Origin of the sequence: Bacillus sp. CFBP9009 (assembly GCF_036541465.1) — a bacterium.
Taxonomy (GTDB): Bacteria; Bacillota; Bacilli; order Bacillales; family DSM-1321; genus Peribacillus.
The window spans coordinates 57,672-115,342 of the sequence record NZ_JAZHFU010000006.1; the positions used below are offsets into that span (position 1 = coordinate 57,672).

64 protein-coding genes, 2 pseudogenes and 2 riboswitches (2 of these 68 cut by a window edge) are annotated in these 57,671 nt (G+C 41.4%); of the genes and pseudogenes, 48 read left to right on the top strand and 18 right to left on the bottom strand.

The window, feature by feature from the left end; genetic code table 11:
• Both V3595_RS16375 and V3595_RS16380 read left to right on the top strand, forming a co-directional pair.
• Positions 1-668, top strand: partial view of a metal ABC transporter permease gene (locus tag V3595_RS16375; RefSeq protein WP_485908368.1) — the 3' portion only. It extends 214 nt beyond the left edge of the window; the window shows 668 of its 882 coding nt (coding positions 215-882); its start codon lies off the left edge, out of view; the stop codon is at positions 666-668.
• Between the two features lie 147 nt (positions 669-815).
• On the top strand, positions 816-1,988 hold the full coding sequence (locus tag V3595_RS16380; RefSeq protein WP_485908370.1) for an FtsW/RodA/SpoVE family cell cycle protein: 1,173 nt from the start codon (positions 816-818) through the stop codon (positions 1,986-1,988).
• Positions 1,989-2,070: 82 nt separating this feature from the next.
• Here the strand turns inward: V3595_RS16380 and V3595_RS16385 are convergent, their stop codons facing one another.
• Both V3595_RS16385 and V3595_RS16390 read right to left on the bottom strand, forming a co-directional pair.
• Positions 2,071-2,406, bottom strand: a complete 336-nt coding sequence (locus V3595_RS16385) for a spore coat protein (protein WP_485908372.1) — start codon at positions 2,404-2,406, stop codon at positions 2,071-2,073.
• 13 nt (positions 2,407-2,419) lie between these two features.
• On the bottom strand, positions 2,420-2,698 hold the full coding sequence (locus V3595_RS16390; protein WP_485908373.1) for a hypothetical protein: 279 nt from the start codon (positions 2,696-2,698) through the stop codon (positions 2,420-2,422).
• Between the two features lie 149 nt (positions 2,699-2,847).
• Between V3595_RS16390 and V3595_RS16395 the strand changes: the two genes are divergently transcribed.
• Positions 2,848-3,765 (top strand): proline dehydrogenase family protein, encoded by a 918-nt coding sequence (locus V3595_RS16395; RefSeq protein ID WP_485908375.1) that lies wholly within the window; start codon positions 2,848-2,850, stop codon positions 3,763-3,765.
• Between the two features lie 48 nt (positions 3,766-3,813).
• Here V3595_RS16395 and V3595_RS16400 read toward each other — a convergent pair whose 3' ends face one another.
• The gene (locus V3595_RS16400) at positions 3,814-3,948 is read right to left on the bottom strand and encodes a YuzL family protein (RefSeq protein WP_072273724.1); all 135 of its coding nucleotides are present in this window, start codon (positions 3,946-3,948) and stop codon (positions 3,814-3,816) included.
• Between the two features lie 202 nt (positions 3,949-4,150).
• Between V3595_RS16400 and V3595_RS16405 the strand changes: the two genes are divergently transcribed.
• The 11 genes from V3595_RS16405 to V3595_RS16455 all read left to right on the top strand — a co-directional run bounded on the left by V3595_RS16405 (position 4,151) and on the right by V3595_RS16455 (position 15,990).
• Complete coding sequence (locus V3595_RS16405; protein ID WP_485908377.1) at positions 4,151-6,541, top strand: 3-hydroxyacyl-CoA dehydrogenase/enoyl-CoA hydratase family protein; 2,391 nt, start codon at positions 4,151-4,153, stop codon at positions 6,539-6,541.
• Between the two features lie 72 nt (positions 6,542-6,613).
• On the top strand, positions 6,614-7,792 hold the full coding sequence (locus V3595_RS16410) for an acetyl-CoA C-acetyltransferase (RefSeq protein ID WP_137023769.1): 1,179 nt from the start codon (positions 6,614-6,616) through the stop codon (positions 7,790-7,792).
• Between the two features lie 69 nt (positions 7,793-7,861).
• Complete coding sequence (locus V3595_RS16415; RefSeq protein ID WP_305158570.1) at positions 7,862-9,649, top strand: acyl-CoA dehydrogenase family protein; 1,788 nt, start codon at positions 7,862-7,864, stop codon at positions 9,647-9,649.
• 142 nt (positions 9,650-9,791) lie between these two features.
• Positions 9,792-10,148: an arsenate reductase family protein gene (locus tag V3595_RS16420; protein WP_063234020.1), complete on the top strand. Its 357-nt coding sequence runs from the start codon at positions 9,792-9,794 to the stop codon at positions 10,146-10,148.
• A 96-nt stretch (positions 10,149-10,244) separates the two neighbouring features.
• Complete coding sequence (gene gcvH / locus V3595_RS16425; RefSeq protein WP_485908379.1) at positions 10,245-10,628, top strand: glycine cleavage system protein GcvH; 384 nt, start codon at positions 10,245-10,247, stop codon at positions 10,626-10,628.
• 92 nt (positions 10,629-10,720) lie between these two features.
• Positions 10,721-11,086, top strand: a complete 366-nt coding sequence (locus V3595_RS16430; RefSeq protein WP_048688210.1) for a toprim domain-containing protein — start codon at positions 10,721-10,723, stop codon at positions 11,084-11,086.
• 3 nt (positions 11,087-11,089) lie between these two features.
• Positions 11,090-11,398 (top strand): thioredoxin family protein, encoded by a 309-nt coding sequence (locus V3595_RS16435; RefSeq protein ID WP_485908531.1) that lies wholly within the window; start codon positions 11,090-11,092, stop codon positions 11,396-11,398.
• A gap of 143 nt (positions 11,399-11,541) precedes the next feature.
• Positions 11,542-11,648, top strand: a riboswitch (SAM riboswitch).
• Positions 11,649-11,750: 102 nt separating this feature from the next.
• Positions 11,751-13,061 carry an O-acetylhomoserine aminocarboxypropyltransferase/cysteine synthase family protein gene (locus tag V3595_RS16440; RefSeq protein ID WP_485908380.1) on the top strand — a complete coding sequence of 437 codons (1,311 nt, stop codon included), beginning with the start codon at positions 11,751-11,753 and terminating at the stop codon, positions 13,059-13,061.
• Positions 13,062-13,176: 115 nt separating this feature from the next.
• Positions 13,177-13,289, top strand: a riboswitch (SAM riboswitch).
• A gap of 153 nt (positions 13,290-13,442) precedes the next feature.
• The gene (locus tag V3595_RS16445) at positions 13,443-14,477 is read left to right on the top strand and encodes a methionine ABC transporter ATP-binding protein (RefSeq protein WP_485908382.1); all 1,035 of its coding nucleotides are present in this window, start codon (positions 13,443-13,445) and stop codon (positions 14,475-14,477) included.
• Positions 14,470-15,138 (top strand): methionine ABC transporter permease, encoded by a 669-nt coding sequence (locus V3595_RS16450; protein ID WP_485908383.1) that lies wholly within the window; start codon positions 14,470-14,472, stop codon positions 15,136-15,138. The genes V3595_RS16445 and V3595_RS16450 overlap by 8 nt, the downstream gene beginning before the upstream one ends.
• A gap of 15 nt (positions 15,139-15,153) precedes the next feature.
• Positions 15,154-15,990, top strand: a complete 837-nt coding sequence (locus V3595_RS16455) for a MetQ/NlpA family ABC transporter substrate-binding protein (protein ID WP_137016432.1) — start codon at positions 15,154-15,156, stop codon at positions 15,988-15,990.
• A 113-nt stretch (positions 15,991-16,103) separates the two neighbouring features.
• Here V3595_RS16455 and V3595_RS16460 read toward each other — a convergent pair.
• Positions 16,104-16,385, bottom strand: a pseudogene (locus tag V3595_RS16460) (IS5/IS1182 family transposase); the annotation flags it as partial.
• Positions 16,386-16,769: 384 nt separating this feature from the next.
• Here V3595_RS16460 and V3595_RS16465 point away from each other — a divergent pair.
• The 14 genes from V3595_RS16465 to V3595_RS16530 all read left to right on the top strand — a co-directional run bounded on the left by V3595_RS16465 (position 16,770) and on the right by V3595_RS16530 (position 30,704).
• Positions 16,770-16,973 (top strand): YuzK family famiily protein, encoded by a 204-nt coding sequence (locus tag V3595_RS16465; RefSeq protein ID WP_072272286.1) that lies wholly within the window; start codon positions 16,770-16,772, stop codon positions 16,971-16,973.
• Between the two features lie 451 nt (positions 16,974-17,424).
• Positions 17,425-18,210, top strand: a complete 786-nt coding sequence (gene sufC / locus V3595_RS16470; RefSeq protein ID WP_148358289.1) for a Fe-S cluster assembly ATPase SufC — start codon at positions 17,425-17,427, stop codon at positions 18,208-18,210.
• Positions 18,211-18,225: 15 nt separating this feature from the next.
• Positions 18,226-19,527 carry a Fe-S cluster assembly protein SufD gene (gene sufD / locus V3595_RS16475; protein WP_402904128.1) on the top strand — a complete coding sequence of 434 codons (1,302 nt, stop codon included), beginning with the start codon at positions 18,226-18,228 and terminating at the stop codon, positions 19,525-19,527.
• A complete protein-coding gene (locus V3595_RS16480; protein WP_485908385.1) occupies positions 19,527-20,756 on the top strand; it encodes a cysteine desulfurase in 1,230 nt (409 codons plus the stop codon). The genes sufD and V3595_RS16480 overlap by 1 nt, the downstream gene beginning before the upstream one ends.
• Positions 20,746-21,174 carry a Fe-S cluster assembly sulfur transfer protein SufU gene (sufU, locus tag V3595_RS16485; protein ID WP_034310148.1) on the top strand — a complete coding sequence of 143 codons (429 nt, stop codon included), beginning with the start codon at positions 20,746-20,748 and terminating at the stop codon, positions 21,172-21,174. Before V3595_RS16480 ends, sufU begins: the two co-directional genes overlap by 11 nt.
• Positions 21,175-21,229: 55 nt before the next feature.
• Entirely contained in the window at positions 21,230-22,627 is a 1,398-nt protein-coding gene (gene sufB, locus V3595_RS16490; RefSeq protein ID WP_053536753.1) for a Fe-S cluster assembly protein SufB, read from the top strand.
• A 497-nt stretch (positions 22,628-23,124) separates the two neighbouring features.
• Positions 23,125-24,021 carry a S8 family peptidase gene (locus V3595_RS16495; RefSeq protein ID WP_485908386.1) on the top strand — a complete coding sequence of 299 codons (897 nt, stop codon included), beginning with the start codon at positions 23,125-23,127 and terminating at the stop codon, positions 24,019-24,021.
• Positions 24,022-24,035: 14 nt separating this feature from the next.
• Complete coding sequence (locus V3595_RS16500; protein ID WP_485908388.1) at positions 24,036-24,890, top strand: hypothetical protein; 855 nt, start codon at positions 24,036-24,038, stop codon at positions 24,888-24,890.
• A gap of 65 nt (positions 24,891-24,955) precedes the next feature.
• Entirely contained in the window at positions 24,956-25,468 is a 513-nt protein-coding gene (locus tag V3595_RS16505) for a hypothetical protein (RefSeq protein ID WP_485908389.1), read from the top strand.
• A gap of 434 nt (positions 25,469-25,902) precedes the next feature.
• On the top strand, positions 25,903-26,751 hold the full coding sequence (locus V3595_RS16510; RefSeq protein ID WP_485908391.1) for a DUF72 domain-containing protein: 849 nt from the start codon (positions 25,903-25,905) through the stop codon (positions 26,749-26,751).
• Positions 26,752-26,835: 84 nt separating this feature from the next.
• Positions 26,836-27,663, top strand: coding sequence for a sulfite exporter TauE/SafE family protein (locus tag V3595_RS16515; RefSeq protein ID WP_485908393.1), 828 nt, complete (start codon positions 26,836-26,838; stop codon positions 27,661-27,663).
• 16 nt (positions 27,664-27,679) lie between these two features.
• Positions 27,680-29,065, top strand: a complete 1,386-nt coding sequence (locus V3595_RS16520) for a bifunctional metallophosphatase/5'-nucleotidase (RefSeq protein WP_485908395.1) — start codon at positions 27,680-27,682, stop codon at positions 29,063-29,065.
• 60 nt (positions 29,066-29,125) lie between these two features.
• Positions 29,126-29,428, top strand: coding sequence for a YunC family protein (locus V3595_RS16525; RefSeq protein ID WP_251426568.1), 303 nt, complete (start codon positions 29,126-29,128; stop codon positions 29,426-29,428).
• A gap of 178 nt (positions 29,429-29,606) precedes the next feature.
• On the top strand, positions 29,607-30,704 hold the full coding sequence (locus tag V3595_RS16530) for an HD-GYP domain-containing protein (RefSeq protein WP_485908397.1): 1,098 nt from the start codon (positions 29,607-29,609) through the stop codon (positions 30,702-30,704).
• Between the two features lie 22 nt (positions 30,705-30,726).
• Here the strand turns inward: V3595_RS16530 and yunB are convergent, their stop codons facing one another.
• Together yunB and V3595_RS16540 are read right to left on the bottom strand one after the other, a co-directional pair.
• On the bottom strand, positions 30,727-31,476 hold the full coding sequence (gene yunB, locus V3595_RS16535) for a sporulation protein YunB (protein WP_101223646.1): 750 nt from the start codon (positions 31,474-31,476) through the stop codon (positions 30,727-30,729).
• Between the two features lie 86 nt (positions 31,477-31,562).
• Complete coding sequence (locus tag V3595_RS16540; protein WP_485908399.1) at positions 31,563-32,552, bottom strand: M23 family metallopeptidase; 990 nt, start codon at positions 32,550-32,552, stop codon at positions 31,563-31,565.
• 187 nt (positions 32,553-32,739) lie between these two features.
• Here V3595_RS16540 and lipA point away from each other — a divergent pair, with 187 nt between their 5' ends.
• Entirely contained in the window at positions 32,740-33,654 is a 915-nt protein-coding gene (gene lipA / locus V3595_RS16545) for a lipoyl synthase (protein WP_063234033.1), read from the top strand.
• Between the two features lie 40 nt (positions 33,655-33,694).
• Here the strand turns inward: lipA and V3595_RS16550 are convergent, their stop codons facing one another.
• Complete coding sequence (locus V3595_RS16550; protein WP_350300474.1) at positions 33,695-34,357, bottom strand: YhcN/YlaJ family sporulation lipoprotein; 663 nt, start codon at positions 34,355-34,357, stop codon at positions 33,695-33,697.
• A gap of 113 nt (positions 34,358-34,470) precedes the next feature.
• On the opposite strand from V3595_RS16550, the gene V3595_RS16555 reads away from it, so the two are divergent.
• Entirely contained in the window at positions 34,471-34,746 is a 276-nt protein-coding gene (locus V3595_RS16555) for a YutD family protein (RefSeq protein ID WP_101223644.1), read from the top strand.
• Positions 34,747-34,776: 30 nt separating this feature from the next.
• On the opposite strand, the gene V3595_RS16560 is transcribed toward V3595_RS16555, so the two are convergent.
• Positions 34,777-35,064, bottom strand: a complete 288-nt coding sequence (locus V3595_RS16560; RefSeq protein ID WP_485908401.1) for a cytosolic protein — start codon at positions 35,062-35,064, stop codon at positions 34,777-34,779.
• Between the two features lie 71 nt (positions 35,065-35,135).
• Positions 35,136-35,402, bottom strand: coding sequence for a DUF3055 domain-containing protein (locus tag V3595_RS16565; protein ID WP_098371475.1), 267 nt, complete (start codon positions 35,400-35,402; stop codon positions 35,136-35,138).
• Between the two features lie 270 nt (positions 35,403-35,672).
• Here V3595_RS16565 and V3595_RS16570 point away from each other — a divergent pair, with 270 nt between their 5' ends.
• Genes V3595_RS16570 through V3595_RS16580 form a run of 3 tightly spaced genes read left to right on the top strand, consistent with a single transcriptional unit; the run spans position 35,673 to position 37,059 of the window.
• A complete protein-coding gene (locus V3595_RS16570) occupies positions 35,673-35,831 on the top strand; it encodes a hypothetical protein (protein WP_485908403.1) in 159 nt (52 codons plus the stop codon).
• A complete protein-coding gene (locus V3595_RS16575) occupies positions 35,831-36,268 on the top strand; it encodes a DUF86 domain-containing protein (protein WP_101223642.1) in 438 nt (145 codons plus the stop codon). Before V3595_RS16570 ends, V3595_RS16575 begins: the two co-directional genes overlap by 1 nt.
• 23 nt (positions 36,269-36,291) lie before the next feature.
• Positions 36,292-37,059 carry a TIGR01457 family HAD-type hydrolase gene (locus V3595_RS16580; protein WP_241592726.1) on the top strand — a complete coding sequence of 256 codons (768 nt, stop codon included), beginning with the start codon at positions 36,292-36,294 and terminating at the stop codon, positions 37,057-37,059.
• A 44-nt stretch (positions 37,060-37,103) separates the two neighbouring features.
• Here V3595_RS16580 and V3595_RS16585 read toward each other — a convergent pair whose 3' ends face one another.
• Positions 37,104-37,601, bottom strand: coding sequence for a phosphatidylglycerophosphatase A family protein (locus V3595_RS16585; protein WP_063234039.1), 498 nt, complete (start codon positions 37,599-37,601; stop codon positions 37,104-37,106).
• Positions 37,602-37,807: 206 nt separating this feature from the next.
• On the opposite strand from V3595_RS16585, the gene yutH reads away from it, so the two are divergent.
• The 5 genes from yutH (at position 37,808) to thrB (ending at position 43,316) form a co-directional block, all read left to right on the top strand.
• Positions 37,808-38,809, top strand: coding sequence for a spore coat putative kinase YutH (gene yutH, locus V3595_RS16590; protein WP_485908405.1), 1,002 nt, complete (start codon positions 37,808-37,810; stop codon positions 38,807-38,809).
• A gap of 105 nt (positions 38,810-38,914) precedes the next feature.
• Positions 38,915-39,829, top strand: coding sequence for a L,D-transpeptidase family protein (locus V3595_RS16595; RefSeq protein ID WP_485908407.1), 915 nt, complete (start codon positions 38,915-38,917; stop codon positions 39,827-39,829).
• A 189-nt stretch (positions 39,830-40,018) separates the two neighbouring features.
• Positions 40,019-41,317, top strand: coding sequence for a homoserine dehydrogenase (locus V3595_RS16600; protein ID WP_485908409.1), 1,299 nt, complete (start codon positions 40,019-40,021; stop codon positions 41,315-41,317).
• Complete coding sequence (gene thrC, locus V3595_RS16605) at positions 41,314-42,375, top strand: threonine synthase (RefSeq protein ID WP_485908411.1); 1,062 nt, start codon at positions 41,314-41,316, stop codon at positions 42,373-42,375. The genes V3595_RS16600 and thrC overlap by 4 nt, the downstream gene beginning before the upstream one ends.
• Positions 42,372-43,316, top strand: a complete 945-nt coding sequence (gene thrB, locus V3595_RS16610; protein ID WP_485908413.1) for a homoserine kinase — start codon at positions 42,372-42,374, stop codon at positions 43,314-43,316. The genes thrC and thrB overlap by 4 nt, the downstream gene beginning before the upstream one ends.
• A gap of 189 nt (positions 43,317-43,505) precedes the next feature.
• On the opposite strand, the pseudogene V3595_RS16615 reads toward thrB, so the two are convergent.
• Positions 43,506-43,727 (bottom strand): annotated as a pseudogene (locus tag V3595_RS16615) (NifU family protein); the annotation flags it as partial.
• 181 nt (positions 43,728-43,908) lie between these two features.
• On the opposite strand from V3595_RS16615, the gene V3595_RS16620 reads away from it, so the two are divergent.
• Complete coding sequence (locus tag V3595_RS16620) at positions 43,909-44,238, top strand: YuzD family protein (RefSeq protein ID WP_485908415.1); 330 nt, start codon at positions 43,909-43,911, stop codon at positions 44,236-44,238.
• Between the two features lie 94 nt (positions 44,239-44,332).
• On the opposite strand, the gene V3595_RS16625 is transcribed toward V3595_RS16620, so the two are convergent.
• On the bottom strand, positions 44,333-45,400 hold the full coding sequence (locus tag V3595_RS16625) for an NAD(P)/FAD-dependent oxidoreductase (protein ID WP_101223635.1): 1,068 nt from the start codon (positions 45,398-45,400) through the stop codon (positions 44,333-44,335).
• Between the two features lie 288 nt (positions 45,401-45,688).
• Between V3595_RS16625 and V3595_RS16630 the strand changes: the two genes are divergently transcribed.
• Entirely contained in the window at positions 45,689-45,925 is a 237-nt protein-coding gene (locus V3595_RS16630) for a YuzB family protein (protein ID WP_485908417.1), read from the top strand.
• A 51-nt stretch (positions 45,926-45,976) separates the two neighbouring features.
• On the opposite strand, the gene V3595_RS16635 is transcribed toward V3595_RS16630, so the two are convergent.
• A complete protein-coding gene (locus tag V3595_RS16635; RefSeq protein ID WP_485908419.1) occupies positions 45,977-46,720 on the bottom strand; it encodes a DUF2225 domain-containing protein in 744 nt (247 codons plus the stop codon).
• Between the two features lie 172 nt (positions 46,721-46,892).
• Between V3595_RS16635 and V3595_RS16640 the strand changes: the two genes are divergently transcribed.
• Positions 46,893-47,255, top strand: a complete 363-nt coding sequence (locus V3595_RS16640) for a HesB/IscA family protein (RefSeq protein WP_101223634.1) — start codon at positions 46,893-46,895, stop codon at positions 47,253-47,255.
• A gap of 315 nt (positions 47,256-47,570) precedes the next feature.
• Here V3595_RS16640 and V3595_RS16645 read toward each other — a convergent pair whose 3' ends face one another.
• Positions 47,571-48,212, bottom strand: a complete 642-nt coding sequence (locus V3595_RS16645; protein WP_485908421.1) for an SDR family oxidoreductase — start codon at positions 48,210-48,212, stop codon at positions 47,571-47,573.
• Between the two features lie 150 nt (positions 48,213-48,362).
• Positions 48,363-49,355, bottom strand: a complete 993-nt coding sequence (locus V3595_RS16650; protein WP_485908423.1) for an NAD(P)/FAD-dependent oxidoreductase — start codon at positions 49,353-49,355, stop codon at positions 48,363-48,365.
• A gap of 462 nt (positions 49,356-49,817) precedes the next feature.
• On the opposite strand from V3595_RS16650, the gene V3595_RS16655 reads away from it, so the two are divergent.
• The 4 genes from V3595_RS16655 to V3595_RS16670 all read left to right on the top strand — a co-directional run bounded on the left by V3595_RS16655 (position 49,818) and on the right by V3595_RS16670 (position 52,971).
• A complete protein-coding gene (locus tag V3595_RS16655) occupies positions 49,818-51,032 on the top strand; it encodes an NAD(P)/FAD-dependent oxidoreductase (protein WP_485908425.1) in 1,215 nt (404 codons plus the stop codon).
• Between the two features lie 209 nt (positions 51,033-51,241).
• On the top strand, positions 51,242-51,721 hold the full coding sequence (locus V3595_RS16660; protein WP_485908532.1) for an NUDIX domain-containing protein: 480 nt from the start codon (positions 51,242-51,244) through the stop codon (positions 51,719-51,721).
• 108 nt (positions 51,722-51,829) lie between these two features.
• The gene (locus V3595_RS16665) at positions 51,830-52,147 is read left to right on the top strand and encodes a YuiB family protein (protein ID WP_063234052.1); all 318 of its coding nucleotides are present in this window, start codon (positions 51,830-51,832) and stop codon (positions 52,145-52,147) included.
• A 131-nt stretch (positions 52,148-52,278) separates the two neighbouring features.
• On the top strand, positions 52,279-52,971 hold the full coding sequence (locus V3595_RS16670) for a 3D domain-containing protein (RefSeq protein ID WP_485908427.1): 693 nt from the start codon (positions 52,279-52,281) through the stop codon (positions 52,969-52,971).
• Between the two features lie 77 nt (positions 52,972-53,048).
• On the opposite strand, the gene V3595_RS16675 is transcribed toward V3595_RS16670, so the two are convergent.
• The gene (locus V3595_RS16675) at positions 53,049-53,837 is read right to left on the bottom strand and encodes a cobalamin-binding protein (RefSeq protein ID WP_485908429.1); all 789 of its coding nucleotides are present in this window, start codon (positions 53,835-53,837) and stop codon (positions 53,049-53,051) included.
• 9 nt (positions 53,838-53,846) lie between these two features.
• Positions 53,847-54,329 (bottom strand): divergent PAP2 family protein, encoded by a 483-nt coding sequence (locus tag V3595_RS16680; RefSeq protein ID WP_402904047.1) that lies wholly within the window; start codon positions 54,327-54,329, stop codon positions 53,847-53,849.
• A 270-nt stretch (positions 54,330-54,599) separates the two neighbouring features.
• On the opposite strand from V3595_RS16680, the gene V3595_RS16685 reads away from it, so the two are divergent.
• Entirely contained in the window at positions 54,600-56,105 is a 1,506-nt protein-coding gene (locus V3595_RS16685; RefSeq protein ID WP_485908431.1) for a leucyl aminopeptidase, read from the top strand.
• 59 nt (positions 56,106-56,164) lie between these two features.
• Here the strand turns inward: V3595_RS16685 and V3595_RS16690 are convergent, their stop codons facing one another.
• Complete coding sequence (locus V3595_RS16690) at positions 56,165-56,560, bottom strand: YuzC family spore coat inner layer protein (protein WP_485908433.1); 396 nt, start codon at positions 56,558-56,560, stop codon at positions 56,165-56,167.
• Positions 56,561-56,814: 254 nt separating this feature from the next.
• On the opposite strand from V3595_RS16690, the gene V3595_RS16695 reads away from it, so the two are divergent.
• Together V3595_RS16695 and ribD are read left to right on the top strand one after the other, a co-directional pair.
• Positions 56,815-57,564, top strand: coding sequence for a GTP cyclohydrolase II (locus tag V3595_RS16695; RefSeq protein WP_485908434.1), 750 nt, complete (start codon positions 56,815-56,817; stop codon positions 57,562-57,564).
• A 13-nt stretch (positions 57,565-57,577) separates the two neighbouring features.
• Positions 57,578-57,671, top strand: partial view of a bifunctional diaminohydroxyphosphoribosylaminopyrimidine deaminase/5-amino-6-(5-phosphoribosylamino)uracil reductase RibD gene (gene ribD / locus V3595_RS16700; protein ID WP_485908436.1) — the start only. It continues 1,001 nt past the right edge of the window; 94 of the gene's 1,095 nt are visible here — the first part of the coding sequence; it begins with the start codon at positions 57,578-57,580; its stop codon lies off the right edge, out of view.

The window sequence follows — 57,671 nt, forward strand, 5'->3', positions numbered from 1 at the left end:
TCTTGATCCAGCTTTTCCAATCGTCGGGCGTTCAATCTGACGCAGCGATCGGGATTGTATTCACTTCCCTTTTTGCAACGGGGATCGTACTTGTGAGCTTGTATACGCAACAAATAGATTTTGACCTGGAACATGTCCTTTATGGCGAAATAGCTTATACTCCGTGGAACACGATGACAATCGCGGGAATCGAAGCTGGACCAAAAGCTGTTTGGATAGTCGGCAGTTGTTTTATCCTGAACCTCATAATGATCTTCCTTTTCTTCAAACAGTTTAAACTCGTTTCATTTGATCCATCACTTGCGGCTGCAATGGGAATTCCTGTACTGTTCTTTCATTACTTATTGATGAGCCTTATTTCACTGACAACTGTAGCTTCTTTTGATAGTGTAGGTTCCATTTTAGTAGTTGGAATGCTCATCATACCTGCGGCAACGGCTTATCTGCTGTCAGACCGTTTAAGCCGCATGATATTGGTCAGTATCGGGGTCGGGGTGCTAAGTTCCGTCATCGGCTACTATTCAGCCACCATTTTGGATGCCTCGATATCAGGTTGCATGGTGGGTTCGGCCGCCATATTATTCGGATTGGCCTTTCTCTTTTCCCCAAGCCATGGATTGGTCAGTAGATTGCTGAAACGGAGAAAATCAAAGGAATCACATGCATAGCTCTCCCTGCCTACAGGCTTCAAGGAAATAACTCCATGAAGCCTGTAAACTATTCTTCTATATAGTTGTGATTTTATTTGTTTAAAGTATAATGAATAAGTGTATTTATAGAAGTATCGCAGGAGCCTTTTTAAGGGAGAGTTAAGTATGGAAGAACAAAATAAATTTTCATCACGAATAGATTTTTCTTTGGTTACAATATTGCTGTTATTATGCGTTGGAAGTTGCCTAGCAATCTATAGTGCCCAAACGACTGGACAGTACGCTGAAAACTTCTTAATTAAACAAATTTTTTGGTATATAGTAGGAATCGGAATCGTATTAGGGTTCATCACCCTTGATTCGGATCAGTTGAAAAAAATTTCTTGGTACGCCTATGGCTTCGGATTATTTTTGCTTTTTTTGCTGATCATTATGCCGGATAGCATCGTTCCTGTCCGAAATGGTGCGAAAAGTTGGTTCATCATTCCGGGAATCGGTTCGATTCAGCCATCGGAATTCATGAAGGTTTTCCTGATCCTGGCTTTAGCAAATGTCATCTCAAACCATCATCTCAAAAACACGCTGAAAACAATTCAAACGGATATCTGGCTGCTTATTAAAATCGGTCTAGTTACCGGTGCCCCTTTATTGTTAATCATGCAACAGCCTGATTTGGGTACCTCGCTTGTCATCATGTCAATCATGCTCGGAATGATTTTCATATCAGGGGTAACATGGAAGATCCTGCTGCCAATCGTTTCGGGAGGAATTGTCGTCGCTTCAACGGTTCTGTACTTTGTACTTTGGAAGCCGGAAATCCTGGAAAAATATCTAGGGGTAAAATCCTATCAATTCGGCCGCATCTATTCTTGGCTGGATCCATATAATTATGCCAGCTCCGAAGGGTATCACTTAACCAAATCCTTACTGGCCATCGGCTCCGGCCAGACCACAGGAAAGGGAATCGGTTCGAGGGAAGTTTATTTGCCTGAGAGTCATTCGGATTTCATTTTCAGCATCATCGGTGAAGAATTCGGCTTCATCGGATCAAGCATCATTATTTCCTTGTTTTTCCTATTGATTTACCATATAACAAAAACAGGAATGGACACGAAAAATAACTTCTATACATATATCTGTGTTGGCGTTATAAGCATGTTGACGTTCCACGTTTTTCAAAATATCGGCATGACTGTAGGCCTTTTGCCGATTACGGGGATTCCGCTTCCATTTGTCAGTTATGGAGGAAGCTCGCTAATGGGGAACATGATGGCCATGGGCTTAATATTCAGCATTCGGTATCACTATAAGAAGTATATGTTTTCTACGGATATCTAAAGATAAAGCCGGCCCCCCATGGGCCGGCTTTATTTGTAGCAAAAAAACAAAAGGAGCAGAATCCACGCCACTTAATGTTTGCTTATTGAATGTTCGTTCCAGATGGAAATTGATTTTTATAACCGGAAAATTGTTGATATGATTGGCCTAAGCTGGTAGCTTGCGCCTTTTCTAAACTATACCAGCCTTTTTCGAACATAAGGTTATAGAGTTCGCGCTGCATCTCCTGATTTTCTTTGGAAACGGAGAAAATGTCTTGGAATAATGCTTGGTTACTCATTTCATGCAGGGCAACGGAAAGGGAGTTACAAAAGTACTTTTCAGTTGAAAGCATATCATTTATAAAATCCCTGTCATTCATTTGCGGTGTCTTTGCCACGGGAGATTCAGGATTTTGGACTTTGTTTTCATTGGGCATCAAGAACCCTCCTTTACTGGTATTGTTGTTGACCCTGATTTTGGTCCGGGTTCAAATGTTTCAAAATGGTATCGTAATGGCGTTGATGCATGAGTCCGCACCGATTTAATGCATCAATGATTTGCGGGTCCTTACATTGTGTGGCAAAAAAATGTGCTTTTTTAACCGCATTCAGATTCCACGCAAGCATATCGGTTAAGTATAAGCTATCTTTCACCGAAACCATTTCCGGCGGCTGCTTCATAAAGCCGGTGGACTGCTGTTGGCTGTTAAACGAATTTTGCTGTTCCATCATTCTACCTCCTTAAGTGTTCTTTAAACGAGCTTAATTTTCCCTTCATGAAATTTTTTTATTCTTGATTCTAAATATCTGAAAAATGAATTAAATGGTAAAATAATCTTGTGCATCTATTTTCCAAAATGATTTGGAGGGGAATGCAGATGGAAAGAATTTTGAAAAATCTATTCCTTTTTTTATCAAAGAATAAAGGCATGACAAAGGCTGCGAAAAAATACGGGCTGCGGTTTGGTGCATCTCGTTTCGTGGCAGGAGAATCCTTGGATATGGCATGTGATGTGATTGCTGATCTTAACCGGAAAGGGCTTGCTGTCACCATTGATTATTTAGGTGAATTCATTGAAGATGAACAAGAAGCTGGGAAGATGGCAGATGAGTGCATCGAAGCTATCCGGATGATTGGCACAAATGAACTGGATTCACAGTTATCCCTGAAGCTGACCTCGATGGGCTTGGATGTATCCGAACAAGTCGTAATGAATAACATGCGGAGGATCTTGGATGAAGCTAAAGCCCATCGTGTTTTCGTGACGCTTGATATGGAAGATTTTCCGCGCTGTCAGCCGACTTTGGATGTATTCAAAAACCTAAAGTCTGAATATAATGAATTGGGGACTGTCATTCAAGCTTATCTGTATCGGACTGAGAAGGATATTGAGGAGCTGGATGCATACCATCCGAATCTAAGACTTGTTAAAGGGGCTTATAAAGAACCAAGGGAAGTGGCTTTTCCCGAGAAAAAAGATGTGGATGAGAATTTCAAGAAAATCATCAAGAAGCATATGCAAAATGGAAATTACACTGCCGTTGCCACGCATGATGATAAAATCATTGATTATACGAGGGACTTGGTCAAAGATCAGGGAATTACCCGGGATCGATTTGAATTTCAAATGTTATATGGCATCCGCACTGAAAAACAGCTTGAACTTGCTAAAGAAGGATATAAGGTAAGGGTGTATGTTCCTTATGGTACGGATTGGTATGGATATTTCATGCGCCGCCTTGCGGAGAGACCGGCCAATATTGCTTTCGTTTTAAAAGGCCTATTCAAGAAATAGGAAGCGAGAGCCGCCCCGGAAAAGGAACGGCTGCTCAAATTAAGAAGATTATCTTTTGAACTGGTTGTTCTGGCTGTTCACTTTATTGATTCCATGTTGACGTTCAGCGCCAGGGCCGGCATTGCCTTTAACGCTTGCTGCGCTTACGGCTGCTTTAGAAGGATTATCTTTACGCTTCATTATATAAGTCACCTCCTGCCCGGTTATTTTTTACTGAACGGAGGAGAAATAACCAAAAGAACTCGGAGAAAAAAATATTTTTTTTCCTGTTTAATCATTGCGGAATTTCCAAATATATTCTATATTAGAAATAAGAAAAAATATTCAAAATTTTTTTGAATTAAAAATGAATGAGCATTCATTCAATAAATTGCGTAAGGGGGATATGAACTTGGTTCGACAAATACGAAAGGCTGCTGTTCTAGGGTCAGGAGTTATGGGATCAGGGATTGCTGCACACCTTGCTAACATCGGCATTCCGACTTTATTATTGGATATTGTACCTCGTGAACTCACTGAGGATGAAAAGAAAAAGGGACTGACATTAGATAATAAACAAGTGCGTAACCGCATCAGCCAAACTGCGATTACGAAACTTTTAAAAATGAAACCAGCTCCGCTTTCGGCTAAGGGAAACATTGCGTTGATCGAGGCGGGAAACCTGGAAGATGATATAAGTCGTTTAAAGGATGTCGATTGGATCATCGAAGTGGTCGTTGAGAAGCTTGAGGTTAAGCAAACTGTGTTTGCCCAGGTTGATCAGCATCGTAAACCGGGAAGCATCGTTTCTTCGAATACATCCGGAATTTCAATCGAAGCGATGGCAGAAGGCCGTTCGGAGGACTTTCAAAAGCACTTCCTGGGAACCCACTTCTTCAATCCGCCGCGTTATCTTAAGTTGTTGGAGCTCATCCCAACTGAAGCAACTTCACCAGAAGTGCTCGAATACATGAAACGATTCGGCGAAGATGTACTGGGAAAAGGTGTCGTCGAAGCCAAGGATACCCCTAACTTTATCGCAAACCGCATTGGAACTTATGGTTTATTGGTCACTCTGCGGGAAATGCAAAACGGCGGATACAGTGTTGGTGAGGTCGATTCGGTTACAGGTCCGTTGATTGGAAGGGCAACTAGCGCGACTTTCCGGACACTTGATGTAGTTGGATTGGATACCTTTGCACATGTTGCCAGAAACGTATATGAACAGGTGGATGGAGAAGAAAAAGAAGTTTTCAAAATACCTGATTTCATGAATGAAATGCTTAAGAATGGGTGGCTTGGAAGCAAGTCAGGCCAAGGATTTTTCTTGAAAAAAGGAAAGGAAATCCTTGAACTGAATCCCGAAACCCTTGAATATGCTGCACGAAAAAGATTAAAAACGCCTTCCATCGAAATGGCTAAACAGGCCAAGGGCTTGGAAAATAAAATGAAAGCGCTTGTTTATAGCGAAGACCGTGCCGGCCAATTACTTTGGAATGTTCTGAATCCGGCGCTTGTGTATTCTGCCCAGCTGCTTGGGGACATCGCGGATGACATCGTGGCGATCGATCAAGCGATGAAATGGGGCTTCGGATGGTCCACAGGCCCTTTTGAAACCTGGGATGCGATAGGGGTAGAAAAATCGGTAGCCCGAATGGAAGCGGAAGGCATCACCGTTCCGCAATGGGTGAAGGATATGCTCGCTAAAGGCATCACTTCTTTCTATAAAGAAGAAAATGGCATAGTTCACTATTATAATAATGGTGAATATAAGGAACTTGTTGCAAATCCTAAAGTGATCAATCTTAAAGCGATCAAGAAACAAAAAGGCGTAATCAAGAAAAACAGTGGTGCAAGCTTGATGGATATCGGCGATGGAGTGGCACTTCTTGAATTCACTTCACCGAATAATGCAATCGGTCTGGATATCATACAAATGATCAATGCGGCGGTCGACGAAGCGGAAGCGAATTTTAAAGGCTTGGTCATCGGAAACCAAGGAAAGAATTTCTGTGTAGGCGCTAATATTGCAATGATGCTGATGGAAGCGCAGGATGACAATATTTTTGAACTCGATATGGTCATCAGCCAATTCCAAAAGGCGATGCTTAAAATCAAGTACAGTGCAGTTCCTGTAGTGGTTGCCCCGTTTAATATGACACTTGGCGGGGGGGCAGAAGTGTCCCTTCCGGCAGCGCGCATCCAGGCAACGACTGAAACGTATATGGGACTAGTGGAAGCTGGTGTAGGTTTGATCCCAGGCGGCGGCGGGACTAAAGAACTTTATGTCAAGACGTTGAGGAATATGCCGAAGGGCGTCGACTTCGACTTACAGAAAGTGGCCAACCAAGTATTTGAAACGGTCGCCATGGCAAAAGTTTCGACCTCCGCCGAGGAAGCGAGAGGGAATAATTTCCTTAATTCAGCGGATGGAATAAGCGTGAATGCGGATCATCAGCTATATGATGCGAAACAGGCGGTACTTTCCATGCATGAACAAGGTTATACCGCTCCGGCCTGCACAAAGATCCCTGTCGTAGGTGAAACGGGATATGCCGCACTTCTATTAGGGGCGGAATCCATGCGCCTTTCGGGTTTCTTATCAGAGCATGACCTTGTTATAGCCAAAGAGCTTGCATACGTCCTGGCAGGGGGAAAACTCCCATTTGGCACGGAAGTAGATGAACAGTATATCTTGAACCTAGAAAAACAGGCATTCCTAAAACTGATTTCGACTCCGAAATCCCAGGCAAGGATGCAGCATATGCTTGTTAAAGGCAAACCACTCCGTAATTGATGAATAGACGAAGAAATGGCCAAAACGAAGATTAATAGATCGATAGCTTAAAAATGAGTAAGGGGGATCCTCATGAAAGAAGCGGTAATAGTAGCTGGAGCAAGGACTCCGGTAGGAAGAGCGAAAAAAGGTTCTCTTGCCAGTGTACGTCCTGATGATTTAGGGGCTCTTGTTGTAAAGGAAACGTTAAAGCGTGCAGGGAATTATGAAGGCACCATCGATGACCTGATTATCGGTTGTGCAATGCCTGAAGCGGAGCAAGGATTGAACATGGCTCGTAACATTGGGGCATTGGCAGGATTGCCTTATACAGTACCGGCCATAACGATTAATCGTTACTGTTCAAGCGGGCTGCAAAGCATCGCTTATGGAGCGGAAAGGATCATGCTCGGCCAAAGTGATACTGTCATTGCAGGCGGAGCGGAATCCATGAGCCTTTTGCCAATGATGGGCCATGTAACACGTCCGAACGCGAGACTTGCGGAAACGGCACCGGAATATTATATGGGTATGGGCCACACTGCTGAAGCCGTTGCAAAAAAATACGGCATTTCCCGTGACGATCAAGATGCGTTTTCTGTTCGTAGTCATCAAAAGGCGGCGAAGGCCATTGCAGAAGGAAAGTTTTCGGATGAGATCGTACCGGTTGACGTAACCCTTCGTTCAGTGGGACCAGATCTTAAGTTAAAGGAAAAATCATTTACATTTACACAGGATGAGGGCGTTCGTCCAGGCACCACTGCTGAAGTGCTAAAAAAACTAAGACCTGCATTCTCTGTTACAGGATCCGTAACAGCAGGGAATTCATCACAAACGAGTGATGGTGCAGCCGCGGTCATGGTCATGGATGGGGAAAAGGCCTCTTCATTAGGGATGAAACCGATGGGTAAGTTCCGTTCCTTTGCTGTAGCAGGAGTACCGCCTGAAATCATGGGTATCGGACCGATTGCAGCCATTCCTAAAGCTTTGAAGCTAGCGGGTCTTGAGTTATCGGATATTGGTTTATTTGAATTGAATGAAGCCTTTGCTTCCCAATCCATTCAAATCATTCGTGAGCTCGGTTTGAATGAAGAGATTGTCAATGTAAATGGCGGAGCCATCGCCTTAGGCCATCCACTAGGATGTTCGGGGGCAAAATTGACATTAAGCCTGCTACATGAAATGAAGCGCAGAAACCAACAGTTCGGAGTCGTGACAATGTGTATCGGCGGCGGAATGGGTGCTGCTGGAGTATTTGAATTATTGGCGTAATCCCACCCCTCCCGGAAGCTGTCATGCTTCCGGCGGGTTTACTATCTTAAATACTTAGGAGGAAATAATATGTCCAATCAAACTACAGATAACCTCATTAAAGGCGGAGCCTTTTTAGTAGAAGATATTACGTATGATCAAGTGTTTACACCGGAAGATTATTCTGATGAGCATAAAATGATTGCCAAAACTGCCGAGGATTTCGTAGTGAATGAAATTCTGCCGCAGGTTGAACATTTAGAAAACCATGAATTTGACCGTTCCGTTAAATTACTGAAGCATGCAGGTGAAATCGGTTTACTTGGTGCTGACGTTCCTGAGGAATACAGCGGATTGGGTCTTGATAAAATCAGTTCGGCATTGATTACAGAAAAAATGGCACTTTCAGGCGGCTTTGGAATTACGCATGGTGCACATGTAGGTATCGGATCTTTGCCGATCGTATTATTCGGGAATGAAGAACAAAAGAAAAAATACCTCCCTTTACTGGCAACGGGTGAGAAGATTGCTGCGTATGCATTAACAGAACCAAGCTCAGGTTCAGATGCCTTGGGAGCAAAAACGACAGCGAAATTGAATGCCGAAGGAACACACTATATTCTAAATGGTGAAAAACAGTGGATTACAAATGCAGGTTTTGCAGATGTCTTCTGTGTATACGCCAAAATCGACGGCGAACAATTCTCCGCTTTCATTGTTGAGCGTGATTATGATGGCGTATCAACTGGTGCTGAAGAGAAGAAAATGGGAATCAAAAGTTCATCTACACGTACATTAATCCTTGAAGATGTACATGTACCAGTCGAAAACCTTTTGGGTGTAGCCGGAAAAGGACATGTTATCGCTTTCAATATCCTGAATATCGGCCGTTATAAATTAGGCGTCGGTGCTGTCGGCGGATCTAAACGTGCCCTTGAGATTACAGCAGCTTATACGAATCAACGTCAACAGTTCAAAACGAAAATTTCCGATTTTAACTTGACGAAAGAAAAACTTGCAACAATGGCATCCAAAATTTATGCAGCAGAAAGCTCTGTATACCGTACCGTTGGCCTTTATGAACAAAGACAAAGCAAATTGACGGATGAGCAAGTGAAAGATGGGAAATCAATGGCGGCTGCAATCGCTGAATATGCCATTGAGTGTTCATTGAATAAATTCTTCGCTTCCGAAGTGTTGGATTATGTTACGGACGAAGGCGTACAGCTTCATGGAGGCTATGGTTTCATGCAGGAGTATGAAATTGAAAAAGCATATCGTGATTCCCGGATTAACCGGATCTTTGAAGGTACAAATGAAATCAATCGATTGCTTGTCCCTGGAACTTTCCTGAAGAAAGCACTTAAAGGGGAATTGCCGCTTCTTCAAAAGGCTCAAAGCCTGCAAGAGGAATTAATGATGATGATGCCGGAAGAACCTGGCGATGAGCCATTGGCACAAGAAAAAATGCTTGTTAGAAACGCTAAGAAAATCGGGATTCTGGCAGCTGGCCTTGCTGCACAGAAATACGGCAAAACTCTTGATCAAGAACAAGAAATCCTCTCCAACATTGCTGATATCGCATCCCTTGCCTATGCAGCGGAATCCGTGGTATTGCGTACGGAAAAAGCAATAGCAGCTACAGGTCTGGAGAAGAACAAACAAAAGGTGCTTTACACTGAAATCTTCGTTCAGGAAGCTTTCAATGAAATAGAACAGCACGCAAAGGAAACGTTAATCGCAGTGGAAACAGGCGATACTCTTCGCATCATGCTTGCGTCGCTCCGCAAGCTGACAAGACATAATCCGATCAATGTCATTGCGAAAAAGCGTGAAGCTTCCGTCAAGGTAATCGAAGCTGAAAAATATGCTCTTTAAGCAATGAATCAAAATCAGTAAAGGGAATGCCCGTAAAGGCATTCCCTTTATTTCCTTTGAGTGAAATCGCATTGGAAATTCAAAAGACAATTCGTTGTATTGCGTGATGAAAACGGGTATTCTATTGATAGGTGGTGAAATGATGGGCTTAACATTATATTGGTACCCAAAATGCGGCACATGCCGTAACGCGAAGAAGTGGCTGGATAATCATGAACTGCAATATGAAGCAATCCATATAGCGGAAAATCCTCCTTCGCGAACAGAAATAGAGCAACTATATAAAATCAGCAATTTGGAGTTGAAGAAGTTTTTCAATACTAGCGGTCAAAAATATCGGGAGCTGGGCTTAAAGGATAAGCTGAAAGAAGCTTCTGAAGCAGAGATGCTTGATATATTGTCCACAGATGGCATGCTTCTGAAAAGGCCGATTGTTACGGATGGCACCAAAGTGACGGTAGGTTTCAAAGAGGAGCAATTCGAACAGGTTTGGAACTGAAAATTTCTCGAAATATTTGGTTAATTCCTTACTTAAACAAACAATCTACCTTATAATGGAATAGATAAAATAAGATGTACATATGGAGGGTTAATAATGACAACAACACCAAAAGAACTTCGTTACACTAAAGAACATGAATGGGTCAAAACGGAAGATGGAACAGTGCGCATTGGAATTACAGCTTTCGCACAGTCCGAGCTTGGGGACATCGTATTCGTTGAGCTTCCGGAAATCGGCGATGAATTGAAAGCGAACGAACCATTCGGAAGTGTTGAATCCGTTAAGACCGTTTCTGAGCTTTATGCACCTATCAGTGGCAAGGTTGTTGAAGTAAACGAAGATTTAAGTGACAACCCTGAATATGTAAATGAGTCTCCTTATGAAAAGGCATGGATGGTCGTGCTTGAACCATCTGATAGCAGTGATATTGAAAACTTGATGAGCGCTGAAGAGTATGAGAGTTTAATCAACGGTTAAAAAGAAGGAGAGGGGGGACTGAAAAGGCCTGCTCTCTTTTTCATTTTGTACCGTGGCAGTTGCACACATAATTCGTGAGATGGAGTGATGACATGGAGTGGGGCGAATTCGATAAAGTGATCATTGTAGAAGGCAGTTCCGATAGAAGAAAAGTTGCCTCCGTTTTAAATGAAGATGTGGAAATAAGATGTACGAATGGGACCATATCATTAACTAAGCTGGATGAATTAGTGGATGAATTGATGGACCGTGATGTTTATCTCCTTTTTGACGCAGATGAATCAGGAGAAAAGCTGCGGAAGCAGTTCCGAAGGGAAATGCCTGAAGCGAACCACCTGTATATTAATAAAATGTACAAAGAAGTGGAAAGCTCGCCCGAACATCATATCGCAACTGTGCTTTTATCTGCCAATATGAATGTGAAAATGAAATTTTTAAGTCAAAGGGTGAACGACTAATTGATGCAGGAATGGAAAGAAGAAGAGTGTAAGCTTGCTGTTGAAAATGGGGAAACCTTTTGCTTATATTTATATACCCCTTTATGCGGCACTTGTCAGGTTGCCTCCAAAATGCTGACGATATCCTTGGAGCTATTCCCGGAATTGAAGGCAGGCAAGGTGAATATGAATTATGTCCAAGCAATTGCCGAATCATATGAAATCGAAAGTGTTCCTTGTTTATTGCTTTTCAAAGAAGGACAGCTGCACAAAAAAATATACGCCTTTCAATCCGTTCCTTATTTGTACGGATTGCTTAAGGAAATCAGCTAAGAAACCAATCAGAACCGTGGTTGGTTTCTTTGTTGCGGACATATGAATGCAGATGAAGTTAAACAAAGAATATTCTAACAATTCATTGACTGATTTAATCTAAAATGCTATATTTTGAATTAAGTAACGGCAGAATTTAATAGTTCTTATCAAGAGTGGCGGAGGGACTGGCCCGACGAAGCCCGGCAACCGGTATAAATTTTATATACGGTGCTAATTCCAGCAGAGTGTTGGCTCTGGTAGATGAGGTGTGTTCTTGAAACCTCTTCTTATTGAAGTGGTTTTTTTGTTTATAAAAGACCAGATATCATCATATAATTCCAACTAAATCCATAGAAAAAGGTGAAATCATATGTCAGAGAAAAAGTTGCGTTTCGAAACATTGAGTGTTCATGGCGGTCTGCAAGCTGATGAAACAGGTGCCCGTGCAGTTCCTATTTACCAAAGCAATGCATACTTGTTCAAGGATACCGACCATGCAGCGAATTTATTTGGCCTAAAGGAGAATGGCTATATATATTCACGACTTCATAATCCCACGATCAGCGTTTTTGAGGAAAGAATGGCCTTATTGGAAGGCGGAATCGGCGGATTGGCAACAGCAAGCGGAATGGCTGCCATCTCACTTTCAATCCTGAATATTGCCGCTGCAGGGGATGAGATTGTTTCAGCCTCTACATTATATGGGGGTACGTATAACCTTTTTGAAAATACTCTTCCTAAATATGGGATTAAAGTGAAGTTCGTTTCTCCCGATGACCCTGAAAATTTCAAAAGGGCGATTACGCCAAGAACTAAAGCCATTTTTGCTGAAACGATCGGAAATCCAAGTTTGAGGGTGCTTGATATTGAGGCGGTAGCGAAAATCGCCCATGATGCCGGAATACCTTTAATCATTGATAATACCTTTGCGACACCGTATCTATGCAGACCAATTGATTTTGGAGCGGATATTGTCATCCATTCCGCTACAAAATGGCTTCTGGGAAATGGAACGACGCTTGGCGGTGTCATCGTGGATGGAGGGAAATTCGATTGGAACTCGCCAAATTACCCTGGCTTCACGGAGCCTGACCCAAGTTACGACAATCTGGTATACGCCGAGGCAGTTGGACCTGCCGCATTCATAACGAAAGCCCGAGTCCAGTTACTCCGTGATTTAGGCCCTGCGCTAAGTGCCCAAAGTGCATTCCAGTTTACGCTTGGACTTGAAACGCTGCATGTAAGGATGAAAGAGCATCTAGCAAACACCAAGTCTGTCATTAAATATTTAAAAAACCATCCTGCGGTGAATTGGGTTTCACATCCTGGTGATGAGGATCATCCCGATAAAGCCCTTGCGGATAAATATTTGCCAAAGGGAGCTGGATCTGTCGTTACATTTGGGATACAAGGTAATCGAGAAGCTGGGGCAAAACTTATCAATTCTGTGGAATTATGGTCCCATGTAGCGAATGTCGGGGATGCGAAGAGCTTGATCATCCATCCAGCCAGTACGACCCATCAACAATTGAATGAGGCGGGTCTTGTGAAAGCGGGTGTGAGTGCCGACCAAGTCCGCTTATCGATTGGGATTGAAAATGTAGAGGATTTAATAGAAGATTTGGAGCAGGCAATTGAAAAAGCGACGAATATCGTCTCCTTGACATCCAAAACGGTTTAAGTAAAGTTTCTGTATGCTTGTACTAGAAATATTATACATTGCGCTCCTTTTTTATCTATGATAAAATTTCACCATACTAAAGAACTTAATGTTGTACAAATATTCTATATATTAGCTCTTATCAAGAGAGGTGGAGGGATGTGCCCGATGAAACCCGGCAACCGACAAGGAGATTTCCTTGGAAAGGTGCCAATTCACACAAAGTTTAATCACTTTGGAAGATGAGAGGAAGGCCTGTTTCTTCACCTGCCTTTCTGCTCATGCAGAAAGGTTTTTTCTGTTTTAATGGGGTAAACTTTTACATGATATGAGAAACAGACTAATAATGTAGAGAAATCAACTAAGTTCATAGGTTTTATTGGATAAAAGAGGTGAGGGTTAATGATTACATTGACGAAAGTCAGTAAGCTTTTCCGAACAGGAAAAGGAAACAGTGAGACGATCAAGGCTGTAAATAATGTGAATGTTGAAATAAATAAAGGCGAGATTTTCGGTATCATCGGTTACAGTGGAGCGGGGAAAAGTACTTTGATCAGAATGCTCAATGGATTGGAAACACCAACAGAGGGATCCGTTGTGGTGGCTGAGAAGGAAATTTCAAAAATTAAAGGCGCTCAGCTCCGTAAGGCCCGTCAAGAAATCAGCATGATTTTCCAACATTTCAATCTATTATGGTCAAGGACCGTTCAGGAGAATATATCTTTCCCATTGGAAATTGCAGGAGTTTCTAAAACTGAACGAACCAAACGTGTGAACGAATTGATCAAGTTAGTCGGACTGGAAGGCAGGGAAAAGGCATATCCTTCACAATTAAGCGGAGGGCAAAAGCAAAGGGTGGGAATTGCCAGGGCTCTGGCAAATGACCCTAAAGTGCTCCTGTGTGATGAAGCGACTTCTGCCTTGGATCCGCAGACTACCGACTCCATACTCGAATTGCTAGTTGACATCAATCAGCGCTTGGGGTTGACGATCGTCTTGATAACACATGAAATGCATGTGATACGCAAAATCTGCCATCGCGTCGCCGTAATGGAAAGCGGGCAAGTTGTTGAACAGGGACCTGTCCTGGATGTTTTCAGGAACCCTAAAGAACAAATGACGAAGCGTTTCGTGCAACAGGTAACGGAACCGGAAGAAACGAAAGAAACGATGGACCATTTGTTCGAACGCTATCCTGCAGGCAAAGTGATTCAATTGACCTTTGTAGGCGATCATGCAGAAAGCCCGTTGATCACCAAGCTTGTACGTAACTTCGAGTTGGATGTCAATATCGTTCAAGGTAAGATATCCCAAACAAGAAGCGGTTCATATGGAACATTGTTTATCCATCTTGATGGCACAGAGGATGAAATGCTCCGCGCAATCGAATTCATTAAAGCACAGCAGGTAGGCGTGGAGGTGATTACTCATGCTTGAAGAATTATTGCCGAATGTTGATTGGGAAGACATTATTGAAGCTACGAGGGAAACGCTTTACATGACAAGCGTCTCTGTAGTGGCAACCTTTTTTATAGGCATAATATTAGGATTAATCCTGTTCCTGACAGGGAAAGGTAATATGTGGGAAAACCGGACAGTCAACGGGATCATGAGTGCTGTCGTCAATATATTCCGTTCCATTCCATTTCTTATTTTGATCGTGCTGCTCATTCCTTTCACTAAAGCGCTTGTCGGTTCCATGATCGGAGAGAACGCTGCACTGCCGGCACTTATTATCGGTGCGGCCCCATTTTATGCGCGTATGGTTGAAATCGGCCTTCGTGAAATCGATAAAGGTGTAATTGAAGCCGCTAAATCGATGGGGGCAAAAACGAGCACGATCATTTGGAAGGTCCTTCTTCCAGAGTCGATGCCCGCCCTTATTTCCGGGATTACGGTAACATCGATTGCATTGGTTGGATATACCGCAATGGCCGGGGTCATCGGCGCAGGCGGGCTCGGTAATCTAGCCTATTTGGACGGTTATCAAAGAAATCAAAATGACGTTACGCTTGTAGCGACGATCGTTATTCTAATTATCGTCTTCATAATTCAAATTATTGGAGATGTGATTACATCTAAATTGGACAAAAGATAAAGGGAGATGAATAGGATGAAAAAGTTTTTAGGATTTGCATTAATTTTAGTGTTATCTATCGCTTTGGCTGCTTGTGGAAGTGAAAAGGATAAAAGTGGCAGTGATACGGAGAAAGAATCGAAGAAAATAGTTGTAGGGGCATCCAATGTTCCTCATGCTGAAATCCTTGAGGAAGCTAAGCCGCTTCTTAAAGAAAAAGGAATCGAATTGGAAATCGAAACGTTCCAGGACTATGTTTTACCGAATAAGGCGTTGAATGATAAGGAATTGGATGCTAACTACTTTCAACACATTCCATATTTAGAGGGGCAAATTAAAGAAAATGGATATGACTTCGTTAATGCTGGCGGAATCCATATCGAGCCGATTGCTCTATATTCACAAAAATATAAAAGCATTGATAAACTTCCGGAAGGCGCAACAATTATTATGAGCAGCTCTGTCGCTGATCATGGACGAGCTTTATCCCTTTTGGAAAAGAATGGCCTGATCACTTTGAAAGAAGGCATCGATAAAACAACGGCTACAACTAAAGACATCGTTGAAAATAAGAAAAACCTTAAATTCGATGCTGATTATGAAGCGGCCCTGCTTCCTAAAATTTATGAGAGTGGCGAAGGCGATGCAGTCTTGATCAACTCCAACTATGCAATTGACGCCGGTTTGAATCCGCTTGAAGATTCGATTGCGATTGAAGATTCGGAATCACCATATGTGAATGTCATTGCCGTAAACAAAGGTGACGAAAATAAAGAAGCAATAAAAGCGCTTGTAGAAGTATTGCATTCTAAAGAAATTCAAGATTTCATTCTTGAAGAATACAAAGGTGCAGTTGTACCGGCGGATAAATAATTCAAGAATGGGCGACCTGATTTAATTCAGACCGCAGTTTGTAAACAAAAAGGTTTCGGAATAGTCTCATTCCGAAACCTTTTTGATTTTTATTGGATTTGAGGCAGTTAAAGCGATTTGTACTCACGATAGCCCTCTTTATTCTTTGTTGAGTTCTTTAAAATATCGCCTATGGGCAGAGATAACAATCAAAAACGTTCATATTACATATAGTCATGATTGCGGAAGAATTCTTCTTTTGTAAGAGGACGTGTATAGGGTAAAGCTGGTGTTTTGTTGCATCTGCGGCAATAGCTACTTCTCAATCACTTGTTCAACCAGAGGCTCTAAGATAAGACATGAGTATTTCCAGGTGTTACTATCGTCCCCAACACAAATCCGTAGTCAGCTGCCGCAACCAACGGTATGATGTTGATTTCAACTTCTTCAATCGTTTTACGCATCGAAAGAATAAACACTTTAGGTAAAAGTTGTTCTATCTGATTGTTTAGTCTTAGTGGGTTGGAACGGAAGGTACGAGACTCCTGCGACAAAAGCGAGTCCAAGGGAGACCCCGCAGGCGCAAAAGCGCTGAGGAGGCTTCCGGACCGCCCGCGGAAAGCGAGTGCCTAAAGTGGAAAGTAACGTTCGAATTTTAAAAACCTAAAAAACTGTAGACAAAAAATGATCATCCAGTTTGTCTATGGTATGCGCCTGATCTAATTCAGGTCGTTTTTTTATGTTTAATCATGAAAGTGAAGGGTATAGAGATAATGAAGGTAATAAAATGATACACAAATTTGAAAGGATGGTTCACTATCAATACTCTGGATTTAAATGTAACAAGCGAAATGGAAAAGGCGATGCAGTCTTCACATGGGATTGGCTACAGTGAATACAGTAGAAACTTAGACCTCCGCATCGAGGTTGAGAAAGAACGGGATAGGGAACATGTAAAGTGCAACAAAATGGTCCAGGACCTGCAACGCAAAATTCACGGCTAAGTAAATAAAAGAGTTCTTTAAAAGATCGGTCTGTAGAGGTAAAATGGAAAGTGGTCCATAAAATAAGGATTTCCTTATTGGATAAACTTACATAATGCCTGGCAGTCCGATTTTTTTCTTTTTAAAGCGGAACGTTCATACCTTGCAATCGAATTCTTCGAACATATATTAATAAGGACGAAGATTTGCCGAATAATAAGATAATTTTAACAAAAGCTAAAATAAGTATGATTATGCAGTAAACAGGCTATATCTGTTAGTATTGTAAGAATGGGACAGGTTTTTAACATAGAAGAAGTGGAAACCCTATCTATTTAGTTGATTCCAAATTGGATTTGTTATAAAATTGGAATGAGAATAAAGTGAGAATGCTTTTACGTAAATTATAGTGATAGAAAGTAATCTTTACTTTCTGGTAATAAAATTGGAATTAGTTCACGGAGGTATTATTATGTCAGCTTCTACATTAACGGTTAAAGATCTTCACGTATCAATTGAAGGTAAAGAGATTTTAAAAGGGGTAAACCTTGAAGTTAAAGGTGGAGAAATCCATGCGATCATGGGACCAAATGGAACTGGTAAATCCACTTTATCATCAGCGATCATGGGTCACCCTAAATATGAAGTAACGAGCGGAAGCATCACATTCGATGGTGAAGATGTATTGGAAATGGAAGTCGACGAGCGCGCTCGTGTCGGTCTATTCCTAGCTATGCAATATCCAAGTGAAATCAGCGGTGTTACAAATGCTGACTTCTTACGTTCTTCCATTAACGCACGCCGTGAAGAAGGCGATGAAATTTCATTGATGAAATTCATCCGTCAAATGGATAAAAAAATGGAATTCCTTGAAATGGATGAAGATATGGCGCAACGCTATTTGAATGAAGGTTTCTCCGGCGGAGAGAAAAAACGCAACGAGATTCTTCAATTAATGATGATCCAACCTAAAATTGCAATCCTTGATGAGATTGATTCAGGTCTAGATATCGATGCACTTAAAGTCGTTTCAAAAGGAATCAACGAAATGCGCGGAGAAGACTTTGGATGCTTGATCATCACCCACTACCAACGTCTATTAAATTACATCACTCCTGATTTTGTACATGTAATGATGCAAGGACGTGTTGTAAAATCAGGCGGTCCTGAACTTGCTGCCCGCTTGGAAGCGGAAGGTTATGACTGGATTAAACAAGAATTGGGCATTGAAGACGAAACTGTTGGCGAAGAAGCGTAAGTAGGAGGATTTGCAATGACTACAGAAACGAAATTACCGTTTGAACAAGAGGATATAAGCTCCTATTCAACTAAAAATAATGATCCAGCTTGGCTATCCGAGCTTCGGATTCAAGCGTTTTCTGAATTAGAAAAGCTCCCGATGCCAAAGCCGGATAAAACGAAAATCGATAAATGGAATTTTACTTCTTTCCAGACTCATACGGTTGAGAGTGAAGCTTTTGCCTCATTAGAGGAGCTTCCGGAAGAAATTAAATCCATCATTGAAGAAAATGAAAACTTATACATTCAACGCAATAATACGCCGGCACATATCAATCTGTCAGCAAATGTGAAAGAACAAGGCGTCATTTTTACGGATATTTTATCAGCGGCTCGTGACCATGCTGAGCTCGTGCAAAAATATTTCATGAAAGACGGCGTTAAAATAGATGAACATCGTTTAACGGCACTTCATGCTGCATTAGTTAATGGGGGAGCATTCCTTTATGTTCCAAAAAATGTAGAAATCAAAGAGCCGATTCAATCGGTATTCCTGTTGGATAATCCTGATACTACACTTTTCAACCATGTTTTGATCGTAGCGGAAGATAATAGCTCTGTCACATATGTAGAGAACTACTTCTCAACCGTTGAGTCTAACGAAGGGGTTGCCAACATCGTAACGGAAGTATTTGCTAATGCGAATGCCAAAGTCGAATACGGTGCGGTCGATACCCTTTCAAAAGGCTTCACGACATATGTTAACCGCCGTGGAGTGGCAGGACGTGACGCTCGTATTGAGTGGGCGCTTGGCCTGATGAACGATGGAAATACGATTTCAGATAATACAACATATCTAATGGGCGATGGCTCTCACGGGGATACAAAAACCGTTGTAGTCGGACGCGGGGAACAAAAGCAGAACTTCACGACTGCCATCATTCATTATGGCAAACGCTCTGAGGGCTATATCCTTAAGCACGGTGTCATGAAAGACGCCGCATCCTCCATTTTTAATGGAATTGGGAAAATAGAGTATGGTGCTACAAAAGCCAATGCCGAACAAGAGTCACGCGTATTGATGTTAAGTGAAAAAGCACGCGGAGACGCCAATCCGATCCTCTTGATTGATGAAGATGATGTAACGGCTGGTCATGCTGCTTCCGTCGGCCGTGTCGACCCGCTTCAACTGTATTATTTAATGAGCCGTGGTATTACAAAGAAAGAAGCAGAAAGACTTGTCATTCACGGATTCTTGGCCCCTGTTGTTAACCAGCTTCCAATTGAGGGAGTTAAAAAACAATTAGTAGCGGTCATTGAAAGGAAAGTACAGTAATGAACCCATACGAAATTCGTAAGCTTTTTCCAATATTAGATCAAGAAGTCAATGGTCAGCCATTAGTTTATTTAGATAGTGCTGCAACCTCTCAAAAACCGGCTGCAGTGATTGAAGCGATTGAGCAATATTACCGCGGATACAACTCGAATGTTCACCGCGGAGTGCATACACTAGGAACAAAAGCTACGGATGCGTATGAAGGTGCACGTGAAAAGGTGCGTAAATTCATTAATGCTTCTTCTACAGAAGAAATCATCTTTACCAGAGGCACAACGACTGCTTTGAATACTGTAGCAAGAAGTTACGGTGGTGCAAATATTAAAGCGGGTGACGAAATCGTCATCTCTTACATGGAGCATCACAGTAATATCATTCCGTGGCAGCAGCTTGCCAAAGAAAAAGGCGCTGTATTGAAGTATATTCCGCTTCAGGAGGACGGCACGATTTCCATTGACGATGTGAGGGCTACAATTACGGAAGCAACGAAAATCGTGTCCATCATGCAGGTTTCGAATGTACTTGGCGTTATCAATCCTGTGAAGGAAATCGCCAAAATTGCCCATGATCACAATGCTGTAATGGTAGTCGACGGGGCACAAAGCACGCCGCATCTAAAAGTGGATGTCCGTGATTTGGATTGTGATTTCTTTGCCTTCTCAGGTCATAAAATGGTCGGTCCAACAGGAATCGGCGCATTATATGGCAAGAAAGACCTTCTTGAAAAAATGGAACCGATCGAATTCGGCGGAGAGATGATTGATTTTGTAGGTTTGTATGAGTCTACATGGAAAGAACTCCCGTGGAAATTCGAAGGAGGTACCCCAATCATTGCCGGCGCCATCGGCATGGGGGCTGCCATTGATTTCTTGGAAGAAATCGGCTTGGATAATATTGAACGGCATGAACATAAGCTCGCCGCATATGCAATGGAGAAAATGTCAGCAGTTGAAGGGCTGACCATATACGGTCCTAAAGATGCAGAAAAGCGTGCGGGTGTAATTACCTTTAATATTAATGACGTACATCCACATGATGTCGCTACCGTTCTTGATGCAGATGGAATTGCTGTCCGTGCCGGTCATCATTGCGCACAGCCATTAATGAAATGGCTTGACGTATCAGCGACAGCAAGAGCAAGTTTCTATCTATATAACACGGAAGAAGATATTGATAAGCTTGTGTCCGGGCTTGTTAAAACGAAGGAGTATTTCAGTAATGTCTTTTGATAACCTAGATACACTTTACCGTCAAGTCATTATGGATCACTATAAGAAACCGCGTAATAAGGGCATGCTAGAAGATGGAAGCATGACAATCGATATGAATAACCCAACTTGCGGCGATCGGATTCGTTTAACGATGAAAATCGAAGATGGCAAGGTCAGCGATGTTAAATTCGATGGTGATGGTTGTTCGATATCCATGAGTTCAGCTTCCATGATGACTCAAGCCATTAAGGGCAAAGACGTTGATACTGCTCTAGCGATGTCCGAGACTTTTTCCTTAATGATTCAGGGGAAAGAATACGACGATGAGATGGACCTTGGGGATATCGAAGCCCTTCAAGGCGTTTCCAAATTCCCAGCACGAATCAAATGTGCTACCCTGGCTTGGAAAGCCATGGAAAAGGGATTGAAGGAATAATTAAATTAAAATGAGCTGTTGTAATTCAGCCATTTGAAATGGAGGAATACGAGCTATGGCAAAGAAAATGCCTGATATCGGCGATTATAAATATGGCTTTGCGGATAAAGATGTTTCCATCTTCCGTTCAAAGCGTGGTCTGACAAAAGAAATCGTGGAAGAAATTTCTCGAATGAAGGATGAACCGCAATGGATGCTTGATTTCCGTTTGAAATCATTGGAGCATTTTTACAACATGCCAATGCCTCAATGGGGCGGCGACATGCAAAGCCTTAACTTTGATGAAATCACATACTATGTTAAGCCATCAGAGAAATCAGAGAAGTCTTGGGATGAGGTTCCTGATGAAATCAAACAGACTTTTGATAAATTGGGAATTCCTGAAGCAGAACAAAAATACCTTGCTGGCGTATCTGCTCAATATGAATCAGAAGTGGTTTACCATAGCATGAAAGTGGAATTGGAAGATTTGGGTATCGTGTTTAAAGATACGGACTCGGCACTTCGTGAAAATGAAGATATCTTCCGTGAGCATTTTGGAAAAACGATTCCGCCAACAGACAATAAATTCTCTGCGTTGAACTCAGCAGTTTGGTCAGGTGGATCTTTCATCTATGTTCCGAAAGGCGTTAAAGTGGATACTCCGCTTCAAGCTTATTTCCGGATCAACTCTGAAAACATGGGGCAATTCGAACGTACGCTAATCATTGTTGATGAAGGCGCATCCGTTCACTATGTGGAAGGTTGTACAGCTCCTGTATATACAACTAACTCCCTTCATAGTGCGGTTGTTGAAATCGTCATCAAGAAAGATGCTTACTGCCGTTACACGACGATCCAAAACTGGGCAAACAACGTGTTTAACCTTGTTACGAAACGCGCGGTTTGTGACGCTAACGCAACAATGGAATGGATTGATGGTAACATCGGTTCCAAATTGACAATGAAATACCCTGCTGTCATCTTAAAAGGTGAAGGCGCTCGCGGTATGACATTATCGATTGCCATTGCAGGAAAAGGCCAACACCAAGACGCTGGAGCGAAAATGATTCACCTAGCGCCAAATACATCTTCAACGATTGTATCAAAATCAATTTCTAAACAGGGCGGTAAAGTAACATACCGTGGTATCGTTCATTTCGGACGTAAAGCGGATGGAGCCCGTTCCAACATTGAATGTGATACATTAATCATGGATAATCAGTCTACATCTGATACAATCCCTTACAATGAAATCTTGAATGATAACATTTCCCTTGAACACGAAGCGAAGGTTTCCAAAGTATCTGAAGAACAATTGTTCTACTTGATGAGCCGCGGAATTTCTGAGCAAGAAGCAACGGAAATGATCGTAATGGGCTTCATCGAACCATTTACAAAAGAACTTCCAATGGAATATGCGGTTGAAATGAACCGTCTGATCAAGTTCGAAATGGAAGGCTCCATCGGATAATAAGCTGTAAGATATTGATAAAAAATTAAATAAGGTAATTTTGAAGGGTACCATTGGTGCAGTTTCAGATTACCTTCTAGTAAAGAAGGCGAACTTTATTGTTCGTCTTCTTTTATTTTGTTCGCTATATTTAAAAGCATACTTGAAGTAAATTCAATTATTTATTTTAGTACTAAGTCCTACACATATTTAGGAACCGTGGATGCTCGAGCCCGCTTAGCTTCACTTAGAAATATATGATTATCAAGACTTTAAGAGCTTTGTTGCTATTTTTTTATAAAATTATATTTTCTTTACTCATCAGCAAAACAATCTATATTAATTGTTATTTTTATGTAAAAAATACATTAAAAATGATAATGACTATTTATTGTAAAAAGCATAAAGTAAAAGTGCTGGGATTATAGTGAATTATTAAAAAATTACGAGATGGGAGTGATAATATTACTAAAAATTGTGCATTCACTGGATTGGTATTGACAATTTTTCTTATGTTTTTGTCTGCTTTCTTGTATATGGAATTTAAAAATACACATATAGAGGGAAAATCACAAGATGAATCATTCGATCAATTAAAGCAACAGCAAATTGTAACGCATAATAAGCTTTTTAACTATAATTCTAGCTTTGAATCTAAGTCTATTTCAAAGGATAAAATTGTAGTCGCTGTTTTAGATAGTGGAATTAATCAAAATCACACTGAGCTAAAAGGTATTGTAAAAAAAAGTTTCAACGCTTTGAATAACTCAAACGATTTGTCTGATAATTTCGGCCACGGGACAGCAATTGCTGGATTAATAGCATCTAAAAATGATGATAGTATAGGCGTTTCAAAAAACGTCGTTATTTATTCTGTTAAAGTCATTCAAGATAATGGGGAAGTAAATGTAAGCGATTTCATTAGTGGGTTGCGATGGGCGATAGATGAGAATGTCGATGTAATTAACATAAGTTTAGGATTCAATACAGGATCTAAGGAATTAAAAGACATAGTTGATGAAGCGGTTAATAATGGAATTATCATTGTAGCTTCAAGCGGTAACACTAATGGTCTGAATGCGCAGTATCCAGCAAGGTTTGAAAATGTAATCTCAATTGGGGTTGTAAACGAACAACTGTTACCAACTAAACTATCTGCTATTGGAAAAATAGATTTTGTAGCCCCTGGTACAAACTTAATATCTCTAGATAATCATGGAGAGTATTCTCAATTCAATGGAAGCTCATTTTCAGCTGCATTAGTGTCAGGAGTGATTGTAGAAAATTTATATAATCTGGATATTGAAAAAGGTAAAAATACATTTTCTGAAGTTATGTATTTACTTAAAAAAAATTCAAAAGGTATAAATCTTAATAAAGAGAAGGTTGGTAATGGAGTACCGACATTTCCATAGGAGGATGAGTTTAGATGAAAAAAAATCTAATATTTTTACTTTTATTTACATTATTTATTTCAATATTACCTAATAAAATGAGTGCTCATAGTGAGAGTATAATAGGCGAAGAACAAATAAAAGAACTCCAAGATAATATAGAATCTGAATTATTAGATGAAAATATAGAACTAGAAGGATTTGATCTTTCTAGTGAAGAATTAGTTTTAGAGGCTTCTGTAGAAAATGCTCTAGGAGAGTCTGGATTTATCAAGGTAGTAGTAGAACCAGGGGGAGGGTTTATTACCCTTTATACAGAAGAGGTTAATGAATCTAGTGAATTAGAAAGCAAAGAATATCAAGTTCCATTAAGCGAATTAGAATATAGTACATTAGATAATGAGATTGAAAACGTAACGATTATCGATACAGATACAGGTGAAGAATTCAATTATAATTCGGAAAAAGGAAATCCATCACTAGCATTTTTAATTCCTATAGGAATTGCTATGAGTCCAGCAGTGTTAACTGCATTATTCCATACGGGGGCTATGATTATTGTTGGCGGAAGTGCTTTTGTGATAGCTACACAAGCAAAAAAAGATAAGAAATATAGTCATTTTCAAGCGACTGTAAAAAGTGGTGGGGTATATATTGGTAAAGGGCTTTCTAAATCTGCAGCTATTTCTAGAATGAAATCTAAAAAAGATACATGGTCAGTCTCAAGTAATCAAGCACAAAGTGTAGCACAAGGCGCAAATACTTTAGGTAAGCCTTTTGCTGAAGTGGATAAGAAAGATAATAAACCTAGAAAAGGTTATTATTGGCATTGGCATCCATATAAAAAGTCGCCAAATGCTCATGCTTTTTATGGAGGTCCTGTTAAATAATGGGGGAATGTTATGGTTTTTAATTACGAGGAAATTTATAAAAAGTACTTAAAAAAAAACAACACTTGGTTTTTAACAAAGAAGAGATTGTAACTAGATTGAAGCAAAAGTTCAAGGCAGAGGAATTTAGTAAAGCAGAAATTCTTGATTTGCCAAGGGATGAGCATTTTGATTATGAGAAGATATTTCTTTGCCTCAAAATATGTGATAAAGATGTGTTGAAAAAAGTTTTCCTGCCACATGAACTAAAATTTCATGAAGAACAACGGCAGGACAATTGTCGCTACCCACTTAAAAAAAGTAAAATGAAAAAAAACTGGCTCGATTATAATTATAATCAAATGATTATCGATGAACATGAAGGAAGACGAATTGATATTGTTCTTGAAAGTAAAGATGGACATCATGTTTCTGAATGTAAGGTGAAGGCTAGATGTGAATATCTGGATGGATACATTAATGCTTTAATGGTAGGAGCAAAGCTAGTTCATGAAACAGGTGAATATGAAGAGGATATTAATGATTATTATTTTCAATTCTACTTGGAAAATTTGGAGAAATTTAATATGCTAGTATGAAGCATTTGAATTTTTTGGTGAAGATACAAAAATGAAGAATCATTAAAGTTACATTCATATAAAAAAAATTAAATGAGAATATATTTTACGTTCTTTACTGTGCCTATTTTGAGCGGACCACGATTCATAAAACTTGATGCGATCTGAAAAGAGTATTATCATTAGATTTAAAAATATGGATTTAAGAGACTATAAAGCCTCAGAAATTCTTAATTGATGTCAAAATGGAAGGCTCCATCGGATAATGACCGACTGGCCTGCCTGTAAGGCGATTTAGAATAACCATTCATACAAAAGCCTGCCGGGTCTGACTGGCAGGCTTTTTGTTTTGATATTCCACACCCTTATACGATAGATTAGATATGGCTCAATAAGGGTAAAAATAACAATAGAAGTCATGAAATGGGGCCTGTCCCGAAGGAGTGATGATGCAGATGATTTACGTTGGTGTGACCGGTTGGGGAGATCATGATAGTTTGTATCATGGCGGTGTGTCCCAACGTGATAAACTTAAAGAGTACGGGGCTCATTTTCCCATTGTGGAGGTAGATGCCTCTTTTTATGCAGTCCAGCCAAAGAGGAACAGTGAAAAGTGGGTATCCGAGACGCCGGCATCATTCCAGTTTGTCGTTAAAGCTTATCAAGGGATGACAGGACATCAGCGTGGGGAAATCCCATTTGAAAGTAAGAAGGAAATGTTCAAGGCATTTTGCGTCTCTCTGGAAGCTTATCAGAAGTCCGGAAAGCTCGCGATGGTCTTATTTCAGTTTCCGCCATGGTTTGATTGTAAACGTGAAAATGTGAATTACCTGCGATGGTGCAAAGCTGAAATGGGCGATATTCCAGCGGCCATAGAATTTCGGAATCAAAGCTGGTACAGGTCTAACGTAGTCCAGCAAACTTTGGATTTTATCGAAAAGGAAGGCTGGATCCATACTGTATGCGATGAGCCGCAGGCTGGAGAGGGATCCATTCCAGTCGTTCTGCAGGCCACCGATAAAGATAAAACCCTGATACGCTTTCATGGCCGTAACCTGCATGGTTGGCAAAGGTCTTCTTCGGGTGATAATTGGCGTGAGGTCAGGTACCTATATCGATATAATCAGCAGGAATTGACTGAATGGGTGGAGAAAATCAGGATATTGGAAAAGGAATCCAAGGATATATATGTCCTGTTCAATAATAATTCAGGCGGAGATGCCGCTGATAATGCCAAACAAATGATTGAGTTGCTTGGTATAGAATATGAAGGACTGGCTCCTAAGCAGCTTGGTTTGTTTTAAGAGGATATATATAATTAAATAAAGAGATATTGTGACAACTAGTAGAGGTTATATTCTCACAAACAGGTAAAGGCGGATTTCTACATGGTATGGTTAGTATTAGTGGGTATTGGATTATTTGCGGGAGCAATCGGAGCTCTTGTCGGTCTTGGCGGCGGCATCATCATTGTGCCTTCTCTTTTATATTTAGGTACATCTACAAATATTATCGATGAGCTGACTCCTCAGGTCGCTGTAGGTGTTTCAACCGTTATCATGATTTTTACCGGCTTATCTTCTACTTTATCTTATTTAAAACATAAAGTGGTGGATTATAAGGCCGGCTTAATCTTTTTTATTGGCAGTGCGCCTGGTGGAATAATAGGGGCATATGTGAATAAAAACCTTAACGCCGAAGCTTTTTCATTGTACTTTGGTATTTTCATGGTTTTCATGGCCATTGTGTTATTAGTGAAAAATCGTTTGAAGCCAATGCTTTTCAAGCCTGGAAAAGGGAAAATAGTGAAAACGTATGAAACTGAAATTGGACATTCATTTTCTTATGGTTATCACCCCGTGTTAGCTGTATTGATTTCCTTTGTCGTGGGATTCAGCTCCGGATTATTTGGAATTGGCGGTGGGGCCTTAATGGTTCCCGTCATGATGCTTCTTTTCTTCTTCCCTCCGCATATGGCTGTAGCGACTTCGATGTTCATGGTATTTTTATCATCCATCACTAATTCAATTACCCATATTTCCCTTGGAAATGTTAATTGGCCATATGCTTTTGCCCTGATTCCGGGTGCATGGTTCGGTGCTAAATTGGGCGCATTCATCAATACGCGCCTAAAGAGTGCGTCGCTGGAAAATATGTTGAAAATAGTGCTGATAATCATTGGTTTACGTCTTATATACCAAGGCATTACAGGATAAACGAGGAGGAGAAATGATGTCAGAAATCATTCATTTATATCACACCAATGATCTCCATAGTCATTTTGAGAATTGGCCTCGTATTGATAAGTTTCTTAAAGAAAGAAGACAACTTCATCAAGAAACGGGAGAAGAAGCGATCATACTGGATATAGGCGATCATGTGGACCGCTGGCATCCATATACAGAAGGTACATTGGGTAAAGGCAATATTGAACTGCTGAATGAAGCGGGCTACCAATATGTGACCATCGGCAATAATGAAGGGATTACTTTACCTCATGATGCGTTAGACTCCTTATATGATCATGCAAGGTTCAAGGTCTTGGCAGCCAATATTTATTACGGTGATAATGAAAGGCCGGAATGGGCGCTGCCATATTGGATACATACAACGGTAAAAGGCACCAAGATCGCCATGATAGGTTTGACAGCCTTTTTTCAAAAGTTTTACTCTGCGATGGGCTGGGAAATAACAGAACCATTCGTGGAGTTAAAGGCACAGCTTGGAAGGGTCAAAACAGAGGCGGATGTAATCATCATCCTTTCCCACCTGGGCATCCATGATGATGAGAGGATGGCAGAGGACTTTCCGGAGATTGACATCATACTTGGCGCGCATACCCACCACATCCTCCACCAGGGGAAATTGATCAATGACACACTCCTTTGCGGTGCCGGGAAATATGGCTTCTTTGTTGGACAGGTGGAAATGACCGTCAATCAGGAAAAGAAAATTAGCCAGAAGAGAGCCATTCTTTATGATACCAATGACTTTTTGGAATTGGAGAATGAACGGTCATGGGTTGAAGAGATATACCAGGCCGGAGGGGAAACGCTAAAACAGGTTGCAGTGGACTTACCAAAAGCACTGGATAATGATTGGTTCAAAGTAAGTCCTTTGATAGAAATCCTAGGGGAGGCCCTAAGGGAGTGGAGTCAGGCGGATTGTTCCTTTTTGAATGCAGGCCTCCTGCTTGAAGGGCTGCCGGACGGTCCTGTCACAAAAGGGGATATTCACAGAATCTGTCCACATCCCATAAACCCTTGCGTAGTTGAAGTTAATGGGAATGAATTAAAAGAAATCTTAATGCAATCGAGAAATGCGGAATGGCCACATATTCAGGTGAAAGGTTTCGGTTTCCGCGGAAAAATCATGGGAGTCATGCATTATGATCAAATTGAATTTAACGAAATGGAGAATGGTATCGTAAAAGGGATCCTTATAAAAGGAGAGAAACTGCAGGCGGATAAGTCCTATAAACTGGCCATACCTGATATGTTTACATTTGGGCACTTCTTTCCAAGTATCCAGCGCTCCAATCGCAAGAAATACCTGCTGCCGGAATTCTTACGGGATATCCTTTTATGGAAGCTGAAAAAAATATACACAAACGCCTAACGCTAAATCACGGTTTCGCCCTTTTTTCATAAAGTATGGGGAAGAAAGGGGCGAAACCAATTGATTAACATGATACCAATAATTCTTGATAATCATACATTCCTAGCCATTTCTGTCCGACTTCCAAAAACGAATTTACTTGCTATCGCGTCCGAAAAAGGGTATATAATGTGCGGTGCGTTAGATGTTGGACTGCTGAATGATAAATTGAAAGATCGTAAAATCCTTGCAGGGAGGGCTACAGGAGTTAAATCGATTGAAGAGTTATTGGAAGCGCCGCTTGAATCGGTTACCTGGGAGGCTGTGGAAAAGGGCATTCATCCAGGAATGATTGGTAAAGAGGCATTAATCAAAATGATTTGAAAAGGCGGGCTTTCTTTTTTTCAGAAGGGGGCCTTATTTTTTTATATGAAAATGCTGGTATTTTTTCAATAAATATATTCAAACAGATTCATTTATCAAAATATTTTCCGATAATCTTTATAAAGGAAAGAAACGGTTTGATTTACAAACATATTGAATGGGGAGATGGGGTACAAGTATGAGGCTAGCTATTACAAAGTCCCTAAGCCCTGGAGCAAGGCTCGGTAAAAACATCTATAATGAGCGGGGCCATGTCCTATTGTGCGAGGGTCTTACATTAACGCAGAAAATGATCAATCGACTGGTGTCCCTTAATATACCCTTTGTTTACATTCAAGATTCCAGGACGGATGACATCATTCCAATGCCCCCAGTGTCCGGGAAACTTAGAAGAGAAGCCATTAATACGATTGAAACCACTTTCCTGGACATGAAGAACAAAATGAACCTTGATGGATCATTCACGATAGAGCAGGCTAATGTCAAGTTCACTCAAATAGTCCGGAACATCATGGACGAGCTGAAAAGGAATAAAGAGTTAATGACTTTATTAGCCGACGTTTATACATACGATGACTATATCTTTACTCATTCCTTCAATGTGACCTTATATACCCTTGCGATCGGGATGGAATTGAATATCAATAATAAGAATCTCGAAATTCTTGGGCTGGGGGCGATTTTACATGATGTCGGCAAAGTGCTCGTGCCTTTGGAAATCCTCCGTAACCCCGGCAAACTGACGGAAAAGGAGTTTGAACAAATCCAAAAACATGCCGATTACGGATTTCATCTAATCAAAAATGTTCATACCGTTTCACTTTTAGTTGCGAATTGTGCCTATCAGCATCATGAAAGGTTAGATGGATCTGGATATCCCCGTGGGATAAAGGGAGATGAAATCCATTATTTCGGCAAGATCATTGCCGTTGCCGATGTGTTTGATGCCGTTACTTCCAATCGGGTTTACCGTAAGGCCATGCTGCCTCATCAGGGTTTGGAAGTCCTTTATGCCGGAGTCGGGAAAAAGTTCGACAATACGATCATCGAGGCTTTCCGCAGGGCGGTTGCCATTTATCCTAATGGTCTATCAGTAGAATTGAATGATGGAAGGAAAGGAGTAGTATCCACTCAAAATGAGGGGATTGGAGACCGCCCCATGATAAGGATACTAGAAGAAGACGGGGAGCAGATAAAAGAGCCCTATGAAGTGGACTTAAATAAAAATCTGCATTTGCTTATCATGAAATGTCTAAATATACAAGAACCAGCCTAACCCCAAGGATAAGCTGGTATTGTCATTCCTTGTTTTCCTTCATGATCGCAGGTGCCACCGAACCGTTTCCGTTACTAAAATAACTTGGAACATCACCTTCGATCAGCAGGCTTCCGACTGTCACTTCCTGACTCACCTTGGTCTCCTTTGTGAAAGAGGGGATGACGATTTGAATATTGACATCAAAATCCACAATCAATTCATAATAAACATTATTGATGCCTGCGTTTGTCAGTTTTGTCCTCAAATCCGATTCAACATTCCCGATGACTGACATTTTCACTGGGATTTCTGGTCCGTAATTGGAAAGGAGGTTATTCCCGGTTACAACACCAAATGGTATATAATAGACCACACTTTTATATTGTTCATCATTTATTTTTGCTGAACCTGTTTTAAAAGGGTTTCCCTGTTTGATGCCAAGTTTCTTTTGAATGTCCTTCGTTATGTTAGCCCGCAATTCACTGTATATGACCGGGTTGAAGCTATAGGAGGAACTGGAGTCCTTACCACCCTTATTGTTGGTGATGATTTTGTTCATATCAACCTTGGCTATATTCTCATCAACCGATTCATGAATCGTTTCCGTTGCAATCCGTTTGATTTCATATTCGGCTACACTCATTATCACGGGTTCGATCGATTTGTCCACGTACCAAAGAGTCATGATGCTTGATATGATGAACAGGATAAATGAATAGAGAAATACTTTTCGGGTGGGAAGAGGCCCCTTTTTTCGGAATTTCTTCGGTCGAAATCTTTTTCGGAACACGCTTTAGCCCCCTTTACTAATACCTATGCATCAAGTTCAGGGGTTTATGTTGAAATCAAAAAAAAGCAGCGTAAAATTCACGCCGCTCACTTTCGTTTTTTAGCTAAATCTTTCCTTTCCCACAATCTTAAATAAGGGTAAGGGTCAAAGCTCCATTCTGTGATTCCATTGTCTTTGTACATCCCGTAATGAAGATGCGGAGGGAATTTTCCCGAAGTTCCCGGAGGACCGTAACCTGTACTGCCGACACCTCCGATGACTTGTCCGGGCTCGACGATTTGTCCGACCTTCAACCCTTTGGCAAAGCCGCTTAAATGGGCAAAGTAATGATAGGTATTATTTAAATCCCGTATCCCTATCCTCCAACCGCCGAATTTATTCCAGCCTTTCATCTCGATGATTCCATAGCTGGTGGAACGAACGGGAAGGCTATAATCGGCAAAAATATCAGTGCCCTCATGGATTCTCCTTCCGCCCCATCCACGAGCGCTTCCCCATGTATTCAAGTACGTATAATGAGTCCGTACTGGAACAGGGAAGGCCTTTTCATGTAAATCCAGCCGGCCATATTTCTTATAAATCTCGGCATTGCCGATAATGATGCTGACTGCTTTATCTCGTTTATAATAATCCCACAAGCCGATCCGGATATTATCTTCATCTGCACCATAAGATTGGAGATGCTTCGAAAAAGCATACAATCGATCGGTATCATTATTGATATCAGCTTTGCCATCACCATTGCCATCCTGGCCCAATCCATCAAAAAATGTGATCGTGAGCGGGTTCACGTCATTTAAGTCAGGATTCAGGGCCCCGCTCCACTTTGAAGGCTCGATGTGGATGCCTATTAAACCCTTTGCCGGCTCTAAGTCCCTTCGTGCAGCCCTTAGGCTGTGTTCATATTGATCAGCTCCAGCAAGGTAATACCACGGGATTTGGAGAGTAGCCTCCATATTTTTATATAGCTCCATTCTCCCGGGATAAGCATCTGGGGTATCGGCAGCATCAGCCACTTGGCTTGGTGCATTCAAAATTAACAAACAAGTTATGGTAAGAAGGAATAATTTTTTCAACGGGGCAGGCTCCTTTCATGACATTCTCCGTAATTAAAATACATCAGTCCATCCATCTTTTATAGTTTTGCTGATTTAGCTATAAACATGAAAAATAAATAATGGGAAACCAACTATAACTTGTATAAATGCTTTTTTATTGTTAAAGTAGGGTGTGTTAATTTCTATAGAATGGAGTGGCATTTTCATGTCTTCTACAAATAAAGAAATTCTTCGTAAACCAGATTGGTTGAAAATAAAGCTTAATACTAACGAAAATTACCTCGGTTTAAAAAATATGATGCGCGAGAAAAATCTTCATACAGTCTGTGAAGAAGCAAAATGTCCGAATATTCACGAATGCTGGGCAGTGAGAAGAACGGCTACTTTCATGATCTTAGGTGAAATCTGTACAAGGGCATGCCGTTTTTGTGCTGTTACTACCGGACGTCCGAATGAATTGGACTGGGCTGAACCTGAGCGTGTTGCCGATTCCGTTGTTTTGATGAATTTAAAGCATGTCGTCATTACAGCTGTTGCCCGTGATGATTTAAAGGATGGAGGCGCTGAAGTTTTCGCTGAAACAGTCCGTGCCATCCGTCGCAAAAATCCATTTACTTCTATTGAAGTATTACCGTCTGATATGGGTGGGGTGTTTGAAAATATCAAGACTTTGATGGATGCTAAACCAGATATCCTGAACCATAATATAGAGACTGTCAGAAGTTTATCCGACCGTGTACGGGCTCAGGCCAAGTACGAACGTTCTTTGGAGCTTTTAAGAAGAGCCAAGGAACTGTATCCGGAAATCCCGACAAAATCGAGTTTAATGGTAGGTCTGGGTGAAACGCGGGAGGAAATCCTCGAGACCATGGATGACCTAAGGGCTAATAATGTCGATATCATGACGATCGGCCAGTATTTACAGCCGACTAAAAAGCATTTAAAGGTGCTGAAATACTACACGCCTGAGGAATTTGCCGAACTGAAAGAACGTGCATTGGAAAAAGGCTTCAGCCATTGTGAATCCGGTCCGCTTGTCCGTTCATCCTACCATGCGGATGAACAGGTTAATGCTGCGGCTAAACATAAGCAAAACAAAGGTGAGGAATTATTGAAATAGAGTGAAATAAAGGACCGAAAAAAATTCGGTCCTTTTTTATTCAACGGTTATCCATTTTTTGATGGATGTTATCATGATGATCTCTTTTATCGTTAACCATTTCTCCATTTTCATTTTCCGCGTCACTCATTTTGTATCCTTGAGGCGATTTCAGCATTCTTTTGATCGTTTGTTCGATCGTATAGTCAATCCCTTTGCTGCCGGATTTCACTGTAGCGAAATTCTCGACATCTTGGGCAAGGTTTTGATAATCATCACTGACGTAGACATGATAGTAGCGAGGTACGACGGACATGGCGGTACGTTTAACTTGGTCTGCGGTTTCCGTCCGATCCTTGTTATTTGTATCATATACGACAAGTACTTCCTCATCAGTAACGAGTGTAGCGGCATCATTGACATTTGGAATCTGAACACTAAGTTTTGAAATGACATCAGACAGTTGTTCACGGTCAATCGAAGCAGCTTTGTTGGAAATGTTACGGCCGTCAATGGTTGCACTATTGGTGCGGGTAAAACCGAAATCATCACTTTTGTTGTCATTATTACGATAATCCTCATCATAATATTGAGTTGGATTATTTACGTTTGTTGGGTTGCCTGCATTGTTTTTTGCACCGAGCCCCTGATCATCTTCATTATCAGCACATCCGGTTAGTGCAATAATCGAGCTTAAACCTATCGTTATTATCGTTTTTTTCATCAATAACACCCCCGTAACTTTAGGATGAACATATTTCTCTATTTTTCGCTTAGTAATTGATGGGGAATCAGTTATAATTTAAAGAAGAAATGTATTTATGAGAGGTGAAAACAATGATTACCATCAATAACATGACCTACGAAATAATTGAGGATGAAAGGGAAGGCTATAACGAAGAAGCGTTTAAAGCCAGATACAGTGAGATTTTAACGAAGTATGATTATATAGTAGGGGATTGGGGTTACGGGCAATTGAGGCTGCGTGGATTTTTTGATGATTCCAATCAGAAAGCGACCTTTGATACGAAAATAAGCACGCTTAGTGAATATTTATATGAATACTGCAATTTTGGCTGTCCTTATTTCGTCGTGAAGAAAGTAAAGAAATAAAAAGGCCAGAATTCACTCTGGCCTTCCATGTTAAGAGTTACCATATCCTTTATATGGAGGCTGTTCATCTTTTTCTGGATCATCATGTGTCGGATGAGCACCAGGATATTGTCGAGGTAAGCCTTCGTGCAACGATTTATTTTCATAATTGAAGGCACTTTGATATCGTTGCCCTTCCTGCCACGGTGTGTTTTTATTCTGGACTGGTGCATCTTTTGCAATGGATGATCCAAAAGGTCCTTCGGGAAATTCTTCAGGAATTAAATAATCCCTCTGTTTTTCGACATTGGAAAAATCGTGGTATTCTTCTTTGTCCAAGATAATCCCCCCTCATGTAATCGATCTTACATTCAGTAGGTTTTCCCGTTTAAGATAAAAAACTTCAGCACTCAGACGATTTCCATTAAAAAGTGACGTAGTTCCTCGGCTTCCGCTTCTGACAACTGAAAGGCATGCTCAAGATAGCCTTCCTCTTCTAAATCATCAGGCCCAATAATCGCGAAACGGTTACTCTGCATATTCAAAACAAGCTTCTTTCCATAAAACCGATCGGTAGTCGTAATGGCCAAATCGAATCTCGATTCCTCTCCCATGAAGCTTATGAACCGGGTTTTTGAATCAACGACGTCATTGTATAAATAAAAACGATCTTCCATAGTCTCATTCCCTTCTTATCTTCACATTTGTAGTTCCATCATAACAAAGTGACTTCAATAGGGGAACAGACATTTTTCTGTGCTGCCGGCTGGAGAAATTAATCCCTCCCCATGATGCTTCATGAACCTCCAGCAATCATTTGCGTTCATCGATTAAATGAAAATGGTTAAGAATATAAATGGGATCATGAATTGGTTTTCTTGGAGTGGACGTCGGAAAATGCCCCCCTGTAGAAAAGGCAATGTGTAAGTCAGCGCTCCTGTTAGTAGTTGGATGGTGCAATGGTTGTGGTTGAAGGAATTGAGAGTAAGGGAGAAGCTATGGTATTATCAATGAATAAGGTTGGTTCGGCACAGGGTTTTACCTTTGCCGATCATTCAACCAATGATTCCCTATATCATCTTAGATCAGAAAGGATCTGGAAATAATGTACTTTGTAGACCGTCAAAAAATTGAACAAATATTAGGTTTTCTTGAAAAGCAGCTTGGACTTTTTGAAGGGCATGATAATTGGGATGGAGACCTTTCGGAACTTATCGCAGAAAGGCTCATACAAACTTCCATCGATTCCGTGTTGGATGTAGGAAATGCGGTAATTGATGGTTTCATTATGCGTGATCCAGGAAGTTATGAAGATATTATCGATATCCTTCAAGATGAAAAAGTGATTTCAGAAGAAAAAGCGATACAATTCAAAAAGGTTTTGCCATTAAGGAAAATGCTGGTTCAAGACTTCATTGAAGTGAATCACAAAGAACTGCATGCCGTATTTTCGGAAAATATCGAGGCATTCAAGCAATTCCCTGATTTGGTGAGGAACTATTTAACAAATGAATTGGGACCTGTATCAGCTTTTAAAAACTAGCAGCGTTAGGAAGGCGAATTCAAATGAAGTCGTATAAAGGATATTTAATTGACTTAGATGGCACAATGTATCGTGGAACTGAACAAATTGCGGAAGCGGCAGGGTTTATTAATGACCTAAGGAAAAGGGATATCCCTTATTTATTCGTCACCAATAATTCATCTCGGACTCCGGCACAAGTAGCGGATAAGTTAAGAAGCATCGGCATCTCAACAGAGGATGAACAGGTTTTCACGACAAGCATGGCCACTGCCAATTACATAGCCGAACAAAAGAAGGATGCATCGGTCTATGTGGTGGGTGAAGAAGGCATCATCGAGGCTCTTAAGGAAAAAGGAATGAAGCTTGTCGAAGAGCATCCAGATTTTCTGGTAATGGGCATCGACCGCGGCGTCAATTATGAAAAGTTGTCAAAAGCCTGTCTTGCTGTTAGAAATGGTGCTGTTTTCATTTCGACCAATGGTGATATTGCCATTCCTACTGAGCAAGGCCTTTTGCCCGGGAATGGTTCCTTGACCTCCGTTGTTTCCGTTTCGACTCAGGTACAGCCGATTTTCATTGGAAAACCTGAATCCGTCATAGTGGAGCAAGCACTAAGAGTATTAGGGGTACCTAAAGAAGAGACAATCATGGTTGGCGATAACTATGATACGGATATCCTTGCCGGCATTAATGCAGGGATCGATACACTGCTTGTACATACTGGCGTGACGACAAAAGAACGCCTAAAGCAATATAAGGAGCAGCCTACGCATGTGGTGGACACTCTCGACTTATGGCGCTTCGAATGAAAAAAAACAGGCCTGCGATTGCAGTCCTGTTTTTTCATGTCGTTTTATTCTGCATTTTCGGTTCTATGGGCAAGCCGGCTTGAAGCGGCAGCTGCAATCGCCCCAACGATATCATCTAAAAAGGTGTTCACCTTACCTGTGCTTTTATCGTTTAGATATTTTAAGATCCCCGGCTTTTGTTTATCGATGAAACCATAATTGGTAAAGCCGATTGATCCATATACATTCACAATTGAAAAAGCCAATATTTCATCGACCCCATATAGGCCTTCATCTATTTCAATTATGCTCAGCAGAGGCTCCTCGAGCAGTTTTTTCTCAGCTAGAATATCCAACTGAATGCCGGTAAGGATGGCATTTTGGACCTCGCGTTTTGAAAGGACCCGTTCGACATTGTGAAGGCAATCGGACATTTGGAGATTTTCATGGTAGCCAGATTGTAAATACATGACAAGCTCAGCGATATCCTCCAATTTCACTCCTCGTTCAATTAGCCATCTTCGAGCCGTTTTTTCAGACATTGATTGTTCAATATTAGCCATGTCATCACCCATTTCTCTATATTTTAAAGGGATAGTTCTAATGCAGGTAGGTTGATTTGATTAAAATGAAAACCCATGAAGGATGTTTTGATCCGAATTTCTAATAAGGTTTCGATAATCATTCAGAAAACGGGTTATTCCACATATATATAAGTATATGATGTCCAATATTTCTATTATATCCATTTGATGAAGGGGGCCATTCCATGATAGAAGAAATCATTTTTAATAATTATGGCATACAGGTGGAGCTTGAAGAAGCCAATAGCAGGTTTCCAAGCTTCCGTTCAGGAAATATGGTTTACAGCATCGTTCCCATTGAAAATATGGAGCAGGAGGAATTAGTGGAACGGTATAAAATGTCTCAACATCTGATTTCACAAGGAGATCGTCACGTATCCGCTTTTGTCCTTGCCAATCATGGAAGTTATGTTTCGGAAGCGGATGAACAATTATTCATTCTTCTTGCCAATCAGGCATTGGAAGGTCCGAAAAATTTCAATCCAGGAAGACGTCTGGCAAGATTTCATCAGCGAGGGAGAAATATTAATGAAACGATTCGAACATGTTCAAGGATCGGTAAATGGAAAGAACTCTGGGAACAAAGGATCGATCAGTTAGAAAAGATTTGGCGGGATAAGCTCAACGCCCATCCTGATAACCAGTTTGAAAAATTATTTATAGAAACCTTTCCCTATTATATGGTCATAGGTGAAAATGCGATTCAATATTTAGTCGACACGGAAATTGATGATACCCCGCAAATTGTCGATAGTGGAACGGTATGTTATGAACGTTTTTTACATGATACCTGGAAAAGCAATAAGTGGATGAAAAATCCGTTCGATTGGGTATTCGACCACGGAACCAGGGATGTCGCGGAATGGGTGAGGGAACACTATTTTCAAAATGTGCATACCCATCAACGGGGCATTGGCCAATTTTTTCACGAATATCAATCCGTAGAACCGTTCTCCAGCTTTTCAGCCCGGTTGTTATATTCAAGGATGCTGTTTCCCATTCATTATTTTGAAACGGTGGAAGAGTATTTTTCAAAAACGACGGAATCAAGGTCAAATGAGTTGGAGGATAAAATATCTTCAATCACGAAATCCTCCCAACAATATGAGTCCTTCCTCAAACATTTTTATGAATTGGCGGAGGTCCCGGCCAAGCAATATGATTTGCCTAAAATTGACTGGATTTAGATAAAAACGGGAAAGAAATATGATTCATCCTTACTTACTATGTTATGATGATAACAAGATTTTTTAGAATAATTAGATATTTAATCGCTACGGAAGGATGGGACCATGAAAAGATTGATGTTGGCCGCCCTTTTAGCCCTTTTAATCATCCAAACGACAAATCTTGCAAAAGCTGAAACGAAAACAAGTTGCGAACCAAATCAATTCAAGATTGTCATGAAGTCTGCTGCGGATGTGAAGAAAAAGGCGTCGGCTGCAAGCAAAACATTAATAACTTATAAGAAAAACAAAGAATTATCGGCAAGTGGAAGAACTGGAAACTGGTATAAGGTCTGTCACTCGAAAAAGACAGCATATATCAATATGGCAGATGCTAAAGAGGTTTTCGGTACCAGTGAAAAAGCCCTTCTAAAGAAATTCGATAGTAGAAAAGGCGTTAACCAATTTGTATCGGTAACAGGAAAAGCGATGAGTGATACAAAGGTCACGATCCAAACGTATGAAAAGAAACAAGGGGAATGGCGCCGGGCATTGAAGAAGATGGAGGGTGTCATTGGAAAGAACGGCTTCACGAAGAGCAAAAAAGAGGGTGATGGAAAATCCCCGGTTGGAATTTATTCATTCGGTACGGCCTTTGGAAGTGGAACGAAGCCAACCGGAATGAAAATGAGTTATAAGAAAACGACCAAATATGACTACTGGATTGATGATCAGACATCCAAGGATTATAACAAGTGGAAAACCTATAAAGGAAATCCTGCAGTTAAATGGAAGTCTTTCGAAAGGATGAATCATGAACTCTATAAGTATGGCACGGTCATCAATTATAATACGAATCCCATCATAAAAGGAAAAGGCAGTGCAATCTTTCTTCATGTATGGAGAGGAGATACAAAGCCGACGGCGGGATGTACAGCCACAGCCGAAAAGAATGTCCTCAGTTTACTGAAATGGATGGATCCCGTGCAAAAACCACATATTGTAATGGGTACAAATGATTCATTGAAGAGCGTTAAATAATAATCATCAAAATGGTTTCCCATAAAAAAATTAGCTTTACCCGTTCTTACTCGTTCAAGGGATGGAAGAAAAAAGTCGTGCATCCATCTTTTCTAACTATTGATAATTATATGAATTAAACTTATAATGTCTACTATACAAATACAAATGTTTTCTTCAGGCAAACAGTTTTTAAGGGGGAACCAAATTATGAAAGCCATCTCGATCGGTTTATTGGGGTTAGGTACAGTCGGATCAGGAGTCGTACAAATCATTGAAAGCCATCAGGACAAGCTCAAGCATCAAGTGGGCTGTTCCATATCCGTTAAGAAGATACTAGTCAAAGACACGACGAAGGAGCGGCTTTTCGAGGTCGATAAAGGAATGTTAACTGACAATCCTGAGGATATCCTTTCGAATCCCGAGATTGATGTTGTAATAGAAGTGATGGGTGGAATCGAAGAAACACGCAGTTATCTGATAGAAGCTATAAAAAATAAAAAGCATATCGTTACGGCCAATAAAGACCTAATGGCTTTATATGGACCGGAACTGCTGGAATTGGCCACCGAGAATCAATGTGATTTATTCTATGAAGCAAGTGTTGCAGGGGGAATTCCGATTTTACGCGGTCTTGTCGATGGTTTATCTTCTGACCGCATCACGAAAATGATGGGAATCGTCAATGGAACGACAAACTTCATTTTAACGAAAATGAGCAAGGAAGGCAGAGCTTATGATGACGTATTGAAGGAAGCTCAGGAGCTGGGATTTGCTGAAGCCGATCCGACAGCCGATGTAGGTGGATTGGATGCGGCCCGTAAAATGGCGATCCTATCAACACTCGGGTTCTCAATGAACATTGGTTTGAATGATGTTGAGGTACAGGGCATTACCGAGATATCCGAAGAGGATTTGAGATATAGTAAGAAGCTTGGTTATACAATGAAATTGATCGGGGTCGCTTCCAGGGCAGGGGATAGGGTCGAAGTAAGTGTCCAGCCTGCACTTCTTCCGGAAGCACATCCGTTAGCATCGGTAAATAATGAGTATAATGCTGTATACGTTTATGGGGAAGCCGTAGGGGAAACGATGTTTTACGGACCGGGGGCCGGCAGTCTTCCTACTGCGACTGCAGTCGTTTCGGATATGGTGACGGTCATCAAGAATATGAGGCTGGGCGTAAATGGCCGCAGTGCCGTTTCACCTCAGTACCCGAAACAATTAAAAGATGCCACTGAGATTTTCGCTAAGTTCTTCATTCGATTACATGTTCAGGATGAAGTTGGCGTTTTGGCCAGAATCACGAATTTATTTGCCGAGCATGGAGTAGGATTCGATAAAATCCTTCAATTGCCTCTGGATGAAAAGGAATCTTCCGAAATCGTATTAGTTACGCACACTGCCACAAAGGCTGCATTTGAGCAAATAATACAGAAATTACATGATTACAATATGGTAAGAGAAGTGAAAAGCACATACAGAGTTGAAGGAGAGGACATCAAATGAGCTGGCAAGGACTTATAAGCACGTATAAAGAATTTTTACCCGTTAATGAAAACACACCTGCACTAACCCTTTTGGAGGGTAATACACCTTTAATCAAACTGAATCGATTATCCGAAGAGTGGGGAATCGACTTACATGTAAAATATGAAGGGGCGAATCCAACTGGGTCGTTTAAAGACCGCGGAATGGTCATGGCCGTGGCCAAAGCGATAGAAGAGGGCAGCGACACGATCATCTGTGCTTCCACAGGGAATACATCGGCAGCTGCAGCCGCTTATGCGGCCCGTGCCAACCTGCGCTGTATCGTTGTCATCCCGGAAGGGAAAATAGCCATGGGCAAGCTTGCCCAAGCCGTCATGTACGGAGCGGAAATCATCTCGATCGAAGGGAACTTCGACCAGGCTTTAAAAATCGTCCGTTCACTTAGTGAGAGCTCACCGATAACTCTTGTGAATTCGGTCAACCCATACCGGATTGAAGGGCAGAAGACAGCGGCTTTTGAAATTTGTGATGCCCTCGGCTCCGCACCGGATATTTTGGCGCTTCCAGTCGGGAATGCAGGTAATATAACGGCATACTGGAAAGGGTTTAAAGAATATAACGAATCGAAACAAACGGGCCTTCCTGAAATGAGAGGGTTCGAAGCTGAAGGTGCGGCTGCAATTGTCCGGGATAGCATTATTGAAAATCCAGAAACGATTGCAACAGCCATCCGGATTGGAAATCCTGCAAGTTGGAGCTTTGCTGTGGAAGCAGCAAATGAATCCAAAGGCAAAATTGATGAGGTGACGGACGAAGAAATTCTGGAAGCCTATCATTTCCTTGCTAAAAAAGAAGGGGTATTTGCAGAGCCGGCATCATGTGCTTCCATTGCAGGCATCTATAAACAATTAAAAAGCGGTGAAATCAAAAAAGGAAGTAAGATTGTTGCCGTTTTGACTGGAAATGGATTGAAAGATCCGAATGTGGCAGTCAATACAAGCACGATTCAGCCGACATTGCTGCCAATGGATGAAGAGGTCATTTTAGAACATCTGCAGGGTGTGAAACAGGCATGAATGCGGAATCAGAGATGTTCTTGATCCGTGTACCAGCAAGTACGGCCAACTTAGGACCAGGATTCGATTCCATCGGCTTGGCGCTAGGACTTTACTTGGAAATACACGGATCTTCATCAGATCAATGGGAAGTCGTTCCCCTTTCAGAGGAAATGTCTGTTTTTCCAACGGATGATCGTAATTATATCGTCCAAATTGCCAAGGAAACGGCGGCATCCTATGGAAAGGAACTTTCCCCATGCCGGCTTTTCGTCTCTAGCGAAATTCCACTGGCACGGGGTCTTGGAAGCAGTGCCTCTGCCATTGTGGCGGGGATTGAATTGGCGAACATCGTTGGTGAACTTCATTTATCCGATGAGGAGAAGAATAGGCATGCTTCCCTCTTTGAAGGGCATCCGGATAATGCGGGGGCATCAGTGTATGGTGGATTGGTTGTGGGCCTGCATACGGAGGAAAGAACGGATGTCGTTTCGTTTCCAATCGAGGGAGTTAAGGTGATTGCTGTCATTCCTGATTTTGAATTGCTTACGGAAGATTCAAGAAATGTCCTTCCGAATTCGCTTTCCTATAAAGAGGCGATAAGCGGAAGTGCAGCCGCAAATGTTTTGCTGGCAGGAGTTCTATCTAAAGATTGGAAGCTTGTTGGTGAAATGATGCAAAGTGATCGTTTCCATCAACCATATAGAGCAGAGTTGGTCCCTCATTTAGCGCTTATTGAAGAAGTTGTCCTCAATGAAGGCGGATTTGGTGCAGCCCTAAGCGGAGCAGGTCCAACTGTTTTATGCTTATCATCCGCAGAAAATAGTGAAAATTTGCTCACAGTATTGAAGGAAACATTTCCGGAATTTCTTGTGAGAGAATTGGAAATCGATAATGAAGGCAGTTATACGGCAACCCTTTCAGAACAAGAAAAAAAGGAATTGAAATTTTTGAAATCGTGAGCCATGCTTCATTCATTGTCCATATAAAAAAGCTGACTCGCGTCAAGCCGTATCAATTTGATAGGGCAAAAGCCGAGTCAGCTTTATTTTTATTGCAGTCTAGAAAAGATTCCGGCCTGTATAAAAAGGTTGAACGTGTATAGATGAAGTGAGCCTTCATCCATACGCAGCATGTTATTTAAAGGGCCATTAGAAAACTTGTTCAACTTCCACTACACCAGGAACTTCTTCAAGAAGGGCACGCTCAATCCCAGCTTTTAGCGTAATGGTCGAACTAGGACAGCTTCCGCAGGCTCCTAGTAATCGTAATTTTACAATTCCATCTTCTACGTCAACTAGTTCACAGTCACCGCCATCACGAAGAAGAAACGGACGAAGCTTATCTAGGACTTCTTGAACTTGAACTTCCATTGTTTGTTCAGACATTGCAATCGACTCCTTTCCTAATCATATTATAAAGCGAAGGTAGTAAAAAATCCAACTGTAACTTTGCGGAAATATAATCTATATTATTCTGGTATGATGGAAACAGGTAAAGTTTTTAAACATTATTCAAAATGAAGCAAATATACTAAAATGAAGGAGGAAGAGTATGGTAATGAAAGAAATTGAGATAGAAGTGTATGGTGCGGAGCAAATTTGCGCGAGTTGTGTGAATCTCCCTTCTTCGAAAGATACCTGCGAGTGGCTTGAAGCCGCTTTAACGAGGAAGTTTCCTGAGCAGAAATTCAAAATATCCTATATAGATATGTTTAATCCTCCAGAAACGCAAAAGCAAAAGAGCTTTGCCGCGAAGATGATCGAGGAAGATTTATTTTATCCACTGGTCCTCATCGAAGGAGAAATCATCGCAGAAGGAAATGTGCGTCTCAAAAAAGTGGTGGAAACGATGGAAAAATACGGATATACAATACAAGTGTGATATATAATGGAAGAAATAAGAAAAACTGACCCATGAATGAGCTGCATGCAGCTCATTGGGCCAGTTATTGAAATGTAGCATAGATGGGTTGGAATCAACCGTTATGGTATTTATACATCCAGAGAATGCCTGATTTCATCAGGCGTGCCACTCTACCGGTGATTGGGCGATTTGCAACAAGACCAAAACCTTGTTTCTTCCCAAGAGAACCTAATGTCCCTTTTAATTTCATTGTCGGGAAGCTTTCAGGAAGTGGTTCATTTGCCCATTTCTTTACAAGAACCTGTACGATTTGCTCAGCTTGGGACTCCGCTAATTGAGCACTAGGTGCATGAGGCAGGCTCGCGCAGTCGCCGACCACAAAGATGCTGTCATCATTAGGAAGGAAATGCTGAGGAGTCAGAACGGCTCTTCCTTGACGGTCTTTTTCAATATCCATATCGCGGATGATCTTACTTGGCTGGATTCCAGCTGTCCATACGATGACGTCGCTTTGAACGGCTTCGTCGCCATTATAAAGAAGGTTTGGCTCAACTTTCGTTATATTTGAATGATGGACGATTTCGATTGTATGTTTATCGAACCATGATTCGACAAAGGTGCTTAATCTTTCTGGGAAAGCAGATAGAATATGCGGTCCACGGTCGAATAGCTTAACGTTTAAATCTGAACGGCTTTCAATCAATTCACTTGCAAGCTCAACACCACTCAGTCCGCCACCAACGATAGAAACGGTTGCACCGGCACCTAAATTATTCAATGCTGAATATGTGCGGCGTGATTTATCGATTGTTTGGATACTGTAGGTATGTGTGTCTGCACCAGGAATATTGTGGTATTTATCTTCGCAGCCAAGGCCAATGACTAAATCATCATAAACGACAGGATCTTGATTTTCTATAATGACTTGTTTATTTTCCATATCGATGGAAAGTACTTCTCCGTATACGTTCTTCAAGCGAGGATGTTCAGGAAATGCAACACGGATGTGCTGATCTGGAATGGTACCTGCTGCTAAAGCATAATATTCCGTTTTTAAGCAGTGATAAGGATTACGGTCGATAAGCGTGATGCTCACATTTTCAGGAAGCTGATTAGGCAGCAATCTTTGCAACATGCGCATACCACCATACCCGCCACCAAGTATGACTAGATTCTTCATATGATTTTTCCCCTTTATTTGATCTCTTGAAAAATTTGACTAGCATTTAACTATAGGATTCCCCCAAATGGTCCCCTTTAAAGTTTAATTAAATATATATACCCCAATTAGTAGCAAGAATAAAAAATTAGATAATTTTCTTTTATTTACGTACCCCGACAAAAGTATAACGAATATAACAGGAAATCACAACCGATATCTTGAAATCAGCTGATTTTTTATGCATAAATATTGACTGTAAAAGGGAAAAGTAATAAGATGGTTTGTTAGTAACTGTGAGGTGAAACAATGTACCCGATTATTGAATTTTGTGTAAGCAATCTGGCCAGCGGCGCTCAGGAGGCTCTGGAAAGATTGGAGCGGGATCCGAATTTGGATATCATAGAATATGGTTGTCTGGGTTATTGCGGCAGATGCTCCAGTAACTTATATGCGCTTGTAAACGGTGAAGTGGTTTTTGGTGACACAACGGATGACTTGGTTGATAAAATATATAAGTACATTGATGAATTTGAAATGTTTTAATCATCAACGGCGAACAAAAAGGCTGTTCCTTCGCGGACAGCCTTTTTAATATCAGTGCTGCAGCAACGAGTGGGGTGTTCGTTGCTGCTTGAGCTCCTGAAAGCGGTCCCTGGCCATCTGGATGATGGAGGCTTCCCGGGCATTGTTTTGACTTTCGAACACTAATGAAAAATACTTGATGGCTGCCTTTTCATTTCCTATCCTCTTTGAGATGTCGCCAGCGAGATAGAGGATTCTGGCTTCGGATACCTGGGTGCCGCTGAAGTCTCCTGTTGAATAGGATGCTTCATATTCCTTTAGGGCGAACCTCAAAAATCTTTCTTCTTGCTCCTTGTTTTTGTTGATCCTATATAACCATGCTATCCGTAAACAGATTCCGGCAAGGATTATATGTTTTTCCTTTTTTAAAGCTCCGCAATAACTCGCCAGCTTGTATGTATTGATCGCGTCTTTAATGGATCTCTCCTTGCTAAAATGGTGGGGAACCCACTGGGAGCTTACTTTTTCCATAATGATTTCCATTGTAGTGGGGGGGAAGTACCGGGAGAAATCCTCCGAATACGAAAAGCCGCAGTGAGGGCAAACAAAGATATTATAGTAAAGTGCGTTAACGGCTGAATCAGCATAAATGGGGCAAAAGTCCGTGTCATATTTAGCAACTTTTACAAAACGCGACCGTACCTTTTTAGTGGTTGATTTTTGCTTGCATAAAAGGCATTCCATGCTTTTATCATATAGAGGATGTATGCCTTCGATGGAGATTACCCCCTTACTGTAATTTAGGGTCGGGTCCAATAGAACGGTTCATTATACCTACAACCTTTATTATAAACTAATTTTTGTTGGTAAAATAGGTGGGGGAATATGAATTTTTTCAAGCTGGAAAATTGAGCGTGGGAATTTCTTTGGTATATACTATAAAGAGTAATAGTTCTATCTCACATATCAGAAGAAGGAGGGATTTATTGTGAGTGAAGTTGTTCAAATAACGGAAGCTGCCGCTTTTCAGATAAAAGAAATGATGAAACAAAATGGTGAAGAGGGTTCCTTTTTAAGAGTGGCCGTTAAAGGCGGAGGCTGCAGTGGATTATCTTACGGAATGGGTTTTGAACAAGAGCCCGGAGAAAAAGATAGCCAGCTGGAACAGTTTGAAATTAAGATCCTTGTTGATGCCCAGGATGCAGATATATTGAATGGAACGGTAATTGATTATAAACAAACGATGATGGGTGGAGGCTTTACGATCGAAAACCCAAATGCTATCGCATCATGCGGTTGCGGGTCTTCCTTCAAAACGGCTAAAAACGCCGGTACGCCGGAAAACTGCTAAGAACTCTTATCATTGAGAAAAGGGGGGCACTTTAACAAGTGCCCCCCTTAGTTTATAGGCAAAAGGGATTTGGAATGGTCTCATCCCGAACCATGATTTTAAAACAGGGCTAAGTACGTGGACGGTCGAAAAAAGTGCCGTAAAGGTCGAATAAGTTCGAGAACGGCCGAATAAAGTTCGAGGAAGGTCGAATAAAAAGTGCTCCACTGAAAACAGTGGAGCGTTTATTAAAGAAAAAACCAGGCAAACATCAAATTTGACTACAGTCTAAGGGGGCACTAAAAAAAGTGCCCTTTTTCATGCTTATTTGCTGCTTTAAATATTGTGCAGGGCCTCCTTGATTGGGAGGGTGCCGCTGAAAATCTCAAATGTTTTATTGAACGTTTTTTCCTCTGTGACAGATTGGGCAAGAACGGCGGCGACATCGGCTCTTGGAATGGACTTATTAGTATGATCCACTTTCTCATCCGCAAAGATTTTTCCGATCGCTTGTTCATTTGTCAAAGCAACCGGCCGGACAATCGTGTATGTCAGCCCGCTTGCTTTTAAATGTTCATCGGCATCATGCTTTGCTTCAAGATAATGGCGCATTCCTTCTTGGGCTTGTTCCGGATGATCAGAACCGACAGAGCTTAGCATGACAAAACGTTCGATACCCTTCTTCTTGGCGGCATCAACCAGTTTAATGGCTCCATTCTTATCCACAGCTGTTGTTTTATCCGGCCCTGTTTTGGGTCCAGATCCGGCGGCAAAAATGATGACTTCCATGTTATCCACTGCTTTATCCACATTTCCCTCTAAATCTGCAAGGATTGGATGCCCGCCGAGTTCTTTTATCGTTTGAGCCTGTTCCTCTTTCCGGATCATTCCGTAAACAGTCATTTGCGGATTTTTTGATAATTCCCCAATAATCTGCTTTCCTGTCGTTCCATTGGCTCCTGCAATTAAAATATTCATATATGCATTCCCCTTTCATGGCTTCTTCTACTCTTTACCCTTAGTAGGAAAAAGGTAAGCACTGTGGATAAGTAATGGAAAAAGTTATCCACAATAACCGAATTGGGGACAAAAAAAACCCGGCTATGAAAGTCGGGTTTTTGCGTAATTTTAAAACATGGAGGAACTATGCATCGGCTGAACTTTTGCTTTTGGGTCAATATATTGTTTGGCATGATTGACGGCAGTGGGGGCCTCACCAAAACCGCTTGCAATTAATTTTACTTTGCCATCATATGTTGCAATATCACCTGCTGCATAAATTCCCGGGATATTCGTTTCCATTCTGGAATTCACCAAAATACTGTTTTTCTGGATATCAAGTCCCCATTCCTTGATGGGACCAAGAGAAGAAACGAAGCCGTAGTTGACGATGACTGCATCTACCTCCATGGTCTCTGTATCTTCACCATTTGTATCCTTGATGACAATTGAATGGATACGTCCGTCTGTACCAATCAACTCTGAAGGTATGTAAGGGGTCTTTATTTCAACTTTTGAATTTTTAAGTGTTTCTACACTATGTTCGTGGGCACGGAATTTATCTCTTCTGTGGATGATGCTCACTTTCTCGGCGATCGGCTCCAGCATTAGGGCCCAGTCCACTGCTGAATCCCCACCTCCAAAGACCACCACTCTTTTGCCGGCAAAATGATTGAGGTCGTCGATGAAATAGTGAAGGTTGCCGCTTTCATATTTTTTTGCATCATCAATTTCGATGCGGCGGGGTTGGAAAGCCCCATTTCCAGCTGTGATGATAATCGTTTTGGAGTAATGGATTTCTTTATCAGTCGTTAACTTGAAAACTCCATCGGCTTGCTTTTCCACTTCTTGAACGGCTTGCTCCAGGACAACATCCTGCTCGAACTTTGCCATTTGTTCTTTCAAATTATTCACTAGCTCCTGTGCGCGCACTTTTGGGAAACCAGCGATATCATAGATGTATTTCTCAGGATAAAGGGCCGACAATTGTCCGCCTAATTGTGGCAGGCTCTCGATGATTTTTACGGATGCCTGTCTCATTCCTCCATAAAATGCAGTGAATAATCCAACTGGGCCTCCGCCAATGATGGTAATATCATATACTTTTTCATTAACTTCCAACGTAATCCCTCCGATATACTAGGTTTGCTGAAATTTATCCTCTTATTTTAACATAGATGGTGTTTTAAAAAACGGAGAAAGTTAGAAAAGTGAGAAAGTTTTGACTATATAAGGACGGTTGCATGATGAATGTTCTTTAACCGCTTTCATAATTGGGTGAAATTACTCATTACCAATGTTGAGCTATCGTATAAATATAGTTCGGAACTGGGTGGAAAGTAACGTTTTCCAGCTTTATTTTAACGCGAAAAGTTACTTGAAAAAGGTATGGAAAAAGACTAATATTTACTTAGACATCATTGTAAAATTTTTATGGATTTTTCATGACAATTACGAAGTGTTACGTGAAATACGTCACAAATGTATAAGAGTGCTTTTTATAATGGAAATTAATAAGATAGACAATATATTTTAGTTATGGAAAGCATCACAAGAAAATATCGTAAAGGTGGAAGAATACTTTTGAAAAAGCCAACAATCGTTGTTTTAGGAGCAGGTTATGGTGGATTGATGACTGTTACTCGCTTACAGAAGGCATTAGGTCAAAATGAAGCAGAAATCGTATTAGTTAACAAGAATGATTACCACTATGAAACAACATGGCTGCATGAAGCATCGGCTGGAACGCTTCATCATGATCGTGTGCGATATCCAATCAAAAGTGTCATTAACAACAAAGTTAAATTCATCCAGGATTCTGTTTTGGAAGTGAAAACAGAGAACAAAAAAGTCATCCTTGAAAACGGCGAAATTTCTTATGATTACTTAGTGATAGGTCTTGGACCTGAATCGGAAACGTTCGGAATCCAAGGGCTAAAAGAATATGCTTTCTCTATTTCTAACGTGAACACGGCACGTAAAATCCGTGACCATATCCAATTGCAATTCGCTACTTACAGTACAGAGGTCGAAAAGAATGAAGACCGCTTGACGATCGTTGTTGGAGGAGCAGGATTTACGGGAATCGAATTCCTAGGCGAATTGGCTAACCGTGTCCCTGAACTTTGTAAAGAATACGACATCGATTTCCAAAAGGTTCGTATGTATTGTGTGGAGGCAGCACCAGCCGTCCTCCCTGGCTTCGATCCGGAATTGGTGGATTATGCAGTATCTTACCTTGAGAAAAAAGGTGTCGAATTCAAGATCGGTACACCGATCAAGGGGGCGACTCCTGAAGGCATCATCGTGGCAAAAGGCGAAGATGAAGTGGAAGAAATCAAAGCGGGAACCGTAGTGTGGGCAGCTGGCGTACGTGGTAACTCCGTGATAGAGGCTTCCGGTTTTGAAGCTATGCGCGGACGTATTAAAGTGAACCTTGACATGCGGGCACCGGGTCATGACGATATCTTTATCGTAGGGGACTGCGCTTTGATCATCAACGAGGAAATTAACCGTCCATATCCACCTACCGCACAAATCGCGATGCAGCAAGGTGAGGTCATTGCGAAAAACCTGACTAAATTGGTTCGTAACGAAGGCGACCTTGAAACGTTCACTTTCGAAAACAAAGGAACGGTATGTTCACTTGGTGAAGACAACGCGATTGGTGTTGTATTCGGCAAGAAAGTTACAGGTAAGACTGCATCATTCTTGAAGAAAATGGTTGATAACAGAGCGTTGTTAATGATTGGCGGAGCTTCCCTTGTTGCTAAAAAAGGTAAATTCAACGTCCTTTAATTTTTTCTATATACAAATAAAGGCCATTTGGGGATTTTCCCTGAATGGCTTTTTCATTGACATCCCATCAATGGGTGGTGTGCCATCTATTGGAGTATGCACGGTTCTTATGTGGAATATAATGGGGTAAGGATGACGAAGCTTAATCGTATATTCTTCTGCTGTTTGAAGTTTACAATAATAATGAATATAGGGGGAAGTGGGTCTTGGTGGAACGATGCAAAAATGTTTGGCTTGCAGTGTCCGGCCTTGTGATATCTGATAAAGGTGAATGGCTGGTCGTGAATAAAAGGTATGGCGGATTGAAAGGGCAATGGTCGCTTCCGGCAGGTTTTGTCAAAAATGATGAAACCGTCGATGAAGCTGTCGTAAGGGAAGTGTTGGAGGAGACGGGTATTCATACAGAAATTGAAGGTATTGTAGGAGTGAGAAGCGGAGTCATCAAAGGGAATATTAGTGATAATATGTTGATATTTTTACTTAAACCGGTCAGTTTTGAAGTAACCGCTCAGTTGGATGAACTATATGAAGCTAAATTTTATGACCCTGATTTACTCATGCAGGAAGGGAAGCAATCATTACTATTGGAACAGCTTTTAGCTTTTAAAAAGGAAAGAATGCAGACGATGCTTGACGGGTTGAACCCGGGAGATCAATTTGGGTATACATCATATAAATTATTCATGTGATTTGGGTAATTATCTTTTCTTCGGAATTATTTGGTATAAGTCGTTGACGCAGCAATTATTTTTTCAGTAAACTAAAGGTGTCGCTTTTTAAGGAGGGTCAAGAATAACATGCCATTGCCTGTTTTAATTATCTCAATACTCTTATTTTTCATATTGTTTTTCGGAATTGGCTTTTTGCTGAATATGCTCTTTCGTTCTTCGTGGATCATGGTCATCTTATTTCCAATCGTCTTCATCATCATTGTCAATGAAACAAAGCTAATAGAATATTTTAGAAATCCGGGAATTTCTTTTTCTAATCTTGGAACGAACCTCACTTCCTTGCATACGGCAGACATCATTATTTTATCAAGCGGGCTGCTTGGCGCGGTTTTAGCTGGTGTGGTCATCAGGATTCTAAGGAATAAAGGATATCAAATGTTTTAATAATGAGAAGGGCCGTCATTTATGGACGGGCCTTTTTTTTGTATGAAAAATTCGATCTTTTCATGCTTTATGAATACTTTCACTCTGGAAAGGGAACAAATATCCTTGTGAGAGGAGTGGAACTAATACATATGAAGATTGTCAAGGCGTTATTTTTGAGGGTTGCTATTATCATATTATTTATCTTGGCCATCGAATCGACCTTTAATCATGTTTTTGGAGCCGTGCCTGAGGATCATCCTTTTGAAGAGGTGATGAGACAACATCAAATGCTTGGTCTCGAATATAAAGCCATCCATAGTGGAGGTCAAGTGGCGACGCTAATGGCATCCGCATCCACGAGCGATGGTCCCACGACGATAGCGGAGGCAATCGAGCTCTCGAAATACCCGAAGCATGAAGTCTTGGCTACAGGATATACAGCAGGGTATGAATCAACCGGAAAGTACCCGGAAAGCCCATCCTATGGTATCACTTATTCAGGGGTGAAGGTGAAACGGGATCTGTTTTCCACCATTGCCGCCGATCTTACCATATTCCCTATCGGAACCATCCTTTGGATTCCGGGCTATGGATATGGGATTGTAGCGGACAAGGGTGGTGCGATCAAAGGAAACCACCTGGATCTATACTACGAAACGGTACAAGATGTATACGATAATTGGGGGAAGAAAACCCTTGAAGTATATGTTGTCCAAAAAGGGAACGGCGAGTTATCCGAAGAACAGTTAAACAAGTTGAATGAAACCAAGATCAGGCAGGTATTCAAGCCTAAAATCGCTCAGAAAACATTGAACGAGAATGTAGCTTCCTTTGCTTTTTAATGAGGGACAAAAGTGAAAGCGAAAGGCTGCCTCAATTGAGGCAGCCTTTTTGATTGTCTGTTTTCCTCGGGACGCCCTTAGTCCATACTTTTGTAGGCTTCAGGATGCAGAGTCTTTGCCAATTTGGAAAGCCCATCCAGTAATCGCGGAGAGGGCCGGCAGAATAAAGGTTCTTCCATGATGTGAATATTGTTATCCCGGACTGCCTTCATATCAGTCCACCCTTTCCGTTTCTTGACCAGCTCCGGGTTTACTTTTCGTAAAGGGATACCGACCCAAGCTAAGCAAATATGGTCGGGATCCTTTTTTTGGATCTCTTCGGAAGTGACTTGAATGCTTGCCATGTCGACATCTTCGAAAAGGTTATATCCTCCCGCAAGCGTGCTGATCTCGGATAACCAATTAACTCCCCCGGGGCTGAATAAGGGATTAGGCCACCATTCCCAATACAGGGACGGCTTTGTTTCGATTTTGTCGGCGACGTTTTTGTATTGAAGGATGGCATCACGGAATTTGGCAGCCTGTTCCTCAGCTTTTTCCTTAAGATTCATGGCCTCGCCCAAGGTCAGTAAATCTTTTGCGATATCTTCAAGTGATTGCGGGTTGAAGATGATATGAGGGATGTTTCGTTCTTTTAGGCCCTCAATATTTTTTTCCATGCCCGGTACACTTAGTGAAGCCAGCACCAAATCGGGTTTTAGGGATTCTACACGATCTATATCAATCGATAAATCGGGCCCCACCTTAGGAAGGTGCTGTAAGGTTTCAGGCCAATCAGAGTAGTCATCGATGGCGATCAGCCGATCTTCAATCCCTAGATATGTGCAGAGTTCCGTATTGCTGGGGCAAAGAGAGATTATTTTCAAATTGAACACCTACCCTTGAAAGATGAAAAAGTGAAGTGCCAGCGCAATGAATACTCCGGTCAAGGCTCCGAAAAATACCTCGATTGGCTTATGTCCCAACAGTTCCTTTAATTGTTGCTGTTTCTGTTTATCTGCTTTTTTCTGCCAGTTCTTTGCTTGCTCGACAAATGTATTGAAGTCCGTAACGAGCTGGTTCAAGACGGCTGCCTGTTCTCCTGCCTGCCGTCTGACTCCTGTCGCATCGAACATCGTGATGACTGCAAAAATCGCGGCAACGGCAAATACAGGGGAATTCATACCGGTTTCAATCCCTACCGCTACGGTTAGGGCTGACACGGCCGCAGAGTGGGAGCTTGGCATACCGCCTGTTGAGTTAATGAGTGACCAGTTCACTTTACGAAATGCTATGAAGTGGATGGGCACTTTAATGAATTGAGCAAAGAAAATGGCAATCAATGCTGCGATTAAAGGGAAGTTGAGTAATAATTCCAAGAGTATCAGCCTTCTTTCTAGTTATAAGTAAAGATGAAATCCATATATGGGTAATTACATCCTGCTCGGAATAAGGCCCTTATTATTAGTTCCATTCAGTCCTGTCGATTCCCTGCTGGTATAAGTATAAATATGATCTTTCTTATACTATTACTCTAAAGTCACTCATTCTAAACAATATCCCTTGTTATTATTATTTTCGCGGGCCTTATTCGAAAATTTTTGAAGATTTCGTTATAATGGATGTAATCGAATGGAGGAGGTAGCAGAATGTTCACAGTAAAAGATTCCTTGAATATAGATTTGATTGACGAATGCCTGATTCTAGGCGTATTTGACAGACCCGTAAAATTCTCAGGCATAGGAAAAGAAGCGGATGAACGATTGGACGGCCAGCTAACAGAGTTAGTGAAGGAGGGAGAAATCTCTTCCAAGAAAAAATCAGTGGTCAAAATACATACATTAGGTAAATTAGGCATAAAGAGATTGATTTTTGTAGGGTTGGGCAAGGAAAAGGAGCTATCCTTTGAAACGCTCCGCGAAGCGTTGGGAAAAGCTCGTAGGACGATAAAAGAATCCAAGATTACGACACTTTCGATCGCTTTGGATACATTCACGACTGAAAATCTGGATGCGTTGGATGCAGCGCATGCTTGTTCTGAGGCTTTCGAACTTGCTTCCTATAAATTTGACGGATACAAGCAAAAGTCGAACCAGGTCGAAAAAAGCCTTGAATCGATTACGGTTTACAGTGAATATGATCAAGAAGAGGTCGGTGCCGCGCTTCATGTAGGGAAAATCTTCGGAAGGGCGACGAACTCAGCGAGAACATTGGTCAACACGCCAGGCAATTTGTTGACTTCCACGGATTTGGCGGATTATTCATCTGCCTTGGGTGAACGTTATGGTTTTGAAGTGGAGATCCTCGAGAAGGAAGATATGCTTAAGTTGGGAATGGGTGCACTCCTTGCCGTCAATCAAGGTTCGGTCGAGCCTCCGAAAATGATCGTCCTGAAGTATCAAGGTAAGGATGAATGGAAGGATGTTATCGGGTTGGTAGGTAAAGGCATAACATTCGATACGGGTGGATACTCATTGAAAACGAAGGCCGGAATCGTTGGAATGAAGACGGATATGGGCGGTGCGGCAGCTGTTTTAGGTGCGATGGAAATAATTGGAGAATTAGGACCGGACCAAAATGTCGTGGCTGTCATTCCTTCCACTGATAATATGATCAGCGGTGATGCATTCAAGCCGGACGATGTGATCACTGCCATGAGCGGCAAGACGATAGAGGTATTGAATACGGATGCGGAAGGCCGGCTGGTTTTGGCGGATGCCATGACATACGCTAAACATCATGGTGCAGACTATCTTATTGACGTTGCCACTTTAACGGGTGGTGTCATAACCGCGCTGGGCATGGATATGACGGGTGCAATGACAAATGACACGGAATTCTATGAACAAGTGGTCAAAGCCTCAGAGGAGGCCGGGGAGCCCATTTGGAGATTGCCGATTACAGAAAAGGATAAAGAGCGGGTACGCAACAGTAAAATAGCGGATTTGAATAATTCACCTGGAGGAGCAGGACATGCGATCATGGGCGGGGCCTTCATCGGCGAATTTGCCGAAGACACTCCGTGGGTCCATCTGGATATTGCCGGAACATCCACAACCTCGAGCAGCTCTGAATTGTGCACGGCGGGCGCTACCGGTGTCATGGCACGAACGCTTGCACTATTGGTCGAAACCTTTGAATCGAAAACAAGATGAACCCAAATATCCGAAGCCAAAAATAGGCTTCGGTTTTTTTACCAAAAAGGTGTTGGACGTTATACATCCCTCCATTTCAAGCTGACGATGATATGACAATTTTCTTCTCCTGCTTTAGGATAGAAATCAAAACGGATCCCATCGGGGTTATACGTGATATCAGGTTCGTTCTTAATTCCTATCTTTCGGATCATATCGATCACGACATTCTTTTGCGATGCTTGGGCAGCAGTCATCAACCTGTTCGAGAAAGGCTTGGATGTGGCTAAAGTATCCATGACTTTTTTTACATCAAGCATTAAAGATTGCGAGGTCTTTGCCGATTTAACTAGCACATCTGGATTGGTTGCAGAGTAGGGACGCAATGTTCCTTCCCGTTCCCGATACATATTCATTGCCCTGGCGTGAGGCGGAAATAGGATAGGGTCATATAAAAAATAAGGGAAATCCTCCAAAAGGTTTCCTTCCTTTCCTTAAGTCTGTCTATAGACACGTTTTCGTTATACGTTAAAATATGTATAAAGGCCAGCTGATATGATATCGGTTTGTGAATGACTTTCTTTTGCAAAAAAACTTCTTGAAAATTATGATCAAAGACACACTATTATTTGTAAACTGCTTCATTGACAGGTATAGTGTATAGTAATATACTTACTTACCTAAAGTAAGGAGAAGGCACACTATAAATCATAAAATAGGTGATGTTAACATGAAAATAACCGAGGAAACAAAAAACCTTTTAATAGATAAAATGAATATCATAAAAACACCGGGAAAAGCTGATATATGCCTTGTAGGGCCTGTGAACCTGCCTGTTGAACAAGGGGATTTCTCAACGGTTTTCCAATGGTATACATGGCTACAGCTTGACGGCGCGGATAATGACAAGGAAGCGGTGCTTGATTCGCTTTCGGAAGCCAACCTCGCTTTCGGACAGCAATCCTCCGTATTGGTGTATGGTGACTTTAAAAAGTCGGAGGATGCACTTGTCCGGATGCATAGCATCTGTCACACAGGTGATATCTTCGGCAGTAAACGCTGTGATTGCGGCTACCAGCTCCACCAATCGATGAAGATGATAGCCGAGCATGGGTGCGGGGCAATTTTTTACCTTGCTGACCATGAAGGAAGAGGGATTGGCCTGTTTTCCAAATCTCTTGCCTATTTGCTACAGCAGGAAGGTTATGACACTGTCGAAGCGAATGAGGCTTTAGGATTCGAAGACGATACGCGATCTTACGAGGGAGCCATTCGCGTGTTGAGGGAACTGCGCGAGGATCCGGTGACTTTAATCACGAACAACCCCAAAAAGCTGGATGCCCTCATGAAGCATGGACTTGCGGCAAAGGACCATATTCCGCTTTGGGGCGGTTTGACGGAAGATAATAGTTTCTATCTGGATACAAAGGTTAAGAAGTCTGGACATATTCCCCAAAAGAAGCCAACTTTGATTGTATAAGGAGAGCTATAGTATGAATGATGATCAATATTACATGAAGCTGGCACTGGATTTGGCAGCCAGTGCTAAAGGAAAGACGAATCCGAATCCAGTGGTCGGTGCAGTCA

Bases quoted from the DNA above. Each gene is read 5' to 3' on its own strand.
- V3595_RS16380 (WP_485908370.1), top strand. From the start codon at position 816: ATGGAAGAACAAAATAAATTTTCATCACGAATAGATTTTTCTTTGGTT.
- V3595_RS16385 (WP_485908372.1), bottom strand. From the start codon at position 2,406: ATGCCCAATGAAAACAAAGTCCAAAATCCTGAATCTCCCGTGGCAAAG.
- V3595_RS16390 (WP_485908373.1), bottom strand. From the start codon at position 2,698: ATGGAACAGCAAAATTCGTTTAACAGCCAACAGCAGTCCACCGGCTTT.
- V3595_RS16395 (WP_485908375.1), top strand. From the start codon at position 2,848: ATGGAAAGAATTTTGAAAAATCTATTCCTTTTTTTATCAAAGAATAAA.
- V3595_RS16405 (WP_485908377.1), top strand. From the start codon at position 4,151: ATGAACTTGGTTCGACAAATACGAAAGGCTGCTGTTCTAGGGTCAGGA.
- V3595_RS16410 (WP_137023769.1), top strand. From the start codon at position 6,614: ATGAAAGAAGCGGTAATAGTAGCTGGAGCAAGGACTCCGGTAGGAAGA.
- V3595_RS16415 (WP_305158570.1), top strand. From the start codon at position 7,862: ATGTCCAATCAAACTACAGATAACCTCATTAAAGGCGGAGCCTTTTTA.
- V3595_RS16420 (WP_063234020.1), top strand. From the start codon at position 9,792: ATGGGCTTAACATTATATTGGTACCCAAAATGCGGCACATGCCGTAAC.
- gcvH (WP_485908379.1), top strand. From the start codon at position 10,245: ATGACAACAACACCAAAAGAACTTCGTTACACTAAAGAACATGAATGG.
- V3595_RS16430 (WP_048688210.1), top strand. From the start codon at position 10,721: ATGGAGTGGGGCGAATTCGATAAAGTGATCATTGTAGAAGGCAGTTCC.
- V3595_RS16435 (WP_485908531.1), top strand. From the start codon at position 11,090: ATGCAGGAATGGAAAGAAGAAGAGTGTAAGCTTGCTGTTGAAAATGGG.
- V3595_RS16440 (WP_485908380.1), top strand. From the start codon at position 11,751: ATGTCAGAGAAAAAGTTGCGTTTCGAAACATTGAGTGTTCATGGCGGT.
- V3595_RS16445 (WP_485908382.1), top strand. From the start codon at position 13,443: ATGATTACATTGACGAAAGTCAGTAAGCTTTTCCGAACAGGAAAAGGA.
- V3595_RS16450 (WP_485908383.1), top strand. From the start codon at position 14,470: ATGCTTGAAGAATTATTGCCGAATGTTGATTGGGAAGACATTATTGAA.
- V3595_RS16455 (WP_137016432.1), top strand. From the start codon at position 15,154: ATGAAAAAGTTTTTAGGATTTGCATTAATTTTAGTGTTATCTATCGCT.
- sufC (WP_148358289.1), top strand. From the start codon at position 17,425: ATGTCAGCTTCTACATTAACGGTTAAAGATCTTCACGTATCAATTGAA.
- sufD (WP_402904128.1), top strand. From the start codon at position 18,226: ATGACTACAGAAACGAAATTACCGTTTGAACAAGAGGATATAAGCTCC.
- V3595_RS16480 (WP_485908385.1), top strand. From the start codon at position 19,527: ATGAACCCATACGAAATTCGTAAGCTTTTTCCAATATTAGATCAAGAA.
- sufU (WP_034310148.1), top strand. From the start codon at position 20,746: ATGTCTTTTGATAACCTAGATACACTTTACCGTCAAGTCATTATGGAT.
- sufB (WP_053536753.1), top strand. From the start codon at position 21,230: ATGGCAAAGAAAATGCCTGATATCGGCGATTATAAATATGGCTTTGCG.
- V3595_RS16500 (WP_485908388.1), top strand. From the start codon at position 24,036: ATGAAAAAAAATCTAATATTTTTACTTTTATTTACATTATTTATTTCA.
- V3595_RS16510 (WP_485908391.1), top strand. From the start codon at position 25,903: ATGATTTACGTTGGTGTGACCGGTTGGGGAGATCATGATAGTTTGTAT.
- V3595_RS16515 (WP_485908393.1), top strand. From the start codon at position 26,836: ATGGTATGGTTAGTATTAGTGGGTATTGGATTATTTGCGGGAGCAATC.
- V3595_RS16520 (WP_485908395.1), top strand. From the start codon at position 27,680: ATGTCAGAAATCATTCATTTATATCACACCAATGATCTCCATAGTCAT.
- V3595_RS16530 (WP_485908397.1), top strand. From the start codon at position 29,607: ATGAGGCTAGCTATTACAAAGTCCCTAAGCCCTGGAGCAAGGCTCGGT.
- lipA (WP_063234033.1), top strand. From the start codon at position 32,740: ATGTCTTCTACAAATAAAGAAATTCTTCGTAAACCAGATTGGTTGAAA.
- V3595_RS16550 (WP_350300474.1), bottom strand. From the start codon at position 34,357: ATGAAAAAAACGATAATAACGATAGGTTTAAGCTCGATTATTGCACTA.
- V3595_RS16555 (WP_101223644.1), top strand. From the start codon at position 34,471: ATGATTACCATCAATAACATGACCTACGAAATAATTGAGGATGAAAGG.
- V3595_RS16565 (WP_098371475.1), bottom strand. From the start codon at position 35,402: ATGGAAGATCGTTTTTATTTATACAATGACGTCGTTGATTCAAAAACC.
- V3595_RS16575 (WP_101223642.1), top strand. From the start codon at position 35,831: ATGTACTTTGTAGACCGTCAAAAAATTGAACAAATATTAGGTTTTCTT.
- V3595_RS16580 (WP_241592726.1), top strand. From the start codon at position 36,292: ATGAAGTCGTATAAAGGATATTTAATTGACTTAGATGGCACAATGTAT.
- V3595_RS16585 (WP_063234039.1), bottom strand. From the start codon at position 37,601: ATGGCTAATATTGAACAATCAATGTCTGAAAAAACGGCTCGAAGATGG.
- yutH (WP_485908405.1), top strand. From the start codon at position 37,808: ATGATAGAAGAAATCATTTTTAATAATTATGGCATACAGGTGGAGCTT.
- V3595_RS16595 (WP_485908407.1), top strand. From the start codon at position 38,915: ATGAAAAGATTGATGTTGGCCGCCCTTTTAGCCCTTTTAATCATCCAA.
- V3595_RS16600 (WP_485908409.1), top strand. From the start codon at position 40,019: ATGAAAGCCATCTCGATCGGTTTATTGGGGTTAGGTACAGTCGGATCA.
- thrC (WP_485908411.1), top strand. From the start codon at position 41,314: ATGAGCTGGCAAGGACTTATAAGCACGTATAAAGAATTTTTACCCGTT.
- thrB (WP_485908413.1), top strand. From the start codon at position 42,372: ATGAATGCGGAATCAGAGATGTTCTTGATCCGTGTACCAGCAAGTACG.
- V3595_RS16620 (WP_485908415.1), top strand. From the start codon at position 43,909: ATGGTAATGAAAGAAATTGAGATAGAAGTGTATGGTGCGGAGCAAATT.
- V3595_RS16625 (WP_101223635.1), bottom strand. From the start codon at position 45,400: ATGAAGAATCTAGTCATACTTGGTGGCGGGTATGGTGGTATGCGCATG.
- V3595_RS16630 (WP_485908417.1), top strand. From the start codon at position 45,689: ATGTACCCGATTATTGAATTTTGTGTAAGCAATCTGGCCAGCGGCGCT.
- V3595_RS16645 (WP_485908421.1), bottom strand. From the start codon at position 48,212: ATGAATATTTTAATTGCAGGAGCCAATGGAACGACAGGAAAGCAGATT.
- V3595_RS16665 (WP_063234052.1), top strand. From the start codon at position 51,830: ATGCCATTGCCTGTTTTAATTATCTCAATACTCTTATTTTTCATATTG.
- V3595_RS16670 (WP_485908427.1), top strand. From the start codon at position 52,279: ATGAAGATTGTCAAGGCGTTATTTTTGAGGGTTGCTATTATCATATTA.
- V3595_RS16685 (WP_485908431.1), top strand. From the start codon at position 54,600: ATGTTCACAGTAAAAGATTCCTTGAATATAGATTTGATTGACGAATGC.
- V3595_RS16695 (WP_485908434.1), top strand. From the start codon at position 56,815: ATGAAAATAACCGAGGAAACAAAAAACCTTTTAATAGATAAAATGAAT.